General features: G+C 35.6%; 50 protein-coding genes and 3 pseudogenes (2 of these 53 running past the window's edge). 17 read left to right on the top strand and 36 right to left on the bottom strand.

Annotated elements, in window-relative coordinates:
* The 3 genes in view from ACP3T3_RS01255 to ACP3T3_RS01245 are tightly spaced (at most 8 nt apart) and all read left to right on the top strand, a layout consistent with a single transcriptional unit that may run on beyond the window.
* Positions 1-1,448, top strand: the 3' portion of a protein-coding gene (locus ACP3T3_RS01255; RefSeq protein WP_426478137.1) for a hypothetical protein. 1,303 nt of this gene lie to the left of the window's left edge; 1,448 of the gene's 2,751 nt are visible here — the last part of the coding sequence; the start codon falls outside the window, past its left edge; the stop codon is at positions 1,446-1,448.
* Positions 1,445-1,978, top strand: a complete 534-nt coding sequence (locus ACP3T3_RS01250; RefSeq protein WP_426478136.1) for a hypothetical protein — start codon at positions 1,445-1,447, stop codon at positions 1,976-1,978. The genes ACP3T3_RS01255 and ACP3T3_RS01250 overlap by 4 nt, the downstream gene beginning before the upstream one ends.
* 8 nt (positions 1,979-1,986) lie before the next feature.
* Positions 1,987-2,556: a hypothetical protein gene (locus ACP3T3_RS01245; protein ID WP_426478135.1), complete on the top strand. Its 570-nt coding sequence runs from the start codon at positions 1,987-1,989 to the stop codon at positions 2,554-2,556.
* A 440-nt stretch (positions 2,557-2,996) separates the two neighbouring features.
* Here the strand turns inward: ACP3T3_RS01245 and ACP3T3_RS01240 are convergent, their stop codons facing one another.
* The 6 genes and pseudogenes from ACP3T3_RS01240 to ACP3T3_RS01215 form a co-directional block, all read right to left on the bottom strand.
* The gene (locus tag ACP3T3_RS01240; RefSeq protein WP_426478134.1) at positions 2,997-3,680 is read right to left on the bottom strand and encodes a M15 family metallopeptidase; all 684 of its coding nucleotides are present in this window, start codon (positions 3,678-3,680) and stop codon (positions 2,997-2,999) included.
* Positions 3,681-4,206: 526 nt separating this feature from the next.
* Positions 4,207-4,491, bottom strand: coding sequence for a hypothetical protein (locus ACP3T3_RS01235; RefSeq protein ID WP_426478133.1), 285 nt, complete (start codon positions 4,489-4,491; stop codon positions 4,207-4,209).
* 520 nt (positions 4,492-5,011) lie between these two features.
* Positions 5,012-5,148 (bottom strand): annotated as a pseudogene (locus ACP3T3_RS01230) (IS481 family transposase); the annotation flags it as partial.
* 52 nt (positions 5,149-5,200) lie between these two features.
* Positions 5,201-5,333 (bottom strand): annotated as a pseudogene (locus tag ACP3T3_RS01225) (IS481 family transposase); the annotation flags it as partial.
* A gap of 41 nt (positions 5,334-5,374) precedes the next feature.
* The gene (locus tag ACP3T3_RS01220) at positions 5,375-6,031 is read right to left on the bottom strand and encodes a DUF937 domain-containing protein (RefSeq protein WP_426478132.1); all 657 of its coding nucleotides are present in this window, start codon (positions 6,029-6,031) and stop codon (positions 5,375-5,377) included.
* Between the two features lie 112 nt (positions 6,032-6,143).
* Positions 6,144-6,506, bottom strand: a complete 363-nt coding sequence (locus ACP3T3_RS01215; protein ID WP_426478131.1) for a hypothetical protein — start codon at positions 6,504-6,506, stop codon at positions 6,144-6,146.
* A 593-nt stretch (positions 6,507-7,099) separates the two neighbouring features.
* Here ACP3T3_RS01215 and ACP3T3_RS01210 point away from each other — a divergent pair.
* A complete protein-coding gene (locus tag ACP3T3_RS01210) occupies positions 7,100-7,543 on the top strand; it encodes a JAB domain-containing protein (RefSeq protein WP_426478130.1) in 444 nt (147 codons plus the stop codon).
* 75 nt (positions 7,544-7,618) lie between these two features.
* Here ACP3T3_RS01210 and ACP3T3_RS01205 read toward each other — a convergent pair whose 3' ends face one another.
* The 12 genes from ACP3T3_RS01205 to ACP3T3_RS01150 form a co-directional block, all read right to left on the bottom strand.
* Positions 7,619-9,241: an IS1182 family transposase gene (locus ACP3T3_RS01205; RefSeq protein ID WP_426478129.1), complete on the bottom strand. Its 1,623-nt coding sequence runs from the start codon at positions 9,239-9,241 to the stop codon at positions 7,619-7,621.
* 221 nt (positions 9,242-9,462) lie between these two features.
* A complete protein-coding gene (locus ACP3T3_RS01200; protein WP_426478128.1) occupies positions 9,463-9,912 on the bottom strand; it encodes a DUF3872 domain-containing protein in 450 nt (149 codons plus the stop codon).
* Between the two features lie 12 nt (positions 9,913-9,924).
* Positions 9,925-10,485, bottom strand: a complete 561-nt coding sequence (locus tag ACP3T3_RS01195) for a conjugal transfer protein TraO (protein ID WP_426478127.1) — start codon at positions 10,483-10,485, stop codon at positions 9,925-9,927.
* 1 nt (position 10,486) lies between these two features.
* Positions 10,487-11,389, bottom strand: coding sequence for a conjugative transposon protein TraN (gene traN, locus ACP3T3_RS01190; RefSeq protein WP_426478126.1), 903 nt, complete (start codon positions 11,387-11,389; stop codon positions 10,487-10,489).
* 15 nt (positions 11,390-11,404) lie between these two features.
* Positions 11,405-12,703: a conjugative transposon protein TraM gene (traM, locus tag ACP3T3_RS01185; RefSeq protein WP_426478125.1), complete on the bottom strand. Its 1,299-nt coding sequence runs from the start codon at positions 12,701-12,703 to the stop codon at positions 11,405-11,407.
* A gap of 3 nt (positions 12,704-12,706) precedes the next feature.
* The gene (locus ACP3T3_RS01180; RefSeq protein WP_426478124.1) at positions 12,707-12,976 is read right to left on the bottom strand and encodes a hypothetical protein; all 270 of its coding nucleotides are present in this window, start codon (positions 12,974-12,976) and stop codon (positions 12,707-12,709) included.
* 10 nt (positions 12,977-12,986) lie between these two features.
* Positions 12,987-13,610: a conjugative transposon protein TraK gene (gene traK, locus ACP3T3_RS01175; RefSeq protein ID WP_426478123.1), complete on the bottom strand. Its 624-nt coding sequence runs from the start codon at positions 13,608-13,610 to the stop codon at positions 12,987-12,989.
* Positions 13,611-13,622: 12 nt separating this feature from the next.
* Complete coding sequence (traJ, locus tag ACP3T3_RS01170) at positions 13,623-14,615, bottom strand: conjugative transposon protein TraJ (protein ID WP_426478122.1); 993 nt, start codon at positions 14,613-14,615, stop codon at positions 13,623-13,625.
* Position 14,616: 1 nt separating this feature from the next.
* Positions 14,617-15,222, bottom strand: coding sequence for a DUF4141 domain-containing protein (locus tag ACP3T3_RS01165; protein WP_426480015.1), 606 nt, complete (start codon positions 15,220-15,222; stop codon positions 14,617-14,619).
* 52 nt (positions 15,223-15,274) lie between these two features.
* Positions 15,275-17,785, bottom strand: coding sequence for a TraG family conjugative transposon ATPase (locus ACP3T3_RS01160; protein ID WP_426478121.1), 2,511 nt, complete (start codon positions 17,783-17,785; stop codon positions 15,275-15,277).
* Positions 17,782-18,114, bottom strand: a complete 333-nt coding sequence (locus ACP3T3_RS01155; RefSeq protein WP_426478120.1) for a DUF4133 domain-containing protein — start codon at positions 18,112-18,114, stop codon at positions 17,782-17,784. The genes ACP3T3_RS01160 and ACP3T3_RS01155 overlap by 4 nt, the downstream gene beginning before the upstream one ends.
* Positions 18,115-18,125: 11 nt before the next feature.
* Complete coding sequence (locus tag ACP3T3_RS01150) at positions 18,126-18,431, bottom strand: DUF4134 domain-containing protein (protein WP_426478119.1); 306 nt, start codon at positions 18,429-18,431, stop codon at positions 18,126-18,128.
* A 190-nt stretch (positions 18,432-18,621) separates the two neighbouring features.
* Here ACP3T3_RS01150 and ACP3T3_RS01145 point away from each other — a divergent pair, with 190 nt between their 5' ends.
* Positions 18,622-19,596: a PDDEXK nuclease domain-containing protein gene (locus ACP3T3_RS01145; protein ID WP_426478118.1), complete on the top strand. Its 975-nt coding sequence runs from the start codon at positions 18,622-18,624 to the stop codon at positions 19,594-19,596.
* Positions 19,597-19,676: 80 nt separating this feature from the next.
* Here the strand turns inward: ACP3T3_RS01145 and ACP3T3_RS01140 are convergent, their stop codons facing one another.
* The 3 genes from ACP3T3_RS01140 to ACP3T3_RS01130 are packed head-to-tail and all read right to left on the bottom strand — an operon-like array spanning position 19,677 to position 21,452.
* The gene (locus ACP3T3_RS01140; RefSeq protein ID WP_426478117.1) at positions 19,677-20,273 is read right to left on the bottom strand and encodes a hypothetical protein; all 597 of its coding nucleotides are present in this window, start codon (positions 20,271-20,273) and stop codon (positions 19,677-19,679) included.
* An 11-nt stretch (positions 20,274-20,284) separates the two neighbouring features.
* A complete protein-coding gene (locus ACP3T3_RS01135; protein ID WP_426478116.1) occupies positions 20,285-20,680 on the bottom strand; it encodes a DUF3408 domain-containing protein in 396 nt (131 codons plus the stop codon).
* A 4-nt stretch (positions 20,681-20,684) separates the two neighbouring features.
* Entirely contained in the window at positions 20,685-21,452 is a 768-nt protein-coding gene (locus tag ACP3T3_RS01130) for a ParA family protein (RefSeq protein ID WP_426478115.1), read from the bottom strand.
* A 634-nt stretch (positions 21,453-22,086) separates the two neighbouring features.
* On the opposite strand from ACP3T3_RS01130, the gene mobA reads away from it, so the two are divergent.
* The 3 genes from mobA (at position 22,087) to mobC (ending at position 25,895) form a co-directional block, all read left to right on the top strand.
* A complete protein-coding gene (gene mobA, locus ACP3T3_RS01125; RefSeq protein ID WP_426478114.1) occupies positions 22,087-22,521 on the top strand; it encodes a conjugal transfer protein MobA in 435 nt (144 codons plus the stop codon).
* Positions 22,518-23,768: a conjugal transfer protein MobB gene (gene mobB, locus ACP3T3_RS01120; RefSeq protein WP_426478113.1), complete on the top strand. Its 1,251-nt coding sequence runs from the start codon at positions 22,518-22,520 to the stop codon at positions 23,766-23,768. The genes mobA and mobB overlap by 4 nt, the downstream gene beginning before the upstream one ends.
* A 126-nt stretch (positions 23,769-23,894) precedes the next feature.
* Complete coding sequence (mobC, locus tag ACP3T3_RS01115; RefSeq protein WP_426480014.1) at positions 23,895-25,895, top strand: conjugal transfer protein MobC; 2,001 nt, start codon at positions 23,895-23,897, stop codon at positions 25,893-25,895.
* Between the two features lie 50 nt (positions 25,896-25,945).
* Here mobC and ACP3T3_RS01110 read toward each other — a convergent pair whose 3' ends face one another.
* Positions 25,946-26,791, bottom strand: a complete 846-nt coding sequence (locus tag ACP3T3_RS01110) for an RteC domain-containing protein (protein ID WP_426478112.1) — start codon at positions 26,789-26,791, stop codon at positions 25,946-25,948.
* A 46-nt stretch (positions 26,792-26,837) separates the two neighbouring features.
* Complete coding sequence (locus ACP3T3_RS01105) at positions 26,838-28,541, bottom strand: helix-turn-helix domain-containing protein (RefSeq protein WP_426478111.1); 1,704 nt, start codon at positions 28,539-28,541, stop codon at positions 26,838-26,840.
* A gap of 277 nt (positions 28,542-28,818) precedes the next feature.
* On the opposite strand from ACP3T3_RS01105, the gene ACP3T3_RS01100 reads away from it, so the two are divergent.
* From ACP3T3_RS01100 to ACP3T3_RS01085, 4 genes and pseudogenes are all read left to right on the top strand, one after another.
* Positions 28,819-29,055 carry a hypothetical protein gene (locus tag ACP3T3_RS01100; RefSeq protein ID WP_426478110.1) on the top strand — a complete coding sequence of 79 codons (237 nt, stop codon included), beginning with the start codon at positions 28,819-28,821 and terminating at the stop codon, positions 29,053-29,055.
* Between the two features lie 201 nt (positions 29,056-29,256).
* Positions 29,257-29,580: pseudogene (locus ACP3T3_RS01095) on the top strand (MauE/DoxX family redox-associated membrane protein); the annotation flags it as partial.
* Between the two features lie 135 nt (positions 29,581-29,715).
* Positions 29,716-30,771 (top strand): hypothetical protein, encoded by a 1,056-nt coding sequence (locus ACP3T3_RS01090; RefSeq protein WP_426480023.1) that lies wholly within the window; start codon positions 29,716-29,718, stop codon positions 30,769-30,771.
* Between the two features lie 24 nt (positions 30,772-30,795).
* Entirely contained in the window at positions 30,796-31,059 is a 264-nt protein-coding gene (locus ACP3T3_RS01085) for a hypothetical protein (RefSeq protein ID WP_426478109.1), read from the top strand.
* Positions 31,060-31,233: 174 nt separating this feature from the next.
* On the opposite strand, the gene ACP3T3_RS01080 is transcribed toward ACP3T3_RS01085, so the two are convergent.
* The 3 genes from ACP3T3_RS01080 to ACP3T3_RS01070 are packed head-to-tail and all read right to left on the bottom strand — an operon-like array spanning position 31,234 to position 38,197.
* Entirely contained in the window at positions 31,234-33,780 is a 2,547-nt protein-coding gene (locus tag ACP3T3_RS01080) for a prolyl oligopeptidase family serine peptidase (protein ID WP_426478108.1), read from the bottom strand.
* Entirely contained in the window at positions 33,770-35,176 is a 1,407-nt protein-coding gene (locus ACP3T3_RS01075) for a RagB/SusD family nutrient uptake outer membrane protein (protein WP_426478107.1), read from the bottom strand. The genes ACP3T3_RS01080 and ACP3T3_RS01075 overlap by 11 nt, the downstream gene beginning before the upstream one ends.
* 24 nt (positions 35,177-35,200) lie before the next feature.
* Positions 35,201-38,197 (bottom strand): SusC/RagA family TonB-linked outer membrane protein, encoded by a 2,997-nt coding sequence (locus ACP3T3_RS01070; protein ID WP_426478106.1) that lies wholly within the window; start codon positions 38,195-38,197, stop codon positions 35,201-35,203.
* A gap of 640 nt (positions 38,198-38,837) precedes the next feature.
* On the opposite strand from ACP3T3_RS01070, the gene ACP3T3_RS01065 reads away from it, so the two are divergent.
* The 4 genes from ACP3T3_RS01065 (at position 38,838) to ACP3T3_RS01050 (ending at position 45,414) form a co-directional block, all read left to right on the top strand.
* Positions 38,838-39,146 (top strand): helix-turn-helix domain-containing protein, encoded by a 309-nt coding sequence (locus ACP3T3_RS01065; protein WP_426478105.1) that lies wholly within the window; start codon positions 38,838-38,840, stop codon positions 39,144-39,146.
* A 736-nt stretch (positions 39,147-39,882) separates the two neighbouring features.
* A complete protein-coding gene (locus ACP3T3_RS01060) occupies positions 39,883-42,882 on the top strand; it encodes a DEAD/DEAH box helicase (RefSeq protein ID WP_426478104.1) in 3,000 nt (999 codons plus the stop codon).
* Between the two features lie 364 nt (positions 42,883-43,246).
* Positions 43,247-44,365: a hypothetical protein gene (locus ACP3T3_RS01055; RefSeq protein ID WP_426478103.1), complete on the top strand. Its 1,119-nt coding sequence runs from the start codon at positions 43,247-43,249 to the stop codon at positions 44,363-44,365.
* 896 nt (positions 44,366-45,261) lie between these two features.
* The gene (locus tag ACP3T3_RS01050) at positions 45,262-45,414 is read left to right on the top strand and encodes a hypothetical protein (RefSeq protein ID WP_426478102.1); all 153 of its coding nucleotides are present in this window, start codon (positions 45,262-45,264) and stop codon (positions 45,412-45,414) included.
* A 686-nt stretch (positions 45,415-46,100) separates the two neighbouring features.
* On the opposite strand, the gene gwsS is transcribed toward ACP3T3_RS01050, so the two are convergent.
* The 8 genes from gwsS to ACP3T3_RS01010 all read right to left on the bottom strand — a co-directional run bounded on the left by gwsS (position 46,101) and on the right by ACP3T3_RS01010 (position 55,034).
* Complete coding sequence (gwsS, locus tag ACP3T3_RS01045) at positions 46,101-47,192, bottom strand: grasp-with-spasm system SPASM domain peptide maturase (protein ID WP_426478101.1); 1,092 nt, start codon at positions 47,190-47,192, stop codon at positions 46,101-46,103.
* A gap of 163 nt (positions 47,193-47,355) precedes the next feature.
* Entirely contained in the window at positions 47,356-48,279 is a 924-nt protein-coding gene (locus ACP3T3_RS01040) for a hypothetical protein (protein ID WP_426478100.1), read from the bottom strand.
* Positions 48,263-49,306 carry a hypothetical protein gene (locus tag ACP3T3_RS01035; protein WP_426478099.1) on the bottom strand — a complete coding sequence of 348 codons (1,044 nt, stop codon included), beginning with the start codon at positions 49,304-49,306 and terminating at the stop codon, positions 48,263-48,265. Before ACP3T3_RS01035 ends, ACP3T3_RS01040 begins: the two co-directional genes overlap by 17 nt.
* A 53-nt stretch (positions 49,307-49,359) precedes the next feature.
* On the bottom strand, positions 49,360-49,770 hold the full coding sequence (locus ACP3T3_RS01030) for a hypothetical protein (RefSeq protein WP_426478098.1): 411 nt from the start codon (positions 49,768-49,770) through the stop codon (positions 49,360-49,362).
* Between the two features lie 249 nt (positions 49,771-50,019).
* Positions 50,020-50,256, bottom strand: a complete 237-nt coding sequence (locus ACP3T3_RS01025) for an integrase core domain-containing protein (RefSeq protein WP_426480013.1) — start codon at positions 50,254-50,256, stop codon at positions 50,020-50,022.
* Between the two features lie 842 nt (positions 50,257-51,098).
* Positions 51,099-53,186: a DNA topoisomerase 3 gene (locus tag ACP3T3_RS01020; RefSeq protein ID WP_426478097.1), complete on the bottom strand. Its 2,088-nt coding sequence runs from the start codon at positions 53,184-53,186 to the stop codon at positions 51,099-51,101.
* 20 nt (positions 53,187-53,206) lie between these two features.
* Entirely contained in the window at positions 53,207-54,655 is a 1,449-nt protein-coding gene (locus ACP3T3_RS01015) for a DUF3945 domain-containing protein (RefSeq protein ID WP_426478096.1), read from the bottom strand.
* Between the two features lie 97 nt (positions 54,656-54,752).
* Positions 54,753-55,034, bottom strand: a complete 282-nt coding sequence (locus ACP3T3_RS01010; protein WP_426478095.1) for a helix-turn-helix domain-containing protein — start codon at positions 55,032-55,034, stop codon at positions 54,753-54,755.
* A 344-nt stretch (positions 55,035-55,378) separates the two neighbouring features.
* On the opposite strand from ACP3T3_RS01010, the gene ACP3T3_RS01005 reads away from it, so the two are divergent.
* Positions 55,379-55,477, top strand: a complete 99-nt coding sequence (locus tag ACP3T3_RS01005; RefSeq protein ID WP_426478094.1) for a hypothetical protein — start codon at positions 55,379-55,381, stop codon at positions 55,475-55,477.
* A gap of 303 nt (positions 55,478-55,780) precedes the next feature.
* Here the strand turns inward: ACP3T3_RS01005 and ACP3T3_RS01000 are convergent, their stop codons facing one another.
* Positions 55,781-56,509 (bottom strand): hypothetical protein, encoded by a 729-nt coding sequence (locus ACP3T3_RS01000; protein WP_426478093.1) that lies wholly within the window; start codon positions 56,507-56,509, stop codon positions 55,781-55,783.
* A gap of 109 nt (positions 56,510-56,618) precedes the next feature.
* Positions 56,619-57,671, bottom strand: the 3' portion of a protein-coding gene (locus ACP3T3_RS00995) for an ABC transporter permease (RefSeq protein ID WP_426478092.1). Its footprint extends 1,152 nt past the window's final position; only the last 1,053 of its 2,205 coding nucleotides appear in the window; its start codon lies off the right edge, out of view; its stop codon occupies positions 56,619-56,621.

The following is a 57,671-nucleotide window of genomic DNA, read 5'->3' as shown; positions in this document are numbered from 1 at the left end:
ATTTATTTCAGGCTGATGCCGTTTTTAAAAAACTGAACGGAAGTTTAATGTACATGAGAGCCAGCCCTGATTTTGCCGGATACTTTACCAATACGAATACCTTTAATGGTAATATTTACTACACTATCACCAAAAAAATAAGTGTATTTGCCAATTATATGCAGGATGCTAAAAATTTCCAGAGAGATACTCTGTTGCTCGCAGCCCCTTACAGAAAATATTTTCAATATGGCGTGCAATACAGATACCTGCCCAGCGGTTTCGTTATTTTTAACAATGGCTATCAAGCCTATAAAGACCGGTTAGAACCCAAACAGTTTGATTATTATGAACGTTATTTCAAAGTGAGTATAAATCAGCAGATCGGAGTATTTCAGATAAATCTGGACGGGCAATTGGGTAAAACAGATAACTATCTGACAGGATTTAGGGGTAATTCAAGTTTTTATTCCGCAAATCTTTCCTTTCAAAAATTCAGAACATCATTTAATATTTTCGGAAGCTATGCCATCAGCTCAAGATATCAGCTCAAAAATCAGAAAAACCTTTATTACGGAGCCAGGATCTTCAGCCGGTTTTCCGACAAGACCAGCTTAAGTATTTTTTATCAGAACAATTATATGCCTGAAGAATATTTTAAAGACAGAAATCTGTTTGAACTTCTTTTTCACCAGCAATTATTTCCTGGCAATGAGCTTGATCTATCCGGACGATATTCATTGCAAAGAGGCGAAATCGGAAATAAAGATTTCATATTTTCCATGCGTTATACCTGGCGGCCCAACGTTCCGGTGCAGAAAACGGCGGAATATACTTCGTTATCGGGAAATATCAGCAACCTGGGGATAAAAAAGACCGAAGGAATAAAATTAATGCTTGGAAGTTATCTCTCCATTACGGATAAAGATGGAAATTATATGTTTAAAAATGTTATTCCTGGCAGCTATTTTCTTGAAATAGACCGTTCAACAACAGAAATCAATGACATTCCGACTCAAACTTTTCCTGCAGCTCTTTCATTAATAAATAAAGAAAATACATTTAACTTCGGACTGACAACAGCTTCGAATGTTCAGGGGCACGTCAAATTCTTAGAAACAGGAGAAAAAGATCAACCCGGTTTTGGGCAGCTGACAGCTGGGAAAGACAAGAAAAAAAGAGAAAGTATTATTGTGGAAGCTACCAATAATGATCAGACCTACCGCAAGATATGTTTCATAGGAGAAGATTTTGACTTTACCTACCTCAGACCCGGCGACTGGACCGTTAAAGTATACCGTAACGGACTGGATAAACGCTATAAAATTTCAACTGACAGGTTTCAGTTTACGTTACAGCCCGCAGAAATAAAGAAATTGAGCATCAATGTTGTTAAACAGCAGATAGAAATAAAATACCAGCAGGAATCCCTGAAAGTAGGATATAATGATATAAAAAAGAAGAAATGATTCTGATCCGTTCCATAGTATTAATAGCATTGTTTATTGCATCTGGCTCAATCTATTCCCAGACTGCGAGTACCACTGTCAGCTTGACATTACCTGTTGTAACTTTAATGGATATTGAACCTACAGGAAGTATTACTTTGAATTTCACAGCTCCCACAGAAGCCGGAAATGCTCTTGGGACTCCAACTCCCAATACTTCAAAATGGATCAACTATACCTCTGCCATTACTCCCGGAGGATTGACCAGAAAAATTACAGCTTCTGTAAATAAAACTATTGCCGGCGTCAATATAAGGCTACAGGCAGCTGCTGCTTCCGGAGCTGGAGGGGGAACATTGGGAACATCTGCAGGACAGGTTATCCTTACCACCACTCCTGTTACCATTATCAGCGGTATTGGAGGAGCGTATACCGGAAATGGAGCTAACAATGGCCATGCGCTTACGGTTTCACTGGCCACAAATACGTATGCTAATTTACAGGCACAGACTAGTACAGCTATCGTCATCACCTACACTATTACAGAATAAAATTAAAAATGAAAATCAAAAGTCCTTTTTTCAAAGAACAATTCTTAAAAAGATATCTATACATTATTGCATTAATAGTGGGTGGCCATCTTCAAGGGCAAACCATAAATATTGCAGGGACCAGCTGGACGGTCAGCGTACCTACCATTACTGAGGCTGGTACTAACTATGCGGGAACCTACGATAATCCCGGCCAGCTGGTGTTATCCGGTAATTTACCCAGTTCTTTTCTGAACATTCTCACAAGTTCAGGGGCAAGGATCAGTATGAACTATGTTCCTACTTCCTGGAACAGCGCTCTGAAGCTTTATGCAAAAAGAAGTGGAGGTACCACTAAAATTAATGGCATTTGTGTAGCTTGCAGTGCCACTATTACTGGCGGAAATGTCAATTTTGTGGAAATACCGCAAGCCGGTTCAGTAGCACTTTCAACGATTACATTTAGCGGATTATTAGGACTTGGCAACAATGTACAGTATTCAGCTATTAATGTACAATTAGAAATAGGTGGTGTTTCTGTCGCAATTCCTGCAACAACTTATAGTGCACAGATAGTTTTTACAATAGGAGCCAACTAAGCATGTGCAGATAGGGGTCAGTTAACGATTTCTGTAACAAACTAAAACGTTAAAATTTGGCTTTCTTTTATAATTTCTGCTGATTCTGTGTTATCAGAACATATAAGAGCAACAATCAAGATCACAATTATTCTAACAATGGATTGTTTCAACATCTATCACAATACCCTTAATCCCAGTAGCAGGGTTAGCTTTGATTTATCTCCAACTTTCATATTATGAAAGTTTTAAAAATTAAATAAATATTAATTGATAGTTATAAATATCCCTTTTTTTTTAAATTGACCGTTCCGGTCCTTTTTTCCAGTCCTTACGGATGCGCCTGTTTCCCTGGGCTGTTCTCAGTTTCCCTTAGATTCCTCTGCCCATATTTTTTTCATTTACAGCTTAAAATTATATTAAAAAATATATACTGTCAGATCAAATTGTGATTATATATATTATTTAATAATAAAATCAAAATAAGTGTCAGGAAATGGTTCATTAACCAAAGTAAAATGCCACCATTCTTCATTGTACTCTTTGAAGTTGTTTTCAAGCATTATCTGCTTAAGTATCTCGCGATTTGCTTTTTGTTTTTCATTAATTAATAGAGTATGTTGATGGGATATTTCTCCAAAAAAATCAAAAGGACTTCCCATATCCAATTCTTCTTTTGTCTCAAGATTTATTAAGGTTACATCTATGGTACTCCCTCTAGTATGCCCCGATTTAGAGGCAAGATAGTTTAATCTAAATAAATCGTTTTTCTTGACATGAGGATAAAATTCTGATTTTGCAATAGTGTCGCTGATATCTTTTGCCCAAATTTCAAAACTATCAACAGCTCTTTGTGGGCGATAAGCATCGAAAGCTTTTAAACCTAAGCCTTGGCTTTTCAATTGAGTCTGAACCTTGGTTAGAGCTTGTACTGCCTGATAACTCATAATTAATACAGGTCGCTCATAGCCATTAACCGGTCTGCCCGTGAAGTTATGTGGTCCGAAATAGCGTAAATCTACTATCATATCTGGAATATAGTCTTGAACATAAACAAATCCTTTAAGTAATCTTTCATTCTGACTTGCACAGGATAATAGTAAGAATAAAGTTCCATAAAATATAAAATGCTTATTAAATGTCATATCTTTAAAATTTAGCAGTTACTAATAGTAAAAAACTTGTATTGCTCAAATAGGAGGATTGTCTACAAAAGAATATTTATCTAACTGTAGAATCCACAAAAACAAGCTCAATTATACAAAAGCCCAACAATTGATACGAATTTATAGATAAGACTTCTGGAGATTTGTCTCAAGCAGTCAAAGAAACTATTGCTAAAGCTTCTGATACTAGGATTGCCGCTCTTTTTCATCAATAATCTATAAGAGAAACAGAATTATGCATAGTTTCAGATAACTGAAAATGGTGAACAAGTTCTAAGAACTAAGACCAGAAACAATGATCAATTTACTATTACAGAAGAATATCTATTAGAGTTCATTAAAGACAATGAGAACTTGGCGATTATGTTACATGAATTAAGAGTTTATTAAAAAAAATAAGCATCATAAAGTGCTATTTTTTCAAAAACTTCCTGTCCTGCGTAAGGGTTGTTAGTAATGTAATCCTCTTTTTCAGAAAACTGTTTTACTATCTTTCTTGAGTGGCTTACTTGTTATGATTGATCCAAAATTCCAAAGCTTCCAGATATAAACGTTCTGCTTTCTCGGTACATTCTATTTCGAACATAAAGCCGCTGCTTTTTCTTACTTCTTCACTTGAAATGAGCCTTCCCTCTTCTGCATCTTTTATGCCTTCTAAAACAGATTGTTTTATCTCTTCAGAAATTATAATTTCTTCCTGGCTTTTAAAACTGATTTTCATCTCTTCTAAAAAAGCTTCAATAACGGAGAATTGTTTTGGATTATCCGGATAAATAACAATACTTTTCATAATAAGATTATTTCAAAAATAAATATTTCGAACAAACATATCGCAAAATATTTTTATTTTGCAATACTCTTTTGCAACTGTAAAATTCATGATTCCCGAATATTCTCAATCTTGTTGAAAAAAAGGAATCGTTTGTGCAAAAATAATTTGACATAGGGATTTAAGAAAATATACCTTTTTTAAAAAAATAGATCGTTCCGGTCTTTTTTTCCATTCCTTACGGAATGTTCATACTTACCATCTAACCGGAAATACCACTGCTCATCCCTAAACAGACCATGATCCTCAGTATTTTTTTTCTATAATGCATAGTAATGATGTTAAATAGATTATCAGTTTTTTAAATGGTTTCTTTTTGTTCTTTTTTTCTTCTGTCTTATGCTATTTTTGGTGGGGGCGCCGTGCTGCCTGCCAGGTAAAAAATGTTTGTATAAATTTCTAACCACCTAAAAAATATAATTCCCGGCAGCAGCAACGGACTATGCTCCCTTATGCTTTACAGCCCCTACCAGTCTTTTCTAATATCTTCAATGGCTAAATAAAGCTGATATTCATGCTGTTCTCTTATTCCACAGTTTCAGTCCCTCGGGTCTGCTAAATTCTGAGTAAACGAAGTTCCTTATGCTCAAAGAAAGGAATTACCTGATCATTAAGCATGACAGGCAGCAATAAGAACATTTTACGGTCATATAGCTTTCTCTAATGCTTAAAGTTGAGATTCGGTAAGAACGATACCATCTTGGCAGATTTTGCTTCGATCGCTTTAATCTTAGTTTAAACGTATGTAAATCGTTTCTTAGCCATATGCTTCTAACTCCGCCTGAAGATATAATAAAGCCAGCCCATTCTTACTATTAGCTGTCCTAACTATTGAACAAATAAGTTATTTACCTCCAAATATATTAGCCAGGAAACCGCCTAAGCCACTACCGCCTTGCTGTCCGTTTCCACTTCCACCACCCAATACACTTCCCAGTATATCAGTTAATGGATTTCCCGAGGATTGGGAGCCACCTCCCATAACACTTCTGAGAATATCATTGATAGGATGAGATGCTTGATCCTGAGCCTGATTTGATGCATTTCCAAGGATTCCTCCTAACAGATCTCCCAGACCGCTTGCACCTACATTATTTTGCTGTTTTTGCTGACCGATGTACCCCATGACCACAGGAGCAAGCATTCCAAGAGCAGGGCCTATCTTATCTGCTGAAATTCCTGTGTTTTGTGACAGTTGGCTTTCAACATCACTTCTTTGTCCGCCGAAGATATGATCAAGAATAGATCCACCTTCAGCCTGTCTTGCTTCAGCCTGAGATGCATCATTTAATATACTTCCTGTATGGTCTTTGTCTAAAGCGTTGTTTAAAGCTTCTGCTTCTTTTGTATCCTTGGATTTATTTCTAAGATGAGAAATAATAAGAGGAGTTGCTACTGCTAACAAGGCGATCACCTGGTTTTTGCTGATCCCGAATTTATTTCCAGCTTGTTCAGCTACCTGATTGCCTGTGTTTCCTGTAAGTAAATCAATTAAACTCATTGTATATATATTTAGGTATTAGTATATTGAAATTATCAAAAAAAGCGCTTAAAAATCCGCTGTTTTTAGAATTGTGTTAATAAACAAATATAACCACATTTCACTGATTACCTTATAAACAAAGTATAGTATTACATCTAATGTATTGTGATTTTATTACTACAATAAATGTATTACAAATCTTGTCTTTCGTGGTTTTCTCCTGAGTAAGAGCTTTGAGATAAATTCCAAACATTTCCCTATAATCTTTCAAAACGCTTTCCTGAAGTCTCCTTTCCAATTCCCAAGCTCTCTTTTGCCGATCGTTCTGAGCTTTTTCCTTGCCATTCCAGCATTCTTCTGTCTTTTTTTGGGATGATGTCCCAAAATAAGCAGACCGTAACAGTTGTTTGCTTACTCTTTTTGCAGCTTTGTCTTTGGACAACACCTTCTTTACAACGCTCTCATCACTTTCTTTAAATATTTCTTTCAGCATAAGCATTCCTGCTATTTTACGAATCACAATACAGGGTCTTCCTTCCCTGGAAAATAAACCTTCGAACTCAGCTTCTATTTTATCAAAAATATTGTTGATTCAAAATCAAGTCTTTACCATTTCGCATATTGGCTTTTTTTTGGTATAAACCTCATCCGAAAAACTACATCACAGCATTTTTATTATCATAATAAGACCTTAAATCCGGTACTCGTACCGGATTCTATTATTGTTCTCAAATTTTCAAAAATAACCGGTAAAAAGGCAGCTAAGGTATTGTTGTCAGCCGCCGACCTATGCCAACAAAAGACTACGGCATAAACGGTTTCCTCCCTAAAGGTACCTACCAATTATTCCGTTTCCTTTTGTTTTCTACTATTGACAACACTTCATATCTGCTTTCTTTTTTCCGGTTTTCTTTTGAAAAATATTGGTTAAATCCTGAGATGACTTGAGAGGAATGGGAAGACAAAAGATTGAAATAGCTTTTAACCTAAAAAACAGGTACATAATAGTTCAATAATGTTTTAAATAAAGGCTGTTTAACTTAAGTACGGGAAATAAAAGGCTCTGCCGTACTCAGAGCAATAACAATGAAATATAATATAGTAAATGAGGTCAAATTGATCTATACAAGAAAAGGAAATACCGAAAAAAAAGTACTGAACTCTCAGGATGCTACAGATATTTTCCGGGAACATTTTGATGCAGATCAGATCGATTACAAAGAGTCGTTTTATTCAATGTATATGAATCAAGCTAATAGGGTTTTAGGAATACAAAAAATTTCAGAATCTGGAATTACCTCTTCTCTCGTTGATATCAGAATCATCATGCAGGGGGCTTTATTATGTAATGCCGTGTCATTTATCATAGCTCACAACCACCCTTCCGGAAACCTGACACCTTCACGTGAGGACATAAATATTACACAAAAAATAAAGGAGGCTGCCCAACTATTAAACATTAACTTACTGGATCATTGTATAATAACTTCAATGGGCTCCTTCTCTTTCTCCGATGAAGGGATATTATAAGAATCTTAACTTTCTGAAAAAATGAGGCTGTCCAAAAAGGTCAGCCTCTTTATTTTGTTTTGAGACTGCGTATAGTTATGCAGCAATTTTATACTTTTGGATTTCCATATACTTATGGAAAAGATGCATATGTTGTTTGCATTTAAGTGTATTTAGCCAATTTTTACGGTTAAGTTTTCTGTTTTTCACTAATTTTCTAAGATTATGTGCCAATGCCATTAATCCAAATTCAATATTTACTTTTTCAAGTCCTTTTAGAGTAAATCTTGAAAATTTATTATTGCTTTTTAATTGCCCGAATACAGCTTCTACTTCTATAGGCCGTTTACTTCTGTGGTAATGCCCTTTTTCAGATATCAGCCTTTGCCTGGCTTTCATTCTGTGATGGTTCAGATTATAATTCACTTCGATTAATCGATTATCCTGGCTTTGATGGCAGCTTTCTCTAAGAGGACAACCCTGACATCTGAAAGCCTGATAATAATGTACCTGAGATTCATATCCGTTACTGCTGATCCTTTTGCCTTTACCGATAAAGTTCATTTGCTGTCCGCAGGGACATACATAGAAGTTATTTTCCTCATTATAATATAAGTTCTGTACAGCAAACGCATTGTTCTTCTCACTGCGCTTCTGTTCTTTATGAAAATTATTATATTTTACATAGCCCTCTATAGCTTTTTCTGCCATCATTTCGTAATTCTCTTCACTTCCATATCCGGCATCTGCTACTACCTCTTTACTTTGTTTGTGGTACTGATTTTCAAAGCCGTTAAGATGATCCTTCAATGTAGTGGTATCTCCAGGAGTCTGATGAATGCTGTAATGGGTGATAAACTGGTTTTCAGTACTGATCTGTGCATTATAGGCTGGCTTAAGCTGCCCATTTTTCATATGGTCGTCTTTGAGCCGCATGAAGCAGGCGTCGGGATCTGTCTTACTATAACTGTTGCGGCCTGAGAGTATTTTTAATTGATCTTCATACTTCTGTAATCTGGGCAGGTCCTGATGCTGAAGCTTTTTAATGAGCTTCTTACCGGTTTTATTGTCCTGTGCCACAGAGTGATTAAGTTCTGCTATTTTATCCTGAAGCTCTCTGCTGTCAATAGATTTTGGAAGGGGCTTTTCATGGGATTCATAACGCTCTTCTTTGATTTGGGATTCAATATCTTCAAGTACGGAATGAATTTGAGCTTCCAGTTTTAATTTATTCTTTTCTACAGATTTTTTCCATACAAAGCTGTATCGGTTGGCAGATGATTCTATTTTTGTACCATCTATATATTGAACATTTAAACTTACGTAACCCAAATTCTGCAAAACAACGGTAACATCTGCAAAAAGACGGTGAATATGGTTTTTAAGCCGTTTGCTCCTAAAGTAATTGATAGTTCTGTAATCAGGCTTACTGTTGCCGGAAAGCCACATGAAATGAATATTTTCTCCAAGTGCCTTTTCTATTTTACGGCATGAATAAATATTGTTGAAATAGGCATAGAATAAAACTTTGATCATCATCCGGGGGTGAAAACTTGTCGTTCCACCGCCTTTATATTCACTTATAATATGATCGATATTCAAGTTATCCACTAATTCATTGATAAGACGTACCGGATGATTAGCACCTATCTTATCAAAAATATCTTCAGGAAATAAGCTGGGAGTATTGGTGGGTAAAGATTTAAACCGTACTTTCATATCAATGTTTGTTTGGGTGCACCTTAAAGATAAATCTTAAAGGACAAACAACAAAAAAATCCCCGAAACTTTTTTAAGTAACGGGGATATTTTTTTGGACTTTTTAGACAGCCTCGTGGCTCCGCGAAAAGATGATTGCCCTTCAATGGTCAACCATCTTTTCGCAGTATTAAACAACACTTCTCCGCTTTATCAAAATTTATATGCTAAAGAGACTGGATTTATCCGTTTCCTTTCTTGTTGTTAAACTGAAATTCAATTTTCTTCTCATTTCCAAAACTGTCGGAGATCCATACCGCAAATGATTGTGAAACTTCAGAGGCTGAAGTATAATATAGTCTGAACTCTTTCTCATAAAGCGGATAGGTATCATTGGGAAAATAAGGTTGCGTATTGTAATACTGCAGCTTTCCTGTTCCTTCAAACTGAAAATATCGAAGATAATATTTCGTGTCTAAAAAATTACCTTCAGGAAGAATTGTAATACGTATTTCCACATATGCATCTTTAGCGATCTCCTTAGGAACTGGCATAACCGACACCTCAAAAGGAAAATTCTGCCGAATTTCCAAATCATCTTTCTCACATGATTGTACAAGTAATCCGACCATAACTGGTATGAGGAAACACTTGAATAGTATTCTAATTTTATTATTAATTATATTTTTCATTTTATATTATTTTTAAAAATTACATCTTATTCCAAAGCCGAACAGAGAATGAAATTGGGCCATTTGACTATTTTTCAAAAAGCGCAGTTGCCCGTTAACCAGAAAAACCAAATGTCCTGTCAGATAACTTTCAAGTGACAACTTACCACTTGCCCCATAAATAAAATTATCTATAGGGTTAATTATTGAACCATCATAAAGCAAATCATCACCTGTATTAACCTTCTCATAACCAACAAGACCTCCAATTCCTAAATTAAGATTGATATCTCGCATCAAGTCTCCCCATAAATAAAAACTGTAACCACCACTCAGCAGGAAAGTATCTATCGGGATATTATAGTTTGTGTATTCATAATATTTCCTGCTATATTCTGCCAGTCCAAAAAAATAATCACCATTTTTTACGTAAGAAACAAGTCCCGTACTTAACATATAATTTTGCTTTTCAGGAGAGTTTGGAAATACAGAATAGGAAAGTTCAACACCTGTTTGTCCAGGAATCATCTGCTGTGCAGATGATTCTATATTCATTGTAATAAGAAAAAGCATTGCTATCAATAATCTGTTCATCTTAGTTGGTTTTGAAATTTAAACTATTAATCAGTTTTGCATTGATCAGCTCCGTATTCTCAAGTTCAACTTTTTGATGTCGCCCTCCATTTCTTTCCAGAACTTCAATTTCTAACACTTGATCCTTTAACAAGGTAAATTGCTCCAGTACATAAACAGCAGTTACGTTGGAATTATGTTTTGCGGTCATCATCGGTGAATAAATCCTGATTGGTTCCAACAACTTATCCTGAATAACAGTTCTCTTTAAATTCTTCTTATCTACAATTTTAAAATTGATTAATTCAATATCATAAGCTATATTGCTTCTGTTATCAACTCGTATGGTAAAGTAGAATTTATTGTCATTGACGTGTAATGCACAGACAGAAAACAGAATACCAAAGCTCTTTGATGCAATATGCTTTACGGTTCTCTGATTCTTTCGATACAAGTTTTCCATAATCAATTCTGTAAGAGATGAAGCGCTTCCCTTTAGATCTTCAAAAAGTACATCAGTTGAATATTCCTTTTCAATGCTTCTCTGCATCTTTAAAAGATCGTAGCTGAGGACCTCAGGATATGCACCGTAAAAGACATCGAAGCTGTAAAATTTTCCATCTTCTGTAATGACTGAAAAATTGGTTTCTTCTTCAAAATTTCTGACAGCAGACTTAACCCGGAGAACATTTCCGATAGGTTCTGCTTTATTAGCAACCAAAAGATCGCTTCCCAGATCGACGTATCTTATGGATGAAGGAAAAATCACATGAGTGGTTTTACTGTAGGTCACCTGTATCCTGAAAGGTTCCAGCTTAGCTTGTTCCAATGAAACATAGGTCATCAAGGAATCCTGACCGAATGCTCTGCTTATAAACAGCAGAAATAGCATAATGAGAATATAATAGCTCTTTTGTGTATTCATTTTTTAATTTTTTGATTAATTATTTTTGGGTACCAGTAAAACCTGATGGCCTGCTTTTACAGTTACTTTTAGCTGCCGGACCCTTTTTTGAAAATAACCCGACAACCCTTGTACGACTCCCCTGCTTAAATCAGCTGCAATCTGTTGTCCTGCCGATTGGGTCATCATAATATTGGTACCGGATGTCTGACTCATATTAGCTACAATATCGCTGACCGCATTCTGCTCCGATGAATACGGAACATATAAACCTGATTGTCCATCATTATCATGAACATTGATTTCCACAGGATAGACATTGCCTTTATGTTGGATGGAAGATATTGTTAACTGAAGTCTTCCGCTCTGAAATTTACTTGCAGCAACCAGTAAGCTTCCTGGAGGAATTTCAGTATGCCCAAGCTGCATCGCTTCTGTAAGTCTTATGGATAATGTACTTTCATTGACTAAAGTCTTAGTCTCATAAACAATACCTCTTATTGCATTTTTAGATTGACCTGAAATCTTTGTGTCATTTTGAGTGTCATAAAATCTATTTTGATTCAAACCTGCAATAAAGGCAATGTCTGACGGCTCTCTGTATAATAAAGAAACAATACTGGAATGTGCTGGTTTTGCCGGTGTCAGCTTAAACTTCTTTTCAGTTAATTTTTCTTCCTCTTCTTTTGGTGCTGATCCTTCTTGTTTTGGGGTTGTTGGAAGATATTTGGCTGCCATCTGATACGATTTTTCCATGAGTGCTAACTGATCATTCATTCCAAGACTCCCAGGAACAACATTGTTTTGCATCGCTTCATTCTTTAATCTTGAAATTTCTTTCCTCAGATTATTGACTTCTTGATCATCCCGGCCATAGAACGAACTCAAAGTCTGCTGCGCGTTGCGGTAACTGTTAATAGCATTCTTATCTGATTGCAGAAGAGTACCCGTATTAGACGTTGAAACGGACGGATTACTATTAGGGTTTAAACCATTTTGGTCATTCCAATAGTCTGATAAGGTGGTTATCGCATTTCTTTTTTCTTCATTCTTTTGTTCCAAAAGTTGCTGTTCGTAAGCCTTTTGCTTATCAGACTGTAACTCTCCGTCCTTTGCCTGCGGAATGGCGGCATTAAAACCGCTCTCGTCAATAATGGCATTGTTGGCTTTTGGTTTAAAAATGAGGTAAAAGCATGATGCACAGACGGCAGCCATCAAGAAATAAATAATTGGCTTCTTGAGTCTCTCCCAGTAATCTTTGGGATTATCACTCCCTCCGTTGGAATTTTGTGAGAGATCGTTTTCTGTCACTTTAATTTTCCCTGAATCTTTCATACTCTATTCTTTTGTTGTTGAGTTTACTGTGTTATCCCGTCCAGAACCCTTTTCAATTGATTCCTTAGAAATTCCTTCAATATGATTGGTAGACATGGCATTATTCTTTTGACCTGTGGAAATAAAGATGTTGATAATAGCAATGACTGTTAGAAAAACATAACCCCCAAAGAAAACTTTGGTTAGGAATCTTTGCTTCGCTACAGGAAGAACTTTCCAATGATTTTCCATCTCTAAAACATAATGTTCGATTGTATCTCTTAGTTTTTTCATTATGGAAATTTTAGCGTTCAACAGTTTCTACATCTTTGTTTTCAATCACGTTGAATTTTTCAATGGTAAATCCCTGCGGATTGCTGTCAGACCTTACAGAATTAACCAGTGAACAGTTCGTAATTAAATTCCTGATGGTAAGATTACTTGATCTGATAATGAACTGTCTGGCGTAAGTTTTTATGGTATAAGGGTAACTGTCGAAGTTCGCAACAACACTATCTACCTCAACCCTCTGTTGGATATTGCCAGAAATGATCCTGTTATAATATCCTTTCTCCTGAAGGTCTTTGTAGTAGTTGAATGCAGATTGGTCAGCCAAATTGAAAGCTCTTTTCACATTACTCTCGATAGCATTCTTATCCGGTGCTATTGTAAAGAACAATTCATGAAATCGTCTGACGTGTTCTCTCGCTTCCACAGGCCTGTTAATCGACATATCCTGAGAAAGAGCTACCATTAATGATTTGCCGTTATCCAATACATAGATCTTATGACGCTGCTGTTCGGCAAACTGATAGGATTTAAAAACGACCACGCTCACAACTCCAAAACATAACACTGCAAAAACAAATGTAAACAAGCGGATTTGCTTGAAGCTGCTCTCAATATTTCTTAAAGTTTTAAATTCCATAGAACTGTATTTTTATTTTAATAATCTTCCCGAAATATTACCTGTTGCAGAACCTACTGCTGCTCCCGCAACATTGCCCGACTTCGTAGCGGTCTGGTTCACATTACGCATGAAATTGCCTGCGCCTCCTGCCTGAATTATCCAGCCCGTAACAGTTGGTACTGTAAAATAGCCTATGATGCCGATCACCATATAGATAATATACACTGTATTGGAGGTATCAGGTATGAAAGTGGGATCTGCCAGCATCTCGATATCCCGTTCTAAAATCAAAGCCTGTATCTTGGCGAGAATAGCACTGAATATGTCAGCCACAGGAAGCCATAGGTAGACACTAACATACCTTGTCAACCACTGGGTTAAAGTGGTCTGGAAACCATCCCACACTGAAATCGCAAATGCAATAGGTCCCAAGATTGAAAGTACTATCAGGAAGAAAGTTCTGATGGTATCTATAACCAATGCAGCAGCCTGGAATAGTATTTCTAAAAATTCGCGAAAACCATCTCTGATATCTTTCTTGATCAAAAACATCTCTCTCTCAATATACATTCCTGACATGGTGACTAAATCCGAAGGTGACCATCCGAGTTCTTCGAGCTTTTTGTCAAATTCTTCATTAGAAATCAAATAAGCCATCTCTGGGTTTCTGAGCATCGCTTCCCGCTCTAAAAGATCTTTTTTCTCCTGCAGTTCATTCATATTCAGTACTTGGTTTTCCAACATTGAATGACTTCCCTGAACAACTGGACTCATTACTCCATTAAGACTTCCTAAAACCAACGTTGAGAAAAACATAATGCAAATGCCAATGCTAAAAGGTCTCAACATTGGAAATAAATCAATAGGTTCCGCACGGCTCAACGACTGCCAGACTTTTAAAGCCACGTAAAACAAAGCTCCTAAACCGGCAACTCCTTTTGCGACTGCAGCCATATCGGCGCACATCGGCATCATCTCTTCGTAAACGGAACGCAATACTTCGTGTAAGTTGCTGGGTTCCATCTTACCAGTATTTTTGGTTGGAGGTTCCGTAAAGACCTAACATCCTTTGGGTGTTGTTCTGTTTTTTGGCTCTCAGATAGCTGACCGAAATATTCTTATTGGTGTAGTATCTGACTAAATTATGATAAGCTTTAACCTCTTTGTAAACTCTGTCCACAACATCCATTCTTTCTTTATCATTAAGGGATAGGCCGTTGGAGGTAATAATCTCCTTCAGCTCTTTCAACAGCTCCGTACTCTCCGTAAGAAGAGCAGAATAACCATTGGCAATAGAAGCTAATTCCTGTGCATTGAAGTTGGGGTCATTCAGCATTTTACCGAAATTGTTGACATACATCTCGGAGACATCACCGACCAAAAGGACGGTTTGCTGGACTTTTCTGGCATCTTTCACCAAATTATTGATGGCTTTAAGCTTGTCATAATATTCCTTACCCTGTTCATACACTTTCTTAACTTCATTGAAATTCTTAACAACATTGGATACTGTCGATGAAGTCTGCACAATTTCATTGGCAGAATTTAAAATTCCGGATGCCAGATTAGCAGGGTCAGTTACCACAAATTGTGCTTTTGCAAAGGTGAAGGCAGCGAAGAATGCTACCATCAATGTTTTAATGATTAAGTTTTTCATTATTGTAAATTTTAATTGATTTGATTTAATTTTCTTTTGTATTTGATTTGATTCTCTTAAGAGAAATCCGCTTGATGGCGTGTTCCACATTACCGTCAAGTTCCGATGCAAGGTTCATCACTTCCATCTTTTCTATTTCTTCAGTGGTGTAAGCCAGATATTCTTCAGTGGATACTTCAGTAGCATAGACCGCAGAGTGCGTTCCGCCCAGTCCAATCCAGACCTCCTTATAAAGTCTTCTCGGATCATTGTTCATATTGATCGAAAGTACCTGGGACTTTTCTTTGTCAGTCAGCCCCAGCATAGCCTGGATGTCATCGAACTTGTTCATGTATTTGCGCTGGTCGAGAAGGATCTTACAGTCTGAATTGTTTATGATACTTTCTTTGACGATTGGAGACTGGATGATGTCATCTACTTCCTGAGTTACTACAATAGCCTCTCCGAAGAATTTTCTTACTGTCTTGAACAAATATTTAATGTATTCTGCCATACCCTCCTTGGCAATCGCTTTCCAAGCCTCTTCGATAAGGATCAGTTTTCTGATTCCTTTGAGCCTTCGCATCTTATTGATAAAGACCTCCATAATGATGATGGTTACAATAGGGAACAGAATTTTATGATCTTTAATGGCATCGATTTCAAAAACAATAAAACGCTTAGATAGCAAGTCCAGTTGTTTTTCTGAATTCAGCAGATAGTCATATTCTCCTCCTCTGTAGTAAGGCTCTAACACATTGAGAAAATTGGCAATATCAAAGTCTTTTTCCCTTACTTTCTTTTGCTCCAGCACTTTCTGATAATCATCCTTGACATAATCATAGAATCCATTGAAAGAAGGATGCATGTCATTGGTTTTAATCATTTCGATATATCCGCTTACCGCATTGGATAGCGCTACTTCCTCTGAACGGGTTGGAGGTTCATCATCTCTTTTCCATAGCGTTAAAATCAATGTTTTGATACTCTCCCGTTTTTCGATGTCAAAGATTCCGTCATCGGTATAGAATGGATTAAAGGCAATCGGGTTGTCTTCTGTATAGGTAAAGTATACGCCATCCTCTCCTTTAGTTTTACCTTTGATCAGTTCACATAATCCCTGATAAGAATTTCCTGTATCAACTAGTAGAACGTGAGCACCCTGTTCATAATACTGCCTTACCATGTGATTGGTGAAAAATGATTTTCCGCTTCCTGAAGGTCCTAAAATAAACTTATTACGATTGGTAATGATGCCCTGTTTCATCGGGAGATCGGAGATATCCAAATGAATGGGTTTACCGGTAAGGCGGTCAGCCATCTTGATTCCGAACGGTGAAGGAGAGTCCTGATAATTGGTCTCTTCGGTGAAAAAGCACAAGGCCGGTTCGATGAACGTGTAAAAGCTTTCCTCACTCGGGAAATCACCTGCATTACCCGGAATACCTGCCCAGTATAAAGTAGCTGTATCTGTTGTATTATGGCGGGGCTTACATTCCATCAGAGCTAAAGCACCTCCTGTATCATTTTTCAACTGCTTTAGCTCAGCAGGGTTATCCGACCAGGACATCACATTGAAATGAGCACGTACAGATTGCAGACCATAAGAATGCGCTTCATTCAGATACTTTTCAATCCATTCCTTATTGATCTGATTGGCTCTGCTGTACCTTGCCAGAGAATGCATATTCCTCACTGATTTTTCAAACTGCCGAAGATTCTCATCGCTGTTGTCAATGAACAGGTACTGGTTGTACATGTGATTGCAGCTCAACAGAAGTCCAACAGGAGAAGCAAATGACAGAAGACAGTCACTGCGGTCTGTACTTAGTTTTTCATAGCGGCTATGTGAGGATACCGTTCCCGGCAAATCTTCTGTATCCGACAAGGTATGCATACTGATCCGGTTATTACCGATGCGTACTTCCTCTGACCCTAACTTAATATCCTGTAATGATGGATTATTTTCACGGGATAAGGTAAGATACTGTTCCAGTAGTCCCGAACTATCCGAAGTTCCTGATATCTCATCTTCAGTCATCCTTTCAAGATGGATGTAGCCACTGTCATTCATGATCCGCTCCAGCTGATCGATAGCTTCAAGAAATCGATTGATGACTTCCTTATCCCTAATCTCCTTCGGAATCAGCTTGCCTTTGCAGAGAGATGAAAAGTTGCTTTGCATACGCATTCTTTCTTTACTGGTTTTCGTAATGAACAAATAGCAGTAATGATTTAAGAAAGGTCTCTCATTGAAATGGCGCTCAAAAGATTTTGATAGAAAACTCTGGTCTTCTTTCGACAGATCAGGATTATAGTTTTCTTTGATAAACCAGTCCTGCTTATGTACAACCGTATAGTCAGGAAGCGTTTTAATGGCTTTGAACCATGCGGAATGCATGGCTTCGTATTCAGTGGAAGCCACGGTAAACAATTCAGGAAGTCTTACTTTAAAGCAAACTGTAACATCAGCATCTTTTGAAATGATACAATCATTTTCAATTGCAAGCAATGGAAATTTACTTTCCAACGTTGCTGCCTTAGAAGAATTTTTCATATCGAAGCACTTTTACGGTTAGTTTTCAGATATCGATAAATACTCTTTCGGCTGATGATATATTTGGGATGTTTCTTACGAGCTCCCATTTTCATAAGTCCGTACTCGCCGTATTTTCCATTCAGCGTAAAAGTTTGCCAGATGAGAAGTCCATTGCCGGCGCCTCCCAGAATCAGACACAGATAGGTATTGACGCCTGCTATATACATAATCATCACACAGATCAATAATCCTAGCAGGCCGCCGGCGAAAATAAAAAGGTATTGCGCCTTCAGTCCTTTAAATTCTACCTTCCTCCCTACTCCTTTATTAATATGATAGATATTCATAATACCAAAATTTAAAGGAAGAATGAGCGAAGGATCGTTGCTGCCACAATCAGAAATATACATGCTCCAAACCAGCTTGCAGCAGTCTTGCTTGTGTCAGGATCACCGCTGCTGAACTTGTTGTAAACCTTAACCCCTCCAATTAGTCCGACCACCGCCCCGATGGCATAGATCAATTGGGTAGCCGGTTCAAAATAAGAGGTGACCATCTGAGTAGCTTCGTTGATCCCTGCGGTACCATTGCCTTGGGCAAATACACCTGTTACTGCTATAAAGGTTGAACCTGATACTAGTAGTTTTTTTCTTTGTTTTTTCATAATTGAAACATATCAATTTGTTATGGGGTGCCACACTTTGCGGAACTATGGGACAAAGATGTCTGAGCCTTGGAATTATTTTAGGCTAATGGCATCATCAGGAATCTTTTGGCTTTCAACTAACAAGACACTTACCTGCATTCGTTGATAATTAATTGTAAATTTGTAGGGAATTTCAAAAAAGACAATCATGGATAAAAGGTTCACCGACATTATTGAACTTATCAAGCGATCTCGTAACAATGCTATAAAAACGGTCAATGCAGAACTGATCACTTTATATTGGAATATTGGTGAATATATCAGTAGAAAGGTGGAATTAAGTGAATGGGGACAATCTGTGGTCAAAGAATTATCTCACTATATCCAGACCAATGAACCTGACATCAAAGGATTTTCGGATAAGAATCTTTGGAGAATGAAGCAGTTTTATGAAACCTACAAGGAGTTTCCAAAAATCTCTACACTGTTGAGAGAAATCAGCTGGTCCCATAATCTGGCTATATTTTCACGTTGCAAAACAATTGAAGAACAAGAGTTTTACATCAAACTCACAAAGCAGGAAAATTACAGTTTTAGGGAACTTGAAAGGCAAATTTCCAGCAGTCTTTTTGAAAGAACCATGATCGGAAATTCAAAACTCTCAACAGTGTTGAGAGAAACCAACGCAGACATTGCCAATACCTTTAAGGACAGCTATGTCTTTGACTTTTTGAATTTACCTGAAACGTTTAATGAAAGCGATCTACAAAAAGGACTGATACAGCAGATGAAAAACTTCATACTGGAATTAGGCAGAGATTTTCTTTTTATCAGCGAGGAGTACAAAGTACAAGTGGGAAATTCTGATTTTTATATCGATCTGTTATTCTTCCACAGAGGTCTGCAATGTCTGGTCGCGTTTGAACTGAAAGCAGATAAATTCAAACCCGAGCATCTAGGGCAGCTCAACTTTTATTTGGAGGCTCTCGACCGGGATGTAAAACGTCAAAATGAAAACCCAAGCATTGGCGTACTGCTGTGTAAAGACAAAGATAGCGAAGTGGTAGAATATGCGCTTAGCAGAAGTCTGTCTCCAACCATGGTCTCTGAATACAAAACCCAGCTGCCTGACAAAAAAGTTCTGCAGAAGAAATTGCATGAATTGTTTGGCCATACAAGATAAATCTCTAAATATAATATCGTCGAATTCAAGACTTGGATTGTATGATCTGAGTCTAAAAAAATATTAAAAAGGGAATTTGCCTAAACAAACTTCCTAATATCGAAACTGTCCGAAGAATTACTTTGCTTAGAAGAAACGATCTCGTCATCATTCGAAATGCTCGAGCTTAGCAAACTGGCAATTCTTTTTGAAGCATCTCCTAATGAATTCTCTAAAAGATCAAAAAGCTCGGTTCCCTGAATTCCTTGAATAATATCGACTGCTTGCCGTTCTAAATCAGGTTTCAACACGTCCTGTTGAAGCAGCTGACCCGCAGTACTCAATTCCTGGAAGGTAACCCCTGTAGCAAACCCGCTTTCAATTTTAGAATCATCCTGATATTGCCAGTCTTCTTCCTCGTCATACCAATCATTATTTTTGACCAGTATATCGTCAAATACATCCCCCTTGGTTTCTGAATCAAAATTATTTGCTTTGGTTACGATAGATTCTTTCTGGCCATGATCAGCATCAGATGGCACTGGTTTTCTCTCTTCTTTCTTTGTTTCTCCAATAATAGAGGGCAAATTCTTCTTTGGGTTACTACTATCTTTCCCTCGGGTATTGATTGAAAAATTTCTGTCTAAAAGAATCAGAATAATAATGATTAACAAACCAATTATGGTGAGTTGTTCCATAAGATTAAGTATTAAAAGATTGGACGATATTTGTTGTTGAAATCATCTGTAATCTCCTTTTCAAACAATTCAAAATGATAAGCCAGGATATTATCCAAATAAGCATATAAAGGAATCTGGTCATCTGCAATGATCTGAATAATACGTAAGAGACGTTCATGATATTCTGGACGGATGTAAATACTTTTATCACCGCGCTTGGTCATCGTATGATGGGTTAGAAACTGTTCCGCATAAGTAACTTCAACACTTTTTTTGCTTTTTATTTTTTGCTTCGTAATTAACTTTTCCTTTGAGGATTCATGTTCTTGGCTCTGCGATTCCTTCTTTGTGCTGCCAGCCATTATAGACATCAGATATTGTTCATCAATACTGTTCTCTTCGCTGTTGTTTTTATCATTGTCCATCTTTTTACAATTTTACAATTCTTAAAAACTCATCCATAAACTGATCAAGCCTGCATAATATCATTAGTTTAGGGTCTGCGGGCAGTAAGGTTGATCGGAAAACTGTTTTTGCGACCGTCTCGCCTTCTTTTCTAAATCTCTTGCTGTCGCTTATGGAAGTTTCCATTAATGAAATACCCAGATCTTTGATAACCTTTCCATAATTTTTATACAATGGCGTTTTTTCTCTCCCATCGACTTGGTTCCAAAAAAGATGTATACTTTTGATTTCGGTATGCTTTTTCTTCATCAGGACATTGCTCAGAACATCCGTAAAACTCAGAGTGCTTTCCAACACAACACGATCTGCCATTATGGGAGAAAAGATATGGTGAACATTGGCGAGTGTACTCAAGATACCGGCAGTATTAACTGTGCCAGGTAAATCCAGAAAAACGATGTCCGGTAAAACTTCGGAGTTAGCAACATAACCTCCAAGCTCTCCCAACACCGTATCGGTCTTGCTCTGGAAAACAGGATAGGCTTTTTTATTGATGCTCGTAAATTGCTTATGGGCCATTTTTTTTAATATCTCATTTTGCATCACTGTTTTTATATCCCGCTCTCTCATCTGTATCAAACTGTACTGTGGAAAGTCACAGTCGAACACTGCGACATTATAATCCAAACGATAATGAAGGATACTGGCCAATAGGGCTGTGAAAGTGCTTTTTCCTACACCTCCCTTTTGAGTGGAAAAGGCAATAATTACGGGTTGTTTTTTTGTTTCCATTTTTTCTGATTTTATAGTTGAACATTTCTTAGGATATCAAGTAGAATGTCTTTCATTAAGGCCTGGATGAGATCAAGTGCTCTTGAAAGCTATCTTGAAGTCCAGCTTTCAATCAGTCAATCGTGTCTCCATGAATGGATTTTATTACATCAGTCAGGATGTAATTCCTGAATGACCTTTCTCTCACTGGGTGGCATTCTTGCAATCTGGAAAGCTTGATTTACTGAAAGCTTGGATGTCTGTCTTCACGATTTCAAACAATTTTGCCATATGGCAAGCCTGCTGAAATTCTCGTACAAATAACTGATATCCATTGACACTTAGCTTTTCAATGGTTGTCTTTGGCTTGGAGTGGTTTTGTTTGGCTTTATGAATAACATCGGCTCTATTAGGGATAGTTATTTACTTTGTTAAAGGAGATGGACATACCACTATATCTTAATCTTTTCAAACCTTAAGATTCCGGTATGCCGGATTAAATCTATTGTATTATGGGTTTATCCTTTCACCCGAAAGGAGCAAGTTATGTTTTGAGTGCCTCATAACTTTTTTCGTGCCTCAAAACAACTTGCCCTGGCTGGGGCTTTAAAAACCACTCCGAAGTCGCGATTTTGATCATATTAAATTGGATGCTATGGACGTAAATACAAACAACAAAGGTGGACGTAGGCCTAAACTGAACCCCAGTAAAAACAGATATGTCTTCCGTCTTACAGATGAAGAAAATAGTAATTTTTTGAAACTGTATGAGGCTTCAGGCATGAGTAACAAATCGAAATTTATTACAACAATTTTGTTTCAGAGAGAACTAAAAATTGTAAAGGTTGATATTTCAACAATGGATTATCACACGCAATTGACTAAATTCTTCTACCAATTCCAGTCGATTGGCAACAACTATAATCAGATTGTAAAAATTTTCTATCGAAATTTCACTGAGAAAAAAGCTTCTTTCTATCTCTTTAAACTGGAAAACAATACCAAAGAACTAGCCTTAATTTGTAAGCAGATTATTGAGCTTACTCATGATTTTGAGCAGAACCATATTCAAAAAACTTCTGAAAAATGATTGCAAAAATTGGAAAAGGAGAAAATCTTTGGGGTGCTCTCACCTATAATCAGCTAAAAGTGGACAACGAAAATGGAACTGTTTTATTCACTAACAAAATTCCAGATTTGTGGGATCGACCTTATTCGGTTAAATTTTTTCATCAGTATTTTGAACCCTACTTAATTGTCAATAATAAAACTGAAAAACTTGTAAGACATATCTCACTTAATCCTGATCCTGAAGACAAGGTTAATGATAATACTTATCGAGAAATGGCTCAGCAATATATGCAGGAAATGGGTTATGGTAACCAACCCTATATAGTTTTTAAACATACGGATATTGATAGGACACACATTCATATCGTCACCACATGTGTTCAACTTGATGGAAAGAAAATAACAGACCGCTATGATCACCACCGATCAATGGAAGCCTGCAGAAAACTGGAAAAACAATACAAGTTAAAAGTTGCTGGTGAGAATAGAAATTCATATCAAAACTTTATTTTTAAACCTGTTGACTATACTAAAGGGAATATTAAGGCACAATTATCATCGGTACTACGGAATATGCCTAGAACCTACGGCTTTCAAAGTATTGGTGCATATAACGCTTTACTCTCTCAATTCAATATCTCCATTGAAGAGGTTAGCGGAGAACTTCATGGAAAGATGAGAAAAGGAATGGTCTATTTTGCTACGGATAAAAATGGAAAAAAAATAAGTCACCCTTTTAAATCATCCCTTTTTGGCAAACACGCAGGATTTGAAAATATTCAAGCGCTCATTGAGAAATCAAGAGTGAACATGAAAAATAATCCTTCAAAACTAATTCTCAAAAGAACTATTGAAACAGCAATCAGCACCAGTAAATCTGAAGCTGCATTTAAAACGCAACTTCTTGAACAGGGAATTTCAACTGTCATACGAAAAAATGATGGAAGGATTTATGGAATCACATTTATAGACCATTACTCCAAATTAGTTTGGAATGGCTCACAGTTAGCTAAAGAGCTCTCAGCCAACTCATTCAATAAACTATGGAATGAATTAGAAACAAAAACTGAAACCAATTCATACAGTAATTCTAAAGAGGATTTATCATTTGAAAAATCTTCAGAATACTTCTTCAACAATAACATCCACGAAATATTTGAAGGATTTTTTAACGGTTTATTGCCATCAGGTATAGATGATGATCAGGAGGAACAAATTTTCGAATCAGAAATGAAAAAGCAGCAGAGAAAAAGAAGAAAAAAATGACCTTCTTTTACAAAAACTGGCTTTACAACTATGCCCTGAGAGCCAAAGTCAGCCAATTAATGTTTGCAATGTCGCATTCATTTTTAATGAATGCATAGTCATTTATCTATGCTTTTAAAATGTGATATGCAGGGTGAAGACGATTTAAGAGGGCTTGCCAAAATCATGGCATTTATGCGAGCGGTCAGTATTATTCTAGTATTAATACATCTCTATTGGTTTTGTTACGGATTTTTTGCACAGCAGCAATGGACATTAGAACTGATCAATAAAATACTTCATAATTTTAACAAGACAGCAGGCCTTTTTTCTCATGCTATTTATTCTAAGCTGTTTGCTGTTGTTTTGTTGGGTTTGAGTTGTCTCGGCACAAAGGGGGTCAAAAATGAAAAAATCACTTGGGAAAAAATCAGTGCTGCTCTTTCTATTGGTGTTATACTATTCTTTTTAAATCCAATTATTTTACAACTTGGCACCAGCTTTACAGCTGTACTTTACATTATATCCACCGGATCCGGATACATTCTGCTAATGCAGGCAGGAGTCTGGATGAGCCGTTTACTGAAAACGAATTTAATGACCGATGTTTTTAACAGTGAAAATGAAAGTTTTCACCAGGAGACTAAATTACTCTATAATGAATATTCAGTTAACCTTCCAACCAAATTCTATTATCAAGGAAAATGGCATCAGGGATGGATTAATGTAGTCAATCCGTTTCGTGCCACCATTGTTTTAGGAACACCAGGCTCAGGAAAATCATATGCCGTTGTTAACAATTATATCAGACAGCATATCGAAAAAGGATTTTCCATGTATATCTATGATTTTAAATTTGATGATTTGTCTACCATCGCCTACAACCATCTTTTAAATCATTCAGATGCTTATAAAATAAAGCCGAAATTCTATATCATCAACTTTGACGACCCCAGGAAAAGCCATCGATGTAATCCCTTAAACCCCAATTTTATGACGGATATATCAGATGCCTATGAAGCTGCTTATACCATTATGCTGAATCTGAATAGAAGCTGGATACAAAAACAGGGTGACTTCTTTGTCGAAAGTCCCATTATTTTGTTAGCTGCTATCATATGGTTTCTTAAAATTTATGAGAACGGAAAATACTGCACTTTTCCACATGCTATTGAGCTGTTGAACAAAAAATACGAAGATGTCTTTACAATATTAACATCTTATTCTGAATTAGAGAACTACCTGTCTCCTTTTATGGATGCATGGCAAGGCGGTGCACAGGATCAATTGCAAGGACAAATCGCTTCTGCAAAGATCCCTTTGTCAAGAATGATCTCACCTCAATTATATTGGGTAATGACCGGAGATGATTTTTCTTTAGACATCAATAATCCAAATGAACCTAAAATTCTATGTGTTGGAAATAACCCTGATCGTCAGAACATTTATTCTGCTGCTCTTGGACTATACAATTCAAGAATCGTTAAGTTGATCAATAAAAAAGGACAGTTGAAAAGTTCTGTCATTATTGATGAGCTGCCGACGATCTATTTCAGAGGCTTAGATAATTTGATCGCTACCGCTCGTAGCAACAAAGTTTCGGTTTGTCTAGGATTTCAGGATTTTTCTCAATTAACAAGAGACTACGGAGACAAGGAAAGTAAGGTTATCCAAAATACGGTCGGTAACATTTTCAGCGGACAGGTGGTTGGAGAAACAGCAAAAACTTTATCTGAACGTTTTGGAAAGGTACTGCAAAAAAGACAAAGTATAACGATCAATAGGAATGACACTTCCACTTCCATTTCAACCCAGTTGGACAGCCTGATCCCGGCATCAAAGATCTCTACCTTGACGCAGGGTTTCTTTGTCGGTGCGGTATCTGATAACTTTGATGAAAGAATTGAACAGAAGATTTTTCATTCGGAGATTGTAGTGGACACCGTTCAACTTTCTAGAGAAATGAAAGACTATCAAAAGATCCCGCAGATACGATCCTTTATTAATGAGAACGGAAATAATTCAATGAGTAAACAGATTGAAGATAATTACAAAAGGATTAAGGCAGATATTTTTGGCATCATCACAAATGAAATGGATAGAATAAAAAACGATCCTGATCTGCAGCATTTAATTAAAATTGATTAAAGAATAAAACCTCAAATACAATAAGATTTGAGGTTTTATTATCTATTACATTACTCAGTATCACTGTTCATAAAGTACTGATTGAGATTTTCACTGACCAGTCGAAGGAATTTGGTTGGCCCCTGCTTTCGGTTACGAATTTCAAAGATGGTTTTATGAAAGTTGCCCAAATCGCAGTCCAATGACTTTTCTGTAAATTTGATGACTTCGCTTAACTCTATATTACCCCCATTAAAACAACGCATCTGGTAAAGTGCATAGATCAGTTCTATAAGGCCAACCTTTGATCCCGACCACGTAAGGGGAGAAAGTACTTTTGCTGTTGTGCTTTCATTAGAGTTTTCAATCTGCTTTTTTAAATACTGGTCAAATTGCTGGTTGGAAATGAATCTGGCTATCAAATGGTCATGTGATGTTGTAAAACTTGGATCATAGTTATAAAACCCTGATGATAGCTTCATTTTCAGATCATACGAGTTGCGTACAAATATTTTATGATCAAGATACGTAGCTTCACGCTTATAATAGCTGTAAAATTCAGAATGTTCTACATAAAAGCTTTTTAATTTCTCCTGCTCTGCCGTATAATATTTTTTCAATGCCTTATTTCCTGCAGCCGGTTTGTGAGACTCAATGTCCAGTACTGCAGAGTAATAAATAAATTTTGAGATAAACTGTGGTTTTAGCTTCTTAAAAAAAAGTACTTCTTCGGCAATATGATCAAAAGAGTGATTTGAAACCAGAAGTTTCAATTTCCTTATTGACTCGTCAATGATTAGTAAAGCCTTTTCTGAAATTTTGATCATATCATTTCCATCCGCATAGACTTCGTTAATCTTTACATCCAGATCTTCCAATAACTGTGATGTTCTTTTAAAAATAGTTTTTGTTACCATGTCCTTTTTTCAGGAATTTACAAAAATCCGCTAATGCAAGACTTAATCAACCAATACCCAGCTCCTTTTTCCGGTTTTTTATATAATCTGTTGGCCGGATACCATTGATATCAAAAAACAGATTTGAAAAATTTTGACGAGCCGCTATACCACATTCCTCAGCTAATGCTTCAATAGTATAGTTGAGATATTTACTATTAGTATTGAGTAAATTGGTAATATAATTAATGCGCAGTTCCGCCATATATCTATTAAAATTCATCCCTTTTTGCTCATTGATATAAACAGAAAGATAGTGGGAATTGGTTCCTAATTTTAAGGCAATACTCTTTTGTGTAATGCCTTTCTTTCTGAATTGTTCTTCCTGCTCAAACCTCTTAAGCTTCTCTTTGATTTCTAAGGTCATTTCCGAAGTAAGAGAAGTCTTTCTTACTGGAAATTCTTTCAGATCCTCTTTTAAAACATCATTGATATTATATCTTCCCGCTGCAATTCTCTTCTGAAGAAGATTATATTGTTTTTTTATTTTTTGATCTTTTCTGTGCCTCACAACCAAAAAACCAAGGACTATACCTCCTAATACAATCAAGATCTGGGCAATTACCATTTTTTTTCTGCTTGACTTCTCAATTTCTTCTTTTGCATCAATCAGTGTTTTTCGGTCAAAGTCCTTATGAAGTTTTAAAGATAAGTAAGGAAAATCCTTGCTGATTAAACTGTCAGCTTTTAAAAGCTGATTGGTATAATAAAGCTGCTTGTTGACATCTTTATTTTTATAGTTATCTATAAGATAATGATAACTTTTATATACTTCCGGAAGTATAAAATCATGGTAGTTGAAAATGGAGTCTATCTTTTCATAGCATACCACCGCACTGTTGATATTATTCTGTGCTTCATAGGTTTTACCAAGGTAATAGTATACCACAGAAGCCCAGGCAAAATCGTTTCTGTTGAGAATAGTGGGTAACGATTTTTGTAAATGATTCTGAGCTCCGGCATAATCTTTTTTGTGATATCTGGAAATTCCAAGGCATTTAAGAAAATAGCTTTTCTCCAAAGCAAAATCGTTATTATGATCGGTTAACCGATAACCCAGCATACTTAAACTGTCACTCTTACTAAAATTGTTCAGATATCTGTTGAGCACGGTCAACTGATGTAAGCAGTTCAGATAAGCTTTCTCATAGTTAAACCTTTCATTTTCATGAAGGTTTTCATTTAACTTTGACCTGTAATAAGAAGCACAATTCAAAAAATGATTCATTGCTTCATCATAGTAACCCAAATGACTTTTTACAATTCCTAAGTGGTAAATAACTTTAAAGTGATGGTACTGATCTTTTGAACCTTTTGAGTATGTATAGGCTTTAAGGTATTCATTTAAAGCTAACTTATATTTTTTTTGATAAAAATAATAGATGATTCCCTTGCTTAAATACTCTTTACTGATATCATCCTGTGTTCCATACTGTAAACTAACGGTAAGTGCACTGTCAGCATACTTCATTTTGTTTTTGTAGTCAAACTGTCTCCCGTCTCTATACCCTTGAATCAGCTTTGAAAAGTTATTTTCGTTTTTTGCTTTTTGAATATACAGTTTTACATAGGGCATTGCATGAATGTCATCTATTGCCATTTTTTCATAAGGCTTTCTGATCTCACTGAAAGTTTTTTCCTTTCCCTGTTGCGAAAATAAGAATTGCGAAAATGCAGAAAATAAGACGATAAAGTAGTAAAACTTTTTCATAGACTGATATTTAGAACCTCACCGTCTCAAAAATAATCATTTATGTTTTAAATAAATCAAAACTATAGGAATTAAATACCAACAAGAACAAGGTGAATGTAAAATACTAATAAACAGTTGATTAAATCAACATTCCAGATGTATTAATTTTAAAATAGAGACGTATCAATTTTAAAATAGAGTCACAGAACAGTTTTTTTTAGCTCATAAGCCGGATAATTTTGACATCAGAATTCAAATATAATCCGGCCGGGATAACCCAATTAAAATTATTAAAATGAAAAAGTTTATCCCTTTTTTTAGCATAATGATCGGAGCAGTTTCTCTGCAAAGCTGTGTCCATCGAGATGAAGACATCATATCAAATAGTGAAAAGATTGAAAAATCAGCACGTACAATAAAAGTTTTAGCAATGAAACAGGATTCTGTGACATCCTTAGAGGTGATTGAAAATCCACCCCAAAAAGATCCTCCTGTGAGGGACGGCGATAATTGGCGGCTGACTCAAGATTGAAGACTATGATAAACTATGATTCCTCATACCTCCATATCAGTTGTTACCGGCTTACCATGTCCAACAAGTGGCATCTGGGAAAGTATGGGGAATTTCAAGACAACTGTAACCCTTTTCAAAGGTGAACCAATGCCTGAATATTGCGGGTGTAAGATCAAATGGAGATTGATTCAAGTGTGTTAAACCCTATAAAAACAAGCCATGAAAAATTTGTCCAGTATAATCCCTAACATTGTAAGTTACTTCTTTATCTTATTATTTGTATATGCGAGTGTAAGTAAACTTGCTGACTTTGAAAATTTTCAAGTTCAAATAGCCCAGTCTCCTATACTCAGCGCATATGCAACGGTTATATCATATGCTGTAATAGGTATTGAGCTACTAACTGTTATGCTGCTGGCTCTTCCCAAGCAACGCTTGAGAGGCTTGTTTTTTTCACTAGCCTTAATGATGAGCTTTACTGCCTACATTTATATAATTCTGCACTACAGTGATTTTATACCCTGTTCCTGTGGTGGCATCTTGGAGAAAATGGACTGGAATGAGCATTTGATATTTAATGTCGCCTGTGTAATATTTGCTTCCAATGCAATTGTTTGTACATATTATACCCTCCAATACAGCAGAATTAGGATTTATTTCAAGTTATTAACAATCATTGTGATAAGTACCTTAGTAGTAGTTCTCATGTTTTTACAATCTGAAAATACCCTTAAAAAAGAAAATAATTTTACCCGCCGTTTTTTGCCACATCCGCTCATTGAAGATAAAATCCTAGAACTTGATAATGAACATTATTACTTGGCGGGATACACAAAAGAAGCTTTATTTCTGGGAAACAATTCCACTCCTTTGGTTCTCTCCTCTGTAGACAATAGGTTTAACTTACTACAAACAATGCATATACATCCGGATGATACTGATTACAACTATACCAATTTGCATTTAAAAGTAAGAGGATCTGATTATTTTCTTTATGACGGAAGTGTTCCGATTATATATAAGGGAAAAACATCAGACCCGCTTGCCAGAACTATAAGCTATAATGATGTATACTTTAGTCAGCTTGCCATTATTGATTCTTCACATTTTGCAGTGAGAATCCAAAGCGGTACAACGGGTGAATATGAACTGGGAATACTCAGTCCTTATGATAAGCCTAAATTCAAACTGTCGCCGGACCTTTTGGAAAAACAGATAGACGGAATATTTGATGCAGACGGACAGTTGATCACAGATGGAAAAGGCAAATACATACAATATGTATACGCCTACAGAAATCAATTTATGGTCATCAATGACAGGCTACAGTTAAAAAACAGATTCAATACCATCGATACCATTTCAAAAGCTCAGGTTCAGCCCATTAAACTATCAGATGGAAATACCAAATTACAGTCACTGCCTTTAAAAGTGAATGCGGCATTAGCTACCAATGGACCATTTCTTTTTAACCGATCTTATCTGATGGGAAAACATGAATCCAAGGAACGCTGGAGAAATGCAAGTATTATTGACATTTACCGAACAGACAGACAAGAATATGTCGGAAGCTTTTATATGGAACATATCGATCGAAAATCTATTTCTCAGATGATGGTTACTGATCAATACTTATATGCAATCTTAGGCAACAAATTAATCCGCTATCAATATCGAACATCAGCTGTAAAATATTTTACAACAGGGGAAGCTGAAAACCTGAACAAAGAGTAAGCATTTACCAAAACCTTAATTATTATGAAAAAGTTTCTTATCCCTGCCGCCCTGGTTATTATGGGCACAGGAGGTGCGTTAGCATCAAACATCGAAAGTTCGTCCAAAGTCATTACTATTGGATATAGAATCGGCAATTCCGGAGAGCCTCCATGTGTTCCTGTTAAAAACTGTGAAACCGTAAACACAGGTGTACTATGTACATATTCAGATTCTACAGGTATGCACACCTTAAAAAGATTAAGCGGCTCGCAGTGCTTTGGATCTCTGTATGAAATTTTACCTTAAATTCAATTAATTATTAATCAGAAGGATGCCTGAGGCATCCTTCTTTTTTGATGGATATCATCAGGGATTGAAGTGAGCTAATTTCACCTGAAAGTATCTGGATGAAAACGGAGGCTACCTATTGTAAGCACTTAGCAAGCAGCTTTTATATACACTTAAAAATAAGAAAGGATGCTAAAACGCATCCTTTTTTATCTGTTTCTCGATCCATGACATTCCCATCTTCCCTTTCAAAAAATAATCCAACCAATCCTGGATCCTTACTTCAAGATCTTTTTCTGCCTTGGAACCCGTCGTAAAAACATGTGCTTCTCCCGGATAGAACAATGCCACTACATCTTTTTTATTCCGTTTCAGCCCAATATAAAATTCCATGGTCTGGTCCCATACAATCCTTTTATCCTCCTTTCCTGTCCATAAAAGCATCGGAGCATTCACTTTATGAACGTTTTCAATCGGGTTATTTTCATTATAGATTTTTTTGTTCTCCGCATATGAAGCATGCATATTGTACTGCCCTTCTTCGAACTGCCAGTAAAAAGGCGTTAATGATGTCTCATTATAGGAAAAATACATTCTTGTCAGATCACTTGCTCCTGCTCCCGAAATATAGGTTTTAAAACGGCTTGAATGTGTAGCGATAAAATCAGTACGGTATCCCCCAAAAGAATGCCCTATCAGTCCTACATTCATAAGATCAACTTCCGCATGATTCTGTAAAGCATTCAGAGAACTTTCCACACAGTCCAGTGCGGACCATCCTACCCCTTCAGATTCGTTTACAATATCAGGCAGATACACAAAATACCCTTCTTCCAGAAGCTTCCTGATAGAAAACCCTACCGGAAAATTATTCAAAGGTGATAAGTACTGATTGGGATTTCTGCTCTGCACCTCATAAATATGAACTACCATTGGGTATTTCTTCCCCTCAGTATATCTAATAGGATAATACAAAAGTCCTTTTAGAGATGTTCCTTCTTTATTTTTGAAACTGATGATATCTCTTCTTATCAACGTTGATATTTTATCATGTGTATTACTTTGAAATACTATATTCCCCTTTTCTTTTCCCATCTCCTTATATACAATTCTTGGCGGCTCATTCAGACTTTCTTCCACATATACTGCTTTATTTAAAGATTCATCAGTCTTATGCCATGTTATATTGGAGGAAGAAGAAGCCATAAGTGTTTTAATCCTGCCTTTTTCCCATTTCAAGAAAGTTTTCTCAATCGTTCCTTTTCGGGTTATCAATAAAAGCATGGGAGCACCTAAATCCATTACACTTCTTTTAAAATTATAACCCGACTCGGGATATAAATCGGTTTCATCTTTAGTGATAACCTTTACTTCATTTTCCTGATCAATATTGAGTGCTGTAAACTTCTCCGTTTCGATATCATATTTCCAAAGATCGTTACTGCTTTCAAAAATGATTGTTTTACCATCCGGACTAAAATATCCTTTTTTCAAATCCTTCTTCATCAGTACTACCCTTCTTAATGTTCCTGTATCTACCAGCACCCATAAGTCCTCCCTATTCTTATATACAAAATGATTTCCAGAGTCTGATACTGAAACTTCAGCCTGCATGGCTCCCAGATCTTCATAAGTATCCTTTTTAAGATCATAAAGGTAACCGTGAACAGGAGGAAAAAGCGTAGAATAATTCTGAAGTTCATCCTTGTTAAACATCAAAAAGTAATTGGGGTTATCCAGGCTTACCACGGTCGAAAAACGTTTAGAGCTAACCCTCCTAACCTCATTGCCTTCCTTTTTCCATATCCAGTATCTTGTTTGAAAAGAACCTTCCTGCTTGGCTTCCAAATTACCATCATTGCCATACCAGATATCAACGGTTCCTTTTTCTGTCGGAATATGCGTTATTCCTGTGATCATAATGGCCTTTCCATTTTGTATTTCAGTAAAACGCAGGTATTCTTCCTGCCTAACCCATCCAATGTCAAGAAACATCAGCTCTGCTTTTTTTGTATCAACAAATACTGCCTTCTGGGATGGGCTATTTGAATCTCCTGCAACGCTAGTTTCTTCCTTAAGAATTAGAAAACTTCCGGAAGGTGTTTCCTCCATGCTTCGGATAATACCCGGTGTAGTATATACAATACTGAGCTTATTACCTGAATACTTTACCAACTGAGTTTCCCTGCCTGATTTTTTCACAATGTACAATACAGATTCTGAACTGCACTCCCTAAAATACTGCACTCCCTCTATTCTCTGCAACAACGCAGACTTCGCATTGTAGATATGAAGAACACTCTCACCAGTCTGCAGAAAATACTTCTCTCCTTTTTCCATCACCCCACTTTGTATGATATTTTCTGAGCCGCTGCCACTAGGATCTGCCTTCAGTTCTTTTTGGATTCCTGTAGTCAAATTCCACAACATCGCTTTACCCTGTCCCAATGCCAGCAGCTGGCCGTCTTTTACAAAGGAAAACTGGTGCTTTTTCGTCAGCGTGCCAACCTGGGTTCTTAATACTGATCTCCCGGCAGCCAATACCACTGCTGTATCATAATTATTCCTGTACACTTTTGTGGCAACAACCCATTTTCCATCATCAGACACCTTATTAACCGCAATATTGTAATATTTTGAACGGTCATCTTTCAATGAATCCAGATGAACCTTTCCATAACATACCACTGCTAACAATATCAAAATCAGTATAAGCAGCCTATTTATATTAATAGCCATTATTCTGGGGATTAAGGTTAGGATTAAGAAGCAGGTCTTTCTGGGGAATTGGCCACAGGTTGTGAAAAGATTTCCAGTTCGGCTTTACTGCCTGCAAATTAGAAAGCCTGTTATTTCGTTTTAAATCCAGGAAGCGGTGTCCCATTTCCGTAAAAAACTCCCTTTTGTTTTCCAGCAGGATTTCTTCAAGCAAAACTTCTTTTGGCAGTGAAGATGCTAAAGGACTAAGTCCTGCCCGCTGCCTTGTTGGATTTACATACTCCACTGCCTCAGCGGTTTTATTCTGCTGACCTAATGCTTCAGCCAGCAGTAAATACACTTCGTCCAAACGGAATACTATAGAGTCCTCCGTGTTATTGATGGTTGTATTTTTATACTTATTCACACGATACCACGTAGTTCCTCCTACCATCACCGGAATCATCCACTGCTGCTTTCTAAGGTCTCCTGCTTCAAATGAATTTACCAGGCTTTCAGAAAGCACATAACCGGTAGGCGCTGCTCCCGAGAAGTAATACAGCATCGCTTCGCGGGTCGGATCTCCCGGATTCGCAGGTTCTAACTGCCACAGAATATGCCTTGAATCTTTCTGGAAGACCTTCGATATATCACTTTGAAAATTATACAACGGACTTCCCAAAATCGTCTTAAGCGTATTCTCTGCCTGAGCCCACTTGTGCCCCAACATATACACTTTTGCCAGCATCAGCTCTGCGGTCTTCCTGTTGGGATATACCCTTTCCATATCCCTGTACTGATCCGGCATAAGCTCTATACAACGTAAAAGATCTGTTTCCAGTCTTGACAAAACCTCTCCTTCTTCCACCCTTGCCAAAGACTGGTTCACCTTATAATCCGTACTTACCGGAAAAGGAACTGCTCCAAAGACCTGCTGAAGATAAAACATCAGGATGCTTCTCACCAGAAGTGCCTCCCCTTCTATCCTCTCTTTTTCGTTACCCGGCAGAGCCGATGCTCTGGCTCCTTCTATAATGGCATTGGCAGCATAGATATGCTGATAAGCAGTTGACCATACTGAATATACCGTAGAATTAGTATCAGTCTGCTGGTTATGATAAAGCGCCAGCACCCCATTGGTATCCGTTAAGGCATAAGAATCCAGATCATCCGTATAGACTCCCAGAAAAGGTCCGAGTGCCTCCCCTGACAACGGAGAGTTATCCCTGAGTCCCGCATAAAGCCCAGCCAGTGCTGCATTAGCGGTTTGAACATCTGCAAAGACTTTGTCTTTTCCGATCTGGTTGGAAGGGGTTTCCACTTCCAGCAGCTTTTCACAGGAGAACAGAAGCACACAAAACAGCAGTATCACTCCCATATTCCTACAGAACATAACTACCTTACGATATTGATATTTATTTATTTTATAATTTTTCATGATTAACTTTTTTAGCATTGATATTTACAGTGAAATCAGTAACCCCAGTGAATAGGTCCTTAAAGGAGGCAGGTAGCCAATATTCCTGAACTCGGGATCAGGCCCGAAGTATTTCGTAAAGGTCAAGAGATTCTGTCCCTGAAAATAGACCTTCACGCTCTTAAATGTTCCTTTTACCGGAACCTGATACCCGAGCTCCAGATTCTTAAGTCTAATAAAAGAGGCATCAGACACCGCTGCCGTACTGTTCATAAAAAAGATATGAAGCTGGTTCTTAATCCCATTGCTCCCTGAAGAATACGGCATATAGGTTCCACCGGGATTCTCATGGGACCATACATCCAGTACTTCCTGAGGCTGGTTATTCATCGTTCCCGGAATGGGCATGATATTGTTATAGTTCCAGTTTCTTTGTTTTACAAACTGAAAGAGAAATGACAGATTCCAGTTCTTTAGCCGGAAGGTATTATTCCAGCCTCCAAAATAGCGCACGCCGATATTCTCCACAGCCTGCCTGTCATCAGGAGCCGTGATCTTTCCATCGCCGTTAAAATCTTTGAACCGGTACAATCCTGTAGCACGATCAATTCCCTCATACTGGTATACCTTTACCGAAGTGATAGGCTGTCCTATGACATAGGTATTGGCGTAAGTGGAACCCCTTAGCCCCGGAAAAGAGACCAGCTTGTTCTTAGGAAAACTGATATTAACGCTTGATTCCCACTGAAAGGATCCGCTAGAAAAAGGTTTAGCAGAGAGTTCCAGTTCCCATCCTGAGTTTTCTACTACCGCATCCAGATTTGCCAGTACGCTTGGAAAGCCTGTTATTGAGGGTAGCTGATAGCCTACAAGCTGGCTTGAAGAACGGTTTTTGTACCATGCTGCGGTCAGATTGATTCTGTTTTTTATAAACCCCAGCTCTAAAGCGGCTTCCAGTTTGGTGGTCTTCTCCCAGCTGTAATTGGGGTTATACAACCTTGAAGGATTCAGTCCTGCTGTATTATTATACAGGTATTCTGAGAGATCATAAGTATCCAGATAGCCATAATCCCCTATATTATCACTTCCGGTAGTCCCATAGCTGGCACGGAGCTTCCCAAAGCTCAGCCATTTATTCTTAAGGAAAGATTCCTGGGAGAATATCCATGCGGCGCCTACCGCCCCGAAATTCGCAAACTTATTACTAGGACCAAAGCGGCTGCTTCCATCCCGTCTTCCGGTTACATTCAAAATATACCTTCCGGCATACTGATAATTGACTCTTCCAAAGAAAGCGGTATAGCGGTACTCTGTTTTAATCTGATCGGTAATGATCCTGGTCCTTGCCGCTCCGATATTCTCTATAAAGGCATTGCTCTCAAACCCAATTCCGATCATAGAACCCTGGGTACCTGTTTCCCGCTGAAAGGTCGTACCAACCAATACATCCAGTGCATGACGTTCTTTTTTCATCTGCCAATTCAGCTGAGGCTCCAGAATAAACGAAAAACGGTCCTGACTGCTTGTATACGACTGAGAACTGGCACTGGACTGTCCCTGATAGGAGGCGGGATTATACATGGTATTAGGCTTCAGTGATCTTTCATCAAAAGACTGGTAATTCAGTCCCCCGTTAAACTTCAGAAACCAGTGTTCCAGCAGTTCATACTGCAAATTCATTTGGGTTAAAAACTGTTTGTTTTCATACGAATAGGAACTGTTATAAAGTCCTGCCGGATTGTTAAAGGTATTATTCTCCCAGTTGGGGCTCCCGTCCGACAAATACAAAGCCGGAGCATTAGGTACCATCAGGAAAGCCTGCTTGGTGATATCCTCACTCAGCACATTATTCTTCTGAACTGAGAATCTATTGGAAACACTAAGCTGGAAACGCCTATCTTCAGAACTGTGGCTGATATTGGCAGAGAGATTATCAGACTTATACTTAAAATCTTTTGAAAACACGGTAGACTGCTCATTATGGCCGTAGCCTACCAGAAAAGATGTTCTTTCATTTCCTCCGTTTAAGGACACATTCGCAGTAAAAGCATCTGCTGTATTTCCGATCAGTTCTTTCCTCCAATCCGTATACCTTCCCTGATCCCATACTCCATTAATATCATAAGCATTAGCCGGATACACCGCAATACCATCATTCTGATAGGCCTGCCTTCTCATCCTGAGATAATCCGAAGTCTTCATCATGGTAAGATTACTGATCATAGAACTCACTGCATACGAGGTCCCAACATTTAATCCCAAGTTTTGGTATTTTCCGGATTTTCCCTTTTTCGTGGTTATCAGCACTACTCCGTTGGCACCTCTTGATCCATAGATCGAGGTCGCATCCGCATCTTTCAGAATCTCAATACTCTCAATATCCGCAGGATTGATGCTGTTAAGCGGATTGATACTGCTGGCAGGGAGCATTTCTGCCGAAAACTGGGAGGCCATTTCTCCTCCTAAAGGAACTCCGTCCACTACATATAATGGATTGTTTCCTAGAGCACGCAGGCTGTTCTTTCCTCTTATCTGAATATCATAGCCTCCACCCGGTACTCCCGAATTCTGGGTGATATTTACTCCTGCCATTCTTCCTTGTACGGTTGACAATACATTGGTGACAGGCTGATTCTCTATATCTTTTGCTGAAACTTTAGCAATACTACCGGTTCTTTCTTTGTCTTTAACCTTGTAGTAGCCAGCGTTGAGAATAACTTCTTCGATTCCCTTTACTTTTTGTTCTAAGCTGATATTAACGACGGCCTGATTAGTAAGTGTGAATTTTTCTTCTGCATAATCAGGGTGTCTGAACAATAGGATGGGATTTTCTGCTGAAACCTCTATTTGGTAGGTTCCGTTATTACCGGTTCTGGTTACCTGATCACTGCCCTTCTGGGAGATTAAGACTCCCTGTAAAGGTTTGCCGGATGAGGTTACGGTACCGGAAATGGTGCGTGTTTGGGCTTTTGTACCAATGCTTACAGCGGTAAACATGAGCCCAAAGAAAATGCCTCCTATATTGTAATAGGAATTTTTCATAGATTTGTAAAGGTTTTTAATTTTTTAAGATTAATTACTGAACTACGCTCTTTCCCGTAAGTGTCCAAACTGCATGGGAAGGGGCTTTTTTCTTTCTTCTGATTTTTAAGTTGAGTAGTTTTTTGACTCATTTTTTATTTAAAACTTTCCTGATGCCCTTTGGTATGAAAAAGGACTGGTGAGGTTCTATAAACAGTGACCTTTAGGGCACCGGAAAGAATTAATATGAATGAAATCTGTGTTCCCGTGTAAGCTTTTAAAGCCGCAATAGGTTGTACCCTCCTATTGTATCGTGTAATCTGATACTATTTTGTAAAGCGGGCTTAGATTGTTATGTAGAAAGAGCGAACTGCATTGAAAAAAAAACGGCATGGGACTCTACATTATCCGATTCGGGGCACTGGTATACCTTACATGCAGATAAGAGAGCCCACGCCTAGGTCGTGAGCTTCCTGCTTATCGTCTCGCATGTTAAAAATTACCAGTTTTCGAATCGAGATTCTAAGCAATAGCTTCTATTATTCGTTGAAGTATCGCAAAGTTACATTTATTGTAACTTATTTTACAAATATAACTAAAAAAAAATCAAAACGCACTATAAGTCTTCATGAAAAACATTTTTATTCATAAAATTTACTGAATGTATAAATGGAACAATGAAGAGATAAAAGTTCAAATCGGAGTAATTTTCAAGCTATGCCGATTAAGAAAAGGATTATCACAATTCCAACTAGGAAATGAGATTGACCTTTCCAAAGATTACATTGGCAGAATCGAAAGAGGAAAAACAAATCTATCAATTGAAATTATTGTTAATATTTGTAATTTTCTTGAGCTTGATATCGTTCACTTAGTTTCTAGGATGACCCCAAAACAAATTGAAGCCGCTATAAATGAAATCAATCTTTTAGAAGGAAAATTTAAAAATCAAAATAAGAGAAAATCCTAACTAAAGATTGTCATATTTAAAATTTACAGCTTTTAATTCTGAGGTTATGGTCAAAGCATCTCCTCTTTTGGTTGTTCGCCCTGTTTCACTTATCAAATGTAAATTTGTCTTTGCTCTGGAACAAATAACGTATAGTAATTTTTTGAAGCATCATTTGCATTTCCCGAAAAAATCTAGTTCCAATGCGATGTAACCGTTTAATAACCATATGCAATAACTGTTTCAAATTCTTCATCTTTGACTCCTACACATGTATTTATTACCACACCTGTCATTTCTCTATAAAAACTTTTGAATGATTGAATGTCACTAGGGATTACATACTCACGGTCATTTAATCTCTTTGTTATATTGGTAAAGAAGAGGTCCCAACTTTCAACTAATGTTGGATTTTTTGTATAGTTAATTCCAACTATTATGAGAAATTGATTAAAACAATCTTTCAGGTAATCAATCCTTTCGGTTTCATTTGATTTAATTGGAGTTTATGAGCCTCAAAAAAGTTTCTTCTATTTCTAAATTCAACAGATAGTGTATAACTATTGTCATATTATTTTAAGCATAATGTACAAAAACTTCTATAAATATTAGTTTTTATTGTTTTTATCTTGTTAATTAAATTATTTAAGATATCTGTATTTTCTAGAGTACAAGCATTATTTTACGGTTTCTCGTAAAATAATCTCATATTATTATTGTATTTTAGCTTGATATGACTTTTACTAACCAATCACAAATGAATCAAGAACATTATAAATGGCTAACCTACTGGAAAAAGAATTTAGCAGACTCTCTTAATACCAATATTGAAATTGATGGTGCTCAGCATTTTGAAATTGAAGATTTCGACATTGAAGACAATTCTATTGCTGATCTTAAAAAAGTCAATACACTTATTGATTTTGAAGAAAGAAGAATCAATGAAAAAAAAGGGATTAAAAATAAAGATGATGAAGACTGGATCACTATAGACCACATATTTGTAGTAATAGCGCCATTCAAGCTTAAGCCGGCATCAGACCATCTCGTTCATCTCAAAGATAAGAAACCTAAATTTCCTTTCTGGTACTCTGCTTATCTAGACAGAAATGGAAAACTTTATATTCCTGACGAAATGTTTCCTCTGTTTCAAAGACAATATTTGGAACCCCTTGCTGATGAACGTACTGAATTTATTTTTGGGAATATTGAAGAAGTAGATTTAGCTACTACCCTGGGAAAAGAAAATTATTCAAAATATCCTGAGTATATACAATACGTTAAGGATGTATTTAAAAAAGTTATCGGTCAGGAGCTATGCGAATATCAATCAGGAGCTTATGAAACGATCTTTAATGCTATAGTATTACTTCCACAAGAGGAAATGAATGCTGCAATGGGAATCATAGAGCTGTATGAAAAAATTCTTCACCAAAAGAATCTTCCCGAACTTTTACAGTCTTTTATAACCTTAAATAACAATCAGGAAAAGTTACCTATTACTGTTCCTGATTTAATAAATACCAATGATTTGCACCTCGGACAGATGGGTTTTGATTTTCCTATTTCCATTTCACAAAGAAAAAGTTTAAATACTCTTTTAGGATCTAATGAAAAGGTTTTTGCAGTCAATGGTCCACCAGGTACCGGAAAAACAACGCTATTACAAAGTATAGTTGCCAATAAGATGGTTGAAAGTGCACTAAGAGGAGAAGATGCTCCTGTTATTTTAGCCTGTTCTACCAATAACCAGGCGGTTACCAATATCATAGACAGTTTTTCCCGGTCTAATACAAGAGAAGGAAAATTACAAGGCAGATGGATTCCAGATGTTGATGGTTATGCTACTTACCTTCCCTCTACCAATAAAAAAGAAACTGAATTAAAAGGTATTAACTATAAAAAATTAAATGGTAATGGCCTTTTTAACGACATAGAGAATTTAGAGTTTTTACAGGATGCTAAAGAATACTTTTTAGAAAGAAGTAACGAATATTTTAATTCTACCGCTCTTACTATATCTTCTGTAGTACAAAAATTGCAAACAGAAATTTCAGATATTCAACAAATCTTAAAAGACTCCGGTGATACGTGGAAGGCTTATTTACAATCAGAACATGTATTTACGTCTAATTACCTTCTCAATAATTCGAAAATTTCCAATTATTATCAGGAAGATTTACTCAATGAAGATGTACTCAAAAATGATGTTGAGGACCTGACTAAAACTGAACAAAATATTATTACATATTTTAACAATGAACCATTTTTCAGAAAAGTTTTTTGCTTTCTGGGAATACAGTCTGCTCTAAAAAACCGAGCTTCGGAAGTAAAAATAATTCTTAGAGATTCCCAAATTGCAATTCCTGAAAATTTTGTGTTCAAGAAAAATGAAATTCTTGATACAATAGATTCTAAGATAAATACCGCTAAAAAGATTATTGGTTCCATTGAAAAATGGAAACTATGGAAGAATAACAATTCAATTAAAGGTAACCCTCCACGCTCAGAAGAAAAGTATTGGGAAAGTGAGCACTTAAAAATAAAAGAAAAAATAAATGCTAACTGTTTTTATGATGAACTTGATATTTCACTACGCCATAAAGCATTTCAATTGGCTTTACATTACTGGGAAGGAAGGTATCTACTGCAGCTCGAATCTGATCTTTTTGACCCTAAATTTAATGGAAAAGGAAAAGAGCCCATGACTAACAGATGGAAAAGACATGCTATGTTAACCCCATGCTTTGTCAGTACATTCTTCATGGCGCCAAAGTTTTTCAGTTTTTATAAATTTTTAAGGATGAGTGGAGAAGGCAACAAAATACATGATAATCCGCCTCTATTTAATTTTATTGATCTTCTCATTGTTGATGAAGCAGGCCAGGTTTCTCCGGAAGTAGGTATCGCCACATTTGCTTTAGCTAAACAGGCTGTTGTTGTAGGAGATGTCAAGCAGATTGAACCCATTTGGAACGTTACCCATAAAATTGATATTGGTAACCTTAAAAAGTGTGAGATCATACAGCATTACGATGATATTGTTTATGAAAAGGAATTTGATCCTAAAGGTTTTCTATCTTCTACCGGAAGTATTATGAAAATGGCTCAAAATGCATCAGGATATAAAGAGCTAAATTTACATGAAAAAGGGGTCCTGCTGACTGAACATAGAAGATGTTATGATGAAATTATTAATTATTGTAATGTTTTAGCTTATGACGGAAAGCTTATTCCATTAAGAGGAAAAGCAGAAAAAGATTTGCTTTTCCCACCAATGCATTGTATTCATGTTGAAGGTCAATCGACAAGAAACCCAAATGGCAGCAGGTTTAATATTGAAGAAGTCAAGACAATTATCAAGTGGCTGGTAGACAATAAATCAAAAATTGAAAAGAAATATAAGTCGATTGAACATACTGTTGGTATTATTACACCTTTCACAGGACAAAAAAACAGCTTAAAATCGGCTTTAAAAGATGCAGGATTTAAAGTTGATGACTTTAAAATAGGAACAGTTCACGCCCTACAAGGTGCTGAAAGACCTATTGTCTTATTCTCAATGGTCTATGGTGATGAAGATAAAGGCACATTATTTTTCGATAGAGACAACAAACCCAATATGCTCAATGTAGCCGTTTCAAGAGCAAAAGATAACTTTATCGTTTTTGCTAATACAAAGATTCTTAATAAAAGTGCTAAAACACCTTCAGGTGTACTTGCTAACTTTTTAAAATATGACGTAACAGTAAATTAATGTATAAAAACACACCAGTAAAATAATCATGTACCATTAATTAAATATAACTTCTATCAAAATGTTTGATTTATTTTTTGAAACATTTGCATTTCATTATCAATATAGACATCAAACTTTTATATTAATAGGAGTAAATTCAGATCCGTATTTTACATTTCAAATGTATAAAATTATAGAAAATTTGATGTAGAAGATGAAGAAATTATAAAAGCAATATTAAAGAACTTGGATGGTTTACACAGTACAATGAACAGATTAAAAATGTTGATGAATTCCTGAGTAATGAACTATATTTAAAATACATATTTTTTAATAGTAATAAACTTCAAAAAATAATATAAAATCTATTTAAGGTACTATAATGAATAATGTCGTTAAACTTACACGTATAGAACTCTATGATAAAGTATGGACTACACCTCTAACTACATTATCTAAAGAATTTAATTTGTCTGATAACGGATTAAGAAAAATCTGTATAAAATTTGATATTCCTTTACCACCCATGGGATACTGGCAAAAATTACAGTATGGAAAAAAAGTAGTAAAGGCATCATTACCCCAACAAGAAAATGAGCAAGAGATAGAAATTTATGTAGATCAAAATAAAAATGATCCTAATCCTATAAATTTACTCAAACAGATTGTTACAGAAAAGATTAAAAATAATTCAGCACTAATTTTAAAGGTTTCTGAACGATTAAGTAAACCTGACGAAATCGTCAGTAAAGTGCAAGATAACCTTAGCAAGAAAAAAGTTAATGATTATGCCAATATAAAAGGAACTATTCATACCGATGGAGGATTACCCAATATTGTTGTTTCTCCAAAAAATATTTCCCGTTCATTAAGAATATTAGATAATCTAATAAAGAATTTTAAAATCTTAGGATATAGAGTAAGTGTAGATTCTGAAGGATTAAGATTCGCCGCATACGAAGATAAAATTACATTATACATTAAAGAAAAAAGTAATATTAAAGATACAACAAATGAAAGAGGATGGAAAAGCAGAGATTTAATTGCAAATGGAAAACTAGCGGTTAAGATTATACAATATGGGACTACTGAATTTGCGGACACAGATAAATTCCTTGTTGAGGACCAAATTGAAAAAATCTTGATAAAAGTTGAAACTGAGTTTCAAAGAATGGCTGAAAATAGAAGAAAATGGCAGATTGAAAGTGAAAAGAGAGAGGAGCTCAGAAAAATTGAAGAAGCAAAACAAAAAACAAAGGATGAAGAACGTGCAAAATTTATTTCTTTTTATAATGATGCCCATCGATGGAAGAAATTTATGATTCTAAAAGAGTATTTTGAGTATATGAAATCAAATAATACTACAGACAAAAAATGGATTGACTGGGCTGAAAAAAAACTCGATTGGTACAATCCAGCTAAAAATGCACATGATAATTTAATGGAAGATGTTGATAAAAATACTTTGGAAAATAAAGAAAAAAAGGGATGGAATTGGTAATACAAATCTTATCTTTTTTAAGAGTTTTAATTAAATTCAGTTCTATACTTCTTTTTAAACATTCTAAAACCTATTTTACAAAAATAGAATTGAAAGATTCGAATTGAATTAATACCTTTGCATTTCAAACTTTATCGAAAAAAGAAAAGCATTAGCTATTATTCTGCCTGTAGGAATCTGGTAAATTCAAAATGAGGTGTAGAATAAGTATGCTGATTGCTCATGCTCTATATGGGCATGGGTATCTGCTTATTTATACCTCATGGTTTTACCAGAACCTCTACAGATTAAATAAGAACTACCTTTCTTATTTAAAGACTAAATAACTACTACTTTGGGTTTGGGTGGATTAATAAAATTCATCTTATGAAAAAACAATTCTGTTTTAGCTTTATCATTCTTCACCATTAGCTGTTCTGGCAACGATGACACCACAAACACCACAGCAAAACAATCCTGTACAATCGGTGTATTTCAATCCTCCTGCATGGATTTAGGGCAGTTGGAAAATCTCTAATACATCAACAAGTTATTTTATTTTTAAGGAGGATGATTTTATACTTGTAACTCCTTACACCAGTTACAAGGCAGTTTAACTCAGACAGCAGCTACTGGCAACTTGCTAAAGTAGTAGAACAAATTTCTGACTATTATTATGAGTTTACAATAACAGTAGGGTTCATCTGGGCAATATAAGTTTAAGAAAATCAATGATACAAGGATTCAATGGGTTGGCACAGTACTCCTTTCTTTTTGGATAAAGAATAAACAACTTTAAGATTAATTAATATGAAAAAAAATATTACTTCCCTTAGTTTTGTTTACAGTTCATGCCAGAGCACAAACACAACAGGATTACTACAATCAGTCGCCCTCAGGAATAGACCATAATTGGGATGAAAGAGACTCAAAGTGAGAGTAAGACTGTTGATGAGATTTTGAAAAATAACAAACCCAGCAAAATTGGACAAAAGTTAGAAAAGTCTCAGGAAATGGTTGAAAATCTTGAAGTAGCAAAGTTTGAAGATGTCTATCAACCTGCAACCTAAAACTTATCCAATTTGCCACTTTAAAGGCTTAAAATCGAATGAAAACACAAAGAAATACCACTACACTATAAGAGGTTTTTAATAGAAATTCAAGGCTATTTAGAGACTGAGTATTTAAGAACAAGAATTGAGTGTGATTTTCTGAAACTAGAAATTGGCATAACATTGCCAGAGTAGAGGAATTTGTAGCTCCTTTTGCAAAGATAGGTTCAATTGTGATAAATCAGCTAAATTCAGTATTAATTATTTTATCAATCCACATCTAAAGAGCTTATAGGGGAATTTTTGGCTATGACTCTAGAAACGTGGTTTAATAAGTTAGACAATGATGAAATGAAAGACCTTATATGGATGGTTCCTTTAAATCGGAGGTATGACAGGTATTTTGAGGAGTTGTTGAGATTTTCCAAAACACATCCAAACTATAAAGCTTTTATTACAGATAAAAATTCTTTATAAATCGAAAAATAAGCATAGACCCTTTACGGTATATTAGAAAATTCCCTCAACAATTTGAAGGGAATTTTTTATCTTAAAATAATCTCGTAATAACATAAAGCCATTGCTTTACATGTTAAAATATGATTATCAAACAGTTATTAAAAACAAATAGCAGATTGGATTTTAATAATATTTTTAGTTGTTTTTCTATACTTAAAGATACACAAATGAGATGTTATATTCTGCTATATTTTTTTGATAAAATCCTGCATTCCGTAAGCTTGAATTGCTTTTTGTTTCAGAGGGTTTGTACTCCACTCTTCCCACTCACCAGTATAAGGATTGTACCCACATTTTAAAGGTTTGGAAGTATCAAGACCATCTTTGTTTATACTTGTTTGTTCGGTGTAAGCTCTGCAATCAGTGCAGATGTAACGAAATTCACAGTCTTTGCAAACTTCAATACTATCTTTGGTTAAGTTCCAATATTTCTTAAATTCAGGATGTTTTAAAGCATTTTCTAATGTTGTATCTCTGATATTTCCAAAACTTTGGGGCATGGAGGGGCAATTTTTAATGTTGCCCTTTACATCTATTGCTATTTTTTTGTGAAGGCAGGAGTTATGCTTTTTGGCTTCAAGATAAAAGTTACGATTAAGATTGATATTTTTTAAATCAATTAATCCACAACTTAAAGGGATATTAATTTTATTTTTAATGATACTTAAATGAACATGGTCAAAAGATTCAAAACCCTGTTCATTCGATGAATGCAATACAAAATGAAGAAATTTATTTGAAATGCTGTAGTGATTCTCTTTGATAAATATGACCAATTGTAAGTCATAATTTGCAACAACTGACACTTCATTAATACTAGAATCATTGAGCAAATTCAATTTACTAATTACGTTTATTATATCATTTAATTTCAGTTCTGAAAATCTGATTTGTAGATATCTAATTCTCAAATCACAAATTTGTTGCACCAACACATCATCTAAGACACCTGAATTGTTGACATCCAAAATTAAATAGTCAACATAAGAAGGAGTTTCTTTAAATTCCGATGTATTATGGAAAGCTGACAATTCTTTCTTAGAATTTAGAATAATGCCTAATTTATTATCTATAATAAAATTAAGATATTCTTCTAAAGCTTCTAAGCTCTCGTTATTCAATTGTTTTTTTAAGACAGAATAATTTTGATGTTCATTTGATAGTAAATCAAAAAAAGCAATCGGAATAAGTTGCAAAAACCCAGTACTTGCATCCAAAATAATAGAGTTTTTAGCACCTCTGGTAATTTTAACCGAGTCAAATAACTTTAAAAACATACTTAATACAAGAGGGAATAATGTTTTTGTGAACGAAAAATCTTTGTTTTTCTACTTTTCTTATCTCTATTTTCAGAATATTTAACCTTAGACACACTGTTACTTCTCTTCCATTCCTGTAGAGAGTATTCAATTCCTTTTAGGTATAACTCTTTTTCTTCTTTCATAATAAATCTGCTATGTGTTTTTCAATCTGATAGTTACCATAATGACTGACTTGGTGAAACTGTCCTAATGGATTCACTTCTAAAAAATAGTAATCATCAGACTTTAGTAGGTCAACCGTTCCACACTTTAAGTCTAGTTTCTTTGCTAATTTTAAAATTTTCCTTTTCAGCTCTTGTGGAAGCACTAGAGGGAGGTACTTTTTATCTTTCTCCCTTATGTTCCTAATATCAACATTGTCTGAAAAATCAAATGTAGCAATTGCCCAAATCTTCTTTTCAAAAAAAAATGCCCTTATTTCATAAAGACAATCAATCTTTCTTTGGATTAATGAAGGTATAATACTTCCTTTTTTATCATGAGTATTATTCAGGTCTACTTTATGTGTGTAATTCAGGTACAGGTCATTTTCAACGATAATAGGCTTCATTTCAGAGACTGCTTTTGTAATATAAGCCTGAGAAATATCAATCTGCCCCAAGTCATTTAATCTTGATAAAATGTAAGTATCAGGGATTTTTAACCCTAGAGATTTTGCCAAAAATAGAACTTCTAACTTATTAACCTCCTTGGTTAAAAGATTTCCAAAGACACGAACCCCATTTACTTTGAAATAGTAGTAAATAAACTCTGATATAGATTTAAGTTCTGAATTATAAAAATCAACTAAATTACTATCTATTTCACCTGTTATTGTATCATAATAAACTCCCCCATTCCTATAGAATACTGATTTGAAGTCTTCTAATTTATACTCAACTTCTCCAATAGAAATTTTGAAAACATTACTTTCAAAATTGAAAAAAACCTTATTAATATGTTGGTTCTCACTTAAACGAACAAATTCTTTATTTTGATACGATAACCAAGTACATATTTCATCGGTCATAGTATCATTATCTACACTAATGATTAGTATCATCTAACTTAATTAAGTACCTTTTAAATAACTCAGCATCATTATTATTCTTAAACTGAAACCCTTCTATAGTAATACTCGTGAAAACATAATCTTTATTATTTAAAAAGAATATATTTTTTTTTGCTTCCTCTTCAGTTGATGTCAGACCTATTAATTTTCTTTTTCTGTTAATCTCTTTTATTTTAGTATTTACTTCTGCTGCTCTCTTTTCTGGTAAGATTGCCTCGGATATATAACAACAATCTGTTTTTTCATTATTAACAGTAAATTGATAAATTTTAAAAAATGAATAATCTTTTGTTCCATTATTCAAATCAAACAATTGTCCTGCAATGTCTGGTCTTATCTTTCCTTCATTTAAAGCTCTCTCTATCTCCTTTGAAAAATTAACTTTCTGACTGCTATAGTGATTATTAGCCAGTTGATGCCAAATAATGTAATAAAATTTTTGATAGAACATATTGTCTGTTGAAGTCAGCCCGATATTGTACTCATTAGGAAATCCTTTCTTTTGAATCAACCTAAGCAAGCTGGTGGATGCAGTACTGTCACTTTTTGTAAGTTCTTTTTTGTATACTTCATAGTTACCCCCTGACAATTTTCTATAATACTGGTCTAGTTCATACAGTGAATCTAAAGTTTTTTTATATTGTAAGTCAATCTTGTTTTCACAAGGTTTTATTTTATACTTCTCACTATTTTTAAAATTTTCAGATAAAAAACTAACATCAAACACCTTTCCTAAACACTTTAACGAATGATAATCATAATAAGCATATTCAAAATCTTTCATTCTTAAAGCCACATTCATGCTGTTTTGCAAATCTTTTGCATGTGGGTATTTGAATTCTTTAAAAGCTTGCTTATAGAGATTGTTTGCACCTTCTAAGTCATTAGAGATAATTTTATTTTCAGCTTCATTTACCAACTCATAATACTTGATAAGATATTGACTTTTCAACTCAAAACCTTGAGCATTTATCGTTGAGTTGAATATTGCAAACAGTAATATTAATGTACTTCTCATTGATATTTATTAATTGCAAAATGAGAAGCATATATGCTTCTCATCTTTTCTTTTTAAGGGTTGCAAGATTTATCTATTGGATATGTTCCATTATACCCCACACCTCCGTTATGGAAATCCAAATCACTTGTATAACCAGTACAAACACATGCACCTCCAGGACCCGAAGGTAATTCAACCTCTCCACCTCCAGTAACTGTTGGCTCAAGTCCAAAACTTGGTAAAGCAGGACCTCCTTGCCCCCCTAAAACTGTTGATAACCTCTCGTTTTGAAGTTGAAAACTTCCTAACTTTTCTAATGATTTTGTTTTCATCAAATAAATTTTAAAATGGTTAATAAATCGTTTTGTTAGATTCACTATAAATCTATTTAAATTAAGTGAATCCCATGTCAAATAAACATATTTTTTAACACAAAAACAAATTTTTATAACTTTTATTAATAACTCTAATATTTCAATCAAACACATGTGTTAATATAAACCGATTATATTTATTAATATTTCACTTATAATGAATATAATTAACATTTTACTAACTTTTAAACTTGTTTTAATTGAAATTTTAAACATTTAAAAACAGTATTTTTTGATTTGATACAAAACGTGTCGTATCAAAACTATGGTATAAGTCATTTCATTTATGCCTATGTTCTTAAGGAGTCAGAGCTACAAAAAGCTAGAGAAGTTAGAAGTTACATTAGTCAGCAGTTTCTAGATGGACATATAATTAATATCTGGCTGAATAGGGATAAGATGCTCCAACGACTGTAATTTTTCCCAAGGTGTTTTTCCATTCAAAGAAGAGTGTGGCCTTTTCTTATTGTAAAACTCCTGCCATTCAATAGCTAGATCTGCATCAGATAGATCCACTAGTGACCAGAATTCGGATTTGTCAGTCTGTTGGGTTCTTTCTACTTTACCATTTAAATGAGGGGAGCTGGGCTTGATGGGTCTGTATTTGATAAATGCTCATGCAATTCGTATTGAAAGGAATAATTAAAAAATTCCGTTCCCCAATTAGTTTGAATATGCTGTATAGGAAAATAAAATGTATCCAAAATTTCACCTAAAAAATGTATAGTACTTTCTGCTTTTTTATTAGAGTAGACCCTAATAACTTTCATTCTTGTACAGTCACCAATAGCGGTAAATTGATAAGCTTTATTCCTGATTTTAGTAACATCCAGCTGAACTCTATCCCTGGAACTTCTTTGCTGTATCTTTTGTAATCAGATTTTTTACACCTTTTGACTACAGGATTAACTTTGTGTTTAAAGAGTACCCGCCAAACAGTCATTGCAGAAAGCATGATTCCTTTTCGAAGCAGATAAATTGAGATTCTTGCAGCTCCCCATCTTTTTCTCTCTCTTAAATCAAGGATAATAGATTCAGTTTCTTTGTACCTTAGTATTAGTAAGGGTTTTAGGATGTCTTGACTTATCTGACAAGCTTGTTCTCCTTCTTCTTTATACCTTTTTATCCAACCGTGAAGTGTTGATCTTGCAATTCCACAGCGTAAAGCCGTGTTTGTTACAGACCCCCGATTCTAAATAGATTCTAAGCCAGTCTTTGCGAGCCTTGATTTGCTGTTGCTGTTTATTCATGGACAAAGGTTTTAAACTTTACACCATGAATTAAGTCATTTTTGTAGCGGATCTATTGATACTTTACAGGTAATACAAATCTTATCTTTTTTAAGCATCTCTTCCATATTTGAAAGGTCCATTCCTACAATATCTGAAAATGGGACACATATCAACATTTAATGTATACCTACACTGGAATTGTATTTAATTCTCCTTTCTAAACTCAAATACTGTACTAAAATCATCTTTTAGAATTATAAAAGCATTAATCTTTTTACCCGTTTTGCTCTTCATGTTTTTGATGAGTGATGTTTTGTTTTGAGTTAATAATAAAGTAAGATCTTTAATACTGAGTTGTACTCCGCAAATGAATCTGAAGAGAATCCAATTGCATTGTTCATCTGGGCATTTTACGACTTTTTCTTTGATGATAAGATCATGCTGTTGACATTTGGGACATTTTAGTTGTGGAATGTTTTCTTGGAGAATATGAAGAGATAAAAGTTCGCTGGTGATTTCGGCTGTGTAGTGTTGGATGTCATTGATGAATTGTTTTTTGTTGAGTTCATTTTTTTCAATTTTATCCAGTGCTATTTCCCATTCTGCGGTCATTTGGACATTGGCTATCTTTTTGTCTTTGACCAGATTGTAAACATGTAAGCCTTTATCGGTTGGATGCAGGGTTTTACTTTTTCTGGTGATATAGTTTCTGCTGAGTAGGGTCTCGATAATGGAAGCTCTGGTGGCTGGTGTTCCGATACCGATATTTGATAGTGCCCGCTTTTCTTCTTTGTTTTCAATAGATCTGCCTGCATTTTCCATGGCTGATAAAAGATCAGCTTCTGTATAAAGCTTGGGAGGTTGCGTTACTTTTTCCAGTAATTCTGTTTTTGAGATTTTCAGCTCATCTCCAATTTTGAGTTCCGGAAGTTCAGTAAGGTTTGCCTCAACAGTATTTGAATTTTCATTATCAGAAAGAATTCCTTTGATAGCTCGCCAGCCTTTCTCCAGAATTTTAGAGCCTTTGATCTGGAATTCATAATGGTGAACTTTTATCATGATGTGGCTGACTTGTTTTGTGCAGGCATGGGATATTGATTCCAATAAACGGTAAGCAATCATATCATAAATGGCTTTTTCCGTTGCAGTAAGTGCGGATGGTACTTTTGTAGTGATGAGTAAACCGTGATGATCCGTTACTTTTAAATCATTAACGATTCTCTTGTTGAAGTTTCCGAATTTTAAGGTAGATATGGCTGATTTAAATTGATCGGTTGTATTAAGGATTCTAATCAGTTCAGGAATTTCAGGCCATAAGTCTTGGGGAATATACTTGCTTCCGGTTCTCGGATAGGTAATGAATTTCTTTTCATACAAGCTTTGGGCAATTTGTAGAACCTCATCGGCAGAAAACCCGAGCTTTCTGTTGGCTTCTTTCTGTAATTCCGTGAGGTCGAAAAGTAATGGAGATTGTTCCTCTACTGTTGTAATGGATACATTCTCTACAACTGATCTTCCCTCCCGTTCTATGTATTTTTTTACTTGTTCTACCTGCTTTTTTTCTTCCCATTGTAATAGTGAAAGGCTGGTGAAATCCGTATACTCTTTTCTATGACTCAGTTGGATTTGAAAGTACTTTTGTTTAGTAAAGTTTTGATGCTGGAGAAACCTTTGACAGATTAAAGCAAGGGTTGGCGTCTGCCCTCTGCCTAAAGAGTAAACATCTTGGTTTCCTGCGATGGTTAATGCCTGAGTAGCATTAATACCTACGAGCCAGTCCGCTTCACTTCTGGCTTTTGCTGCTTGATATAAACCGTCAAAAACATCGCCTGGCTGAAGCTTGTTGAAACCTTCCTGTATTGCCTTTTCGGTAAGGGAGCTTATCCAGAGCCTTTCAAAGGGTTTATTGCATTCTATGTAGTGATAGATATAGCGGAAGATCAACTCTCCTTCCCTTCCTGCATCTGTTGCGACAATAATACTGCTGCATTGACTGATGACTTGTTTTATGGTGTTGAGCTGTTTTAAAGCCGAAGGGTCAGGCTCATAGCCTTTTGCTTTCTTTAGTTTTTTGGGAGTTAGAATAAAAGGGTTCGGAAAGATAGGCAAAGAGGCTTTGTTAAAGCCTCTTATACCATAATCTTCCGGCATTCCTAATGCTATCAGATGTCCAAATGCCCAGGTGACACAATATCCGTTACCGGATAGATAACCCTCTTTCTTTTCATGGGCTCCTAACAATTGTGCGATTTCTCTTGCGACACACGGTTTTTCTGCGATGATTGCTTTCATATGATGGATTTAGATGATTATTATAGTTTTTGCCCTCTTGGTTTTCTAACTTTTTTTTGCTGATCCTCCTGCTGTTTATGGGCAGGCTGCTGCTGTTTTGATTCTAAAGGCTCCTTCACATTTTTAGTAGCTTCATTGGTTTTACCCTGGGTGTTAACCGCAGTTTGGGTTTTATAATCTTCTGTAGGTTTTGCCTCTTCTTTAAGTTTATTAGGATTGGTGAAGGAAAAGTCGGTTTTGGAAGTTTCTTTATTGAAGGTAATATAGCCTTGATAGGTCTTACCTTTAGCATCTGTAAGACCGTCAATATAAATGGTTTGTCCGGCTTTGAACTTTTCATATTGCGAATCGTCCAGTTCTTTTCCTCTGAATACTTTGGGTGCTTCTTGATCCGTATGTTGAGTTTGCCTTTGATTGTGTTGCTGGCTTTGTTTCTGTGCCTGGTTATTGCCAAACAGAAATTCTACATACCGCTTATCTGCATTGAACTGCACGGCGGCATTGAAAGATTCTCCTTTTTTAGAAGTCATTCCTTCAAGATATAGCGCTCTTCCTTCCAATAAGGTTTGTTTCTGATGTTCATCGAGCCTAATTCCTTTGATTTCATCAGGAACTTTCATATATTCAGCCCTGTAGGCAACAAGTTCATTGGTTAAACGGTCACGGCTTATCACCGATGGAATGATTTCATCTGTTTTAGGATTAACCAAATCTACTACCCTGCCCATATTCCCTGTTTCCTTTAGGTTCTTTTTGTCTTCATCAGTAAACACATGACCTAAGAATTTGTTATTAAGGTTGGGTTCTTTTCGGATACCATGCAAATGAACAGCAACCTGTCCTGTATCTTCTGTTTGAAGAGATAGTCGAACATCCATTTTACTGACTGCTGTTCCCAGATTAATGGTAATGGGAATCAATGTATTGGTTTTAAAGCCTCTGAGTAATGAATCCATGGCATTCATCTTTTCAAGCTTCTCCTGATTAAGTCCGAACTTTTCCATCGTTTTCCAGTCGATCTGCTGTGGCTGAAAACGATATTCCTGATTTTCTGTGTTGTTTTCCATTGTATTTTGATTTTGTGGATTGTTGTTATTTTTAGGTAAAACTTCGTAGTCTTTCAGCTTTTCCTTTTCTCCAGGAGATGCCTGATCAACATATCTTTGAAGATCCTTGGCGGTATTGACGGCGTCATATTCCGAAACCTTGAAAAAATTGAAATGCGTGGGATTTTTAAGCTGTCGATAAAAGTTGGAAAAGAAGTTGGAGAATAGATCTCCATGTTTATCCACTCTGATCAGCTGGTCATTTTCCTTTTTATCCTGCGGAGGAAACTTTTGCAGATTTCCTTCTTGATCCACCCCTTTGACCATCTCAACCTGATTGGCTTGAATATTCAGAACAATCAAAGTGTCTGTTGATGGTTTGAGTTCATTGGTTTCCTGAACGTTTATTAATTCATCTTCCATTGTATTTTATTTAATGGAACTAAGGTATAAGCTCTGTCAGAAACTCGTAAAGATCAGACCGGTAATGAATCATTTGGCTGTTGATGTCTCATTGCCATTAAGAACTTAAACACTCTCTGATCAATTGGTGGACATCCGAAAGCTTATAGTACAGCTTTCCACTGATGGTATAGTAAGGTAGCTTTTTATCAGTCCGGTACCGCTGTAATGATCTGGAACTTATTTTTAAAAGCTGTAAAACATCCTGATTATCCAGAAGCTGTTCGCCGTCTATTTCTATAAATCTGGACTGGTTCTTGAGCATTTGCTCTTTCAGAATATCAAATCTTTCCATGATTCTCTCCATCCAGGCTATAAATTCTGTTCTTTCGATATTCATAATATGATTTTTTATGGATTGGTAGGACAAAGTTGCCCAATAGAAACCACATAAAATCACTACTTTTTCGTAGTAACGAAAAGTTTTTTTGTTTTGGATTTTAAGATGTGCCCCAAATAAAATTTCTAAATGCTTAACTTACGGTCTGATAACACATCTGAAATTCTTTATTTGCGTTATATTTTTGTCTTTATAATTAGCAACCGAAATAATTATTTAATTTTTAGCCTATGAAACTGCCTCCTGAATTTGAAGACTAATATGTAAAAGAAGTTTTATACAATACCTCTTTAAGAAATCTTTCTGATGAAGAATGGAAACCCATTGAGAACTATGAAAACTATATGATCTCCAATTATGGACGCGTAAAAAGTACAGAACATATCATGACCAGCGGTAAAGAATGGAAAATGCCGGAGCTCATTATGAAACTGATTTTGTAAAACAAACCAATAAATACCTTCAGAGTTATAATTATAATGTCCACTGCACATTATCATCAAATGGCCAAAAGCACAGGAAGTCCATAATACGTCTTGTCTATTACCATTTTATTGAAAAGTTTGATTATATAACCACTCCATCCTTATTACTTCTAAAATAGGAACAGACTTTACGTACATTTACAGAATTTAGAGAGGATTTCATCCCATGATATGCGGCTTAGGCACTTTGAGAAGAACAGATATAATTAGCAACTTTGTATCATCAGAATTTTCCTGCCAAAAGATTAACATCAGTTTTCATTATTTTTCAGGAGTAAAACTTGTCATTTCATCAGTAGAAATTGAGTAAGCATAAATTAAGTTCAGATTATCATCTTTAATAAAGTAATAATTTGACGTCTTAAATATAAAATACTTATCAGTGTCATTTGATTTCAATATTGGCTTCTCAGAATGTTGTTTAAGAACAATATTAAACTTTGGTTTTTCTCTCATCATATATTTTGCTTCTTGCGTAGCAATAGCGTACATATAAATAAAGGTAAGAGCTAATAGCATCCAAAATCCGAGATTTCTACTTTCAAAAAAATAGATATAACCTGATATAGCTGCAATCGCCAAAAAGATTAATTTTATAATAGTAGCGAATTTGTATAAGTCAATAAATACCCCAATTCCAGTGATTATCATTATCCCTATAATAACAATTGACAACTTAGTCAACCCTTTATGCTTCTTCAAAAAATCCGGAAGTAAAAGCGCAATCAATCCTGGGGAAAGGACAACACCAATAAAAACTACCAGCATAAGATTCTCATACAGAACAGCAATAGCATCAGTAATATTGAAGTAGAGAAAATAGCTGATTCCAAAAGATTCAAAGTAATGCCATAAGAAAAACAAACCCAAAGCAGGAAGTATTGCTGTTAGTTCCGCAATTTTTGCTAACGGCTTATCAATGGGTATATACTTGTTGTTTAATCTGTAAGTACATACATTTAACCTACGTAATAATAGTTGTCTGTTCATTATCATATTTATTTTTATATGTCATATTAGGCTACCCATAAAAGTGACAAGTCTGGTCTACATATACTTGCATTTATTCTGGCCAACCTTGTAAGTTCCTTTGGTTATCTTAATATTTAAAGACAGCATCAATAATATTGATAAAGTTCGTTTCATCAGGTCGTGGCAAATTTGCATTATATATGTTTCCGTCAGGACCAATCATCATAAATCTAGGAATGGCATCTACTCCTAAATATTTTAAAGCATCAGGATTTGAAATCCACCATTGAATGACAGTAGATTTTTTATTTTTCAGAGAAAGTTTCCATTTATTTTTATCAGAATCAATGCTTGCAGAAAGAAATACTATTTTACGATTTTCAAAATATTTATTTGCTTGATATTCAAAAATAGGAGAAATTTCACGGCAAGGTCCACACCAGGTTGCCCAAAGATCTATAATGATATATTTGCCTTCAAATTTAGCCAAACTCTCTTTCTTACCCGATTCATTTTCAAATACAATTGATGGAAAAGGTTTTCCTTTTTGTTGATTATTGATCACCTTAAGCTGGTTGTTTACAAATGTTTTATATCTTGAATTTTGAAATTCTGAGAATTTATTACTGAACAATTGGTTACGCTGATTCTCTTCTTTGATCAGATGCAACATTTTCAGCATTTGGAAAGAAAGAAGTTGGTCTTTTTCCAAACTTTTAGGCATTTGGGAAAGCTTGACAAAAATAATACTGTCTGGATTTTTTGTACCCTCCTTGGGAAGCAGTTCTTTTATTTTCCAGGTCTTATATTCTTCACTTGATAAAAGCATAGGAGTAGGTTTTTTTAAAATATACTGAAGCTTTTGTATTAAGTCTGTAGGAGGTGTAAATTTTTTGTCAGTAAAAGACGTTATTTTCTGGTAATCATATATTGCATTCAAAAGATTTATTGCATTTTTTTGTTGTTGAAATTTTCTATAATCGCTTCCAAAATAAATGTTTTCTTTTGTCCGGTAACTTTCAAGATAATTCTCTACATATTCCCATTCATCCTCTGCAGCTTTATAAAACTTTTCTGGATCATTTATAAACTGTTTATCTTCTACAATAAATGAAAAGGTAGAGGTTCGCCCTGATGTTGAATTGATAAACTTATCTTCGGCTTTACGAGTTCCTTTTAA

The organism is Chryseobacterium sp. CBSDS_008 (assembly GCF_049959325.1).
GTDB lineage: Bacteria > Bacteroidota > Bacteroidia > Flavobacteriales > Weeksellaceae > Chryseobacterium.
This window is presented reverse-complemented; position numbering and strand designations above follow the sequence as displayed.

Bases quoted from the DNA above. Each gene is read 5' to 3' on its own strand.
- ACP3T3_RS01250 (WP_426478136.1), top strand. From the start codon at position 1,445: ATGATTCTGATCCGTTCCATAGTATTAATAGCATTGTTTATTGCATCT.
- ACP3T3_RS01245 (WP_426478135.1), top strand. From the start codon at position 1,987: ATGAAAATCAAAAGTCCTTTTTTCAAAGAACAATTCTTAAAAAGATAT.
- ACP3T3_RS01240 (WP_426478134.1), bottom strand. From the start codon at position 3,680: ATGACATTTAATAAGCATTTTATATTTTATGGAACTTTATTCTTACTA.
- ACP3T3_RS01235 (WP_426478133.1), bottom strand. From the start codon at position 4,491: ATGAAAAGTATTGTTATTTATCCGGATAATCCAAAACAATTCTCCGTT.
- ACP3T3_RS01220 (WP_426478132.1), bottom strand. From the start codon at position 6,031: ATGAGTTTAATTGATTTACTTACAGGAAACACAGGCAATCAGGTAGCT.
- ACP3T3_RS01215 (WP_426478131.1), bottom strand. From the start codon at position 6,506: ATGCTGAAAGAAATATTTAAAGAAAGTGATGAGAGCGTTGTAAAGAAG.
- ACP3T3_RS01210 (WP_426478130.1), top strand. From the start codon at position 7,100: ATGAAATATAATATAGTAAATGAGGTCAAATTGATCTATACAAGAAAA.
- ACP3T3_RS01205 (WP_426478129.1), bottom strand. From the start codon at position 9,241: ATGAAAGTACGGTTTAAATCTTTACCCACCAATACTCCCAGCTTATTT.
- ACP3T3_RS01200 (WP_426478128.1), bottom strand. From the start codon at position 9,912: ATGAAAAATATAATTAATAATAAAATTAGAATACTATTCAAGTGTTTC.
- ACP3T3_RS01195 (WP_426478127.1), bottom strand. From the start codon at position 10,485: ATGAACAGATTATTGATAGCAATGCTTTTTCTTATTACAATGAATATA.
- traN (WP_426478126.1), bottom strand. From the start codon at position 11,389: ATGAATACACAAAAGAGCTATTATATTCTCATTATGCTATTTCTGCTG.
- traM (WP_426478125.1), bottom strand. From the start codon at position 12,703: ATGAAAGATTCAGGGAAAATTAAAGTGACAGAAAACGATCTCTCACAA.
- ACP3T3_RS01180 (WP_426478124.1), bottom strand. From the start codon at position 12,976: ATGAAAAAACTAAGAGATACAATCGAACATTATGTTTTAGAGATGGAA.
- traK (WP_426478123.1), bottom strand. From the start codon at position 13,610: ATGGAATTTAAAACTTTAAGAAATATTGAGAGCAGCTTCAAGCAAATC.
- traJ (WP_426478122.1), bottom strand. From the start codon at position 14,615: ATGGAACCCAGCAACTTACACGAAGTATTGCGTTCCGTTTACGAAGAG.
- ACP3T3_RS01165 (WP_426480015.1), bottom strand. From the start codon at position 15,222: ATGGTAGCATTCTTCGCTGCCTTCACCTTTGCAAAAGCACAATTTGTG.
- ACP3T3_RS01160 (WP_426478121.1), bottom strand. From the start codon at position 17,785: ATGAAAAATTCTTCTAAGGCAGCAACGTTGGAAAGTAAATTTCCATTG.
- ACP3T3_RS01155 (WP_426478120.1), bottom strand. From the start codon at position 18,114: ATGAATATCTATCATATTAATAAAGGAGTAGGGAGGAAGGTAGAATTT.
- ACP3T3_RS01150 (WP_426478119.1), bottom strand. From the start codon at position 18,431: ATGAAAAAACAAAGAAAAAAACTACTAGTATCAGGTTCAACCTTTATA.
- ACP3T3_RS01145 (WP_426478118.1), top strand. From the start codon at position 18,622: ATGGATAAAAGGTTCACCGACATTATTGAACTTATCAAGCGATCTCGT.
- ACP3T3_RS01140 (WP_426478117.1), bottom strand. From the start codon at position 20,273: ATGGAACAACTCACCATAATTGGTTTGTTAATCATTATTATTCTGATT.
- ACP3T3_RS01135 (WP_426478116.1), bottom strand. From the start codon at position 20,680: ATGGACAATGATAAAAACAACAGCGAAGAGAACAGTATTGATGAACAA.
- ACP3T3_RS01130 (WP_426478115.1), bottom strand. From the start codon at position 21,452: ATGGAAACAAAAAAACAACCCGTAATTATTGCCTTTTCCACTCAAAAG.
- mobA (WP_426478114.1), top strand. From the start codon at position 22,087: ATGGACGTAAATACAAACAACAAAGGTGGACGTAGGCCTAAACTGAAC.
- mobB (WP_426478113.1), top strand. From the start codon at position 22,518: ATGATTGCAAAAATTGGAAAAGGAGAAAATCTTTGGGGTGCTCTCACC.
- mobC (WP_426480014.1), top strand. From the start codon at position 23,895: ATGCAGGGTGAAGACGATTTAAGAGGGCTTGCCAAAATCATGGCATTT.
- ACP3T3_RS01110 (WP_426478112.1), bottom strand. From the start codon at position 26,791: ATGGTAACAAAAACTATTTTTAAAAGAACATCACAGTTATTGGAAGAT.
- ACP3T3_RS01105 (WP_426478111.1), bottom strand. From the start codon at position 28,541: ATGAAAAAGTTTTACTACTTTATCGTCTTATTTTCTGCATTTTCGCAA.
- ACP3T3_RS01100 (WP_426478110.1), top strand. From the start codon at position 28,819: ATGAAAAAGTTTATCCCTTTTTTTAGCATAATGATCGGAGCAGTTTCT.
- ACP3T3_RS01085 (WP_426478109.1), top strand. From the start codon at position 30,796: ATGAAAAAGTTTCTTATCCCTGCCGCCCTGGTTATTATGGGCACAGGA.
- ACP3T3_RS01080 (WP_426478108.1), bottom strand. From the start codon at position 33,780: ATGGCTATTAATATAAATAGGCTGCTTATACTGATTTTGATATTGTTA.
- ACP3T3_RS01075 (WP_426478107.1), bottom strand. From the start codon at position 35,176: ATGAAAAATTATAAAATAAATAAATATCAATATCGTAAGGTAGTTATG.
- ACP3T3_RS01070 (WP_426478106.1), bottom strand. From the start codon at position 38,197: ATGAAAAATTCCTATTACAATATAGGAGGCATTTTCTTTGGGCTCATG.
- ACP3T3_RS01065 (WP_426478105.1), top strand. From the start codon at position 38,838: ATGTATAAATGGAACAATGAAGAGATAAAAGTTCAAATCGGAGTAATT.
- ACP3T3_RS01060 (WP_426478104.1), top strand. From the start codon at position 39,883: ATGAATCAAGAACATTATAAATGGCTAACCTACTGGAAAAAGAATTTA.
- ACP3T3_RS01055 (WP_426478103.1), top strand. From the start codon at position 43,247: ATGAATAATGTCGTTAAACTTACACGTATAGAACTCTATGATAAAGTA.
- ACP3T3_RS01050 (WP_426478102.1), top strand. From the start codon at position 45,262: ATGAAAGAGACTCAAAGTGAGAGTAAGACTGTTGATGAGATTTTGAAA.
- gwsS (WP_426478101.1), bottom strand. From the start codon at position 47,192: ATGTTTTTAAAGTTATTTGACTCGGTTAAAATTACCAGAGGTGCTAAA.
- ACP3T3_RS01040 (WP_426478100.1), bottom strand. From the start codon at position 48,279: ATGATACTAATCATTAGTGTAGATAATGATACTATGACCGATGAAATA.
- ACP3T3_RS01035 (WP_426478099.1), bottom strand. From the start codon at position 49,306: ATGAGAAGTACATTAATATTACTGTTTGCAATATTCAACTCAACGATA.
- ACP3T3_RS01020 (WP_426478097.1), bottom strand. From the start codon at position 53,186: ATGAAAGCAATCATCGCAGAAAAACCGTGTGTCGCAAGAGAAATCGCA.
- ACP3T3_RS01015 (WP_426478096.1), bottom strand. From the start codon at position 54,655: ATGGAAGATGAATTAATAAACGTTCAGGAAACCAATGAACTCAAACCA.
- ACP3T3_RS01010 (WP_426478095.1), bottom strand. From the start codon at position 55,034: ATGAATATCGAAAGAACAGAATTTATAGCCTGGATGGAGAGAATCATG.
- ACP3T3_RS01005 (WP_426478094.1), top strand. From the start codon at position 55,379: ATGATCTCCAATTATGGACGCGTAAAAAGTACAGAACATATCATGACC.
- ACP3T3_RS01000 (WP_426478093.1), bottom strand. From the start codon at position 56,509: ATGAACAGACAACTATTATTACGTAGGTTAAATGTATGTACTTACAGA.